Consider the following 54,852-nt stretch of genomic DNA (forward strand, 5'->3'; position numbering starts at 1 on the left):
TCCGCGCGGTCTATCCGCATCTGGCGGCGCTGTCGCCGGCCGGGCGGCGGGCGGTGATCGCCGCGACGGCGGACGGCTATCCGTTCCCGACCAATCTCGACACCGATCCGCCGCTCGGCGGCCTTGCGCCGGAAAGCCAGCAGGATCTCGTCGCCCGGGCCGTCGAGGAGGGCTGGGACCAGGCGCGCCTCGACGCGGCCCTTGTCGCGCAGGGCGCCAAGCGCGCGGCCTGACGCATGGAGTTACCCGCAAAGGCTTCGGGCGGGGAGCGAACAGGAAGCCAACTTCGGGAGGACGTTAAGCATGAAGAAAATCCTGCAATCCCTGGCCCTCGGTGCGCTGCTGGCGACGACGGCGCTTGCCGGTGCTGCCCATGCGGATGGCGAGAAATTCGTCTGGATCAGCCACGGCCCGGACAGCGACAGTTGGTTCAACGTCATCAAGAACGCGATCAAGGTGACGAACGAGCAGATGGGCGTGACGACCGAGTACCGCAACCCGCCGACCGGCGACCTTGCCGACATGGCGCGCATCGTCCAGCAGAGCTCGGCCGCCGGCGTCGACGGCATCATCGTCACCATCGCCGATTTCAACGTGCTGGAAGGGCCGATCAAGGATGCCGTCGCCAAGGGCATTCCGGTCGTCACCGTCAACTCCGGCACGGTGGAGGAGAGCGAGAAGCTCGGCGCGCTGATGCATGTCGGCCAGCCGGAATATGAAGCGGGCCTCGGCGCCGGCAAGCGCGCGAAGGAGGCCGGCATCAAGAGCTTCCTGTGCGTCAACCACTACATCACCAACCCGGCCTCGGTGGAGCGTTGCCGCGGCTTTGCCGAGGGCATCGGCGTCGAGCTCGGCAACCAGATGGTCGATTCCGGCATCGACCCGTCGGAAGTGCAGAACAAGGTGAAGGCCTATCTCACCGCCAATCCCGATACCGGCGCCATCCTGACGCTCGGCCCCAACTCGGCCGAACCGTCGATCCGCGCGGTCAAGGAGATGGGCCTCGACGGCGACATCTATTTCGGCACCTTCGACCTCTCGGCGGAGATCTCCGCCGCCATCAAGGACGGCACGATCAACTTCGCGATCGACCAGCAGCCGTTCCTGCAGGGCTCGATCCCGATCCAGGTGCTGACGAGCTATGTACGCTACGGCGTCGCCCCGGCCAATTCCATCTTCACCGGCCCGGGCTTCGTGACGAAGGACAATATCGCGCTGGTCGAGTCCCTGGCGGGCCAGTACCGTTGATCTGACGGTTTTCGCAGGCGCGGGCGGGCAGCCGCCCGCGCCCCGGTCTTTCGAGGCCCGGTCTTTCGAGGGAGGAGAATGCATTCATGACGGACGTCATTCCAGACGCGCTGAAGGACGAGCGCATCAAGCCCGTCTCGCCGCTCCGGCGCGCGCTGATCCGCCCCGAGCTCGGCGGCATCTGCGGCACCATCTTGGTCTTCCTGCTCTTTGCGGTGGTCGCCGGCGACAGCGGCATGTTCGCCGCCGAGGGCGTGATGAACTGGACGGTGGTGTCGGCCCAGTTCATGGTCATCGCGGTCGGCGCCTGCCTCTTGATGATCGCCGGCGAGTTCGACCTCTCCACCGGCTCGATGATCGGCTTTTCCGGCGTCATGATGGCGATCCTGTCGGTGCATATCGGCGTGCCGCTGTGGCTCGCCATCATCGCGACCTTCGTCTTCTGCATCCTTGTCGGCGGCGTCAACGGCTGGCTGGTCATCCGCACGGGCCTGCCGTCCTTCATCGTCACGCTCGCCTTCCTCTACATCCTGCGCGGCCTGACGATCTGGGGCTCGATCTACTTCACCCGCCAGACGATCATCGGCGGCGTCGCGGAAAAGGCGGCCAGCGACTGGCTGGCGCCGCTCTTCGGCGGCAAGATCCTCGGCGGCCTGTTCACCTGGATGGGCGAGATGGGCTGGATCGCCACCTTCACCCGCGGCAACCGCGCCGGCCAGCCGGTCATCGACGGCATTCCCATGCTCGTCGTCTGGGCGATCGTGCTCGTCGTCTTCGGCCATTGGCTGCTGACCCGCACCAAGTTCGGCAACTGGATCTTCGCGGCCGGCGGCGATGCGCTCGCCGCGCGTTATGTCGGCGTGCCGGTCAACCGGGTGAAGATCCTGATGTTCATGTTCTCCGCCTTCTGCGCCTGCGTCTTCGCCACCTGCCAGGTGATGGAGTTCGGCTCGGCGGCGGCCGACCGGGGCCTGCTCAAGGAGTTCGAGGCGATCATCTGCGTCGTCATCGGCGGGGCGCTGCTCACCGGCGGCTACGGCTCGGTGATCGGCGCGGCGCTCGGGGCGGTCATCTTCGGCGTGGTGCAGCAGGGCCTGTTCTTCGCCAATGCGGAAAGCTCGCTCTTCCGGGTGTTCCTCGGCGTCATCCTTCTGACCGCCGTGATCATGAACACCTACATCCGCCGCATCATCACGGGAGAACGCTGATGTCCGCCATCGTGGAGATGAGAAACATCACCAAGCATTTCGGCCATGTCATCGCGCTGGCCGGCGTCTCCTTCGACATAAGGCCGGGCGAGTGCCACTGCCTGCTCGGCGACAACGGCGCGGGCAAGTCCACCTTCATCAAGATCATGTCCGGCGTCTACAAGCCGAGCGGCGGCGAGGTGCTGGTGGAGGGCGTGCCGACGCTCTTCCAGAGCCCGCGCGATGCCATGACGGCCGGCATCGCCACCGTCTACCAGGACCTCGCGATGATCCCGCTGATGAGCGTCAGCCGCAATTTCTGGATGGGCCGCGAACCGGAGCGCGGCGTCTGGCCGTTCAAGACCTTCGACACCGGCAAGGCCGACGAGATCACCGTCGCCGAGATGCGCAAGATGGGCATCAACCTGCGCGGCCCCGACCAGGCGGTGGGCACGCTCTCGGGCGGCGAGCGCCAGACGGTCGCCATCGCGCGCGCGGTCTATTTCGGCGCCAAGGTGCTGATCCTCGACGAGCCGACCTCCGCGCTCGGCGTGCGCCAGACGGCGAACGTGCTCAGCACCATCGACCGGGTGCGCAAGCAGGGCATCGGCGTCGTCTTCATCACCCACAATGTGCGCCACGCGCTCGCCGTCGGCGACCGGTTCACGGTGCTGAACCGCGGCCAGACGCTGGGCACGGCCGAGCGCGGCACGGTGGATGCGGCGACCCTGCAGGACATGATGGCGGGCGGGCAGGAGCTGGCGCTGCTGGAAGCCTCGCTCGGCGGCACGATCTGACAAGACCATGCGCCGGGGCGTCGCCAGCGCCCCGGCAGCGGACCGAACATTCACAGTGCAATGATTCTGCAAGAAATGTTGCAGAAATGGCGCCTGCGGAAAACCCCGTGCGCCATCATCCGGGGAACAGAGAGAATGAAGAAGACGCTTCGCCTTGGCCTCATCGGGTCGGGTTTCATGGGCAAGACGCATGTCTTCGGCTTTGCGGCCGCCGCGCGGGTCTTCGACCTGCCCTACGAGGTGGAGCCGGCCGCTCTTGCCGATGTGACCCTGGCACAGGCGGAGGCCGCCCGCGCGGCGCTCGGCTTCCGGCGCGCCACGGACGACTGGCGCAGCCTGGTGGCGGATCCGGAAATCGACATTGTCGACATCACCGCTCCCAATGCCCTGCACAAGGAAATGGCGCTCGCCGCCATCGCCGCGGGCAAGCATGTCTACTGCGAAAAGCCGCTCGCCCCGCTGGCGGGCGATGCCCGGGAAATGGCCGAGGCGGCGGAAAGGGCGGGCGTGCGCACGCAGGTCGGCTTCAACTATCTCTGCAATCCGATGCTGAGCCTTGCCCGGGAGATGATCGCGGGCGGGGAGCTCGGCGAGATCCGCGGCTATCGCGGCCTGCATGCCGAGGACTACATGGCCGATGCCGCCGCGCCCTTCACCTTCCGCCACGATCCGGCCGGCGGCGGGGCGCTGGCCGATCTCGGCAGCCACGCGCTGGCGACCGCCGAATTCCTGCTCGGCCCGATCGTGAAGGTGATGGGCGATTGCGTGACGATGATCGCCAGCCGCCCGGACGGCAAGGGCGGCATGCGCACCGTCGAGACGGACGATGTCGGCCGCGCCTTCCTGCGCTTTGCGAACGGCGCCACCGGCTCCATCGAGGGCAACTGGATCGCCACCGGCCGCAAGATGCAGCACGATTTCGAGGTCTACGGCACGAGGGGGGCGCTCGCCTTCTCGCAGGAGCGCTTCAACGAGCTGCATTTCTACTCCACGGACGACCGGAAGGGCCGGCAGGGTTTCCGCCGCATCGAGGCGGGGCCGGATCACGTGCCCTATGGCCGCTTCTGCGTCGCGCCCGGCCACCAGCTCGGCTTCAATGACCTGAAGGCGATCGAGGTCGCCGGCTACCTGGAGGCGATTGCCGGCCTCAGGCCCGAGCCGTTCAATTTCCGCGCCGGCCTGCGCATCCAGACGCTGGTGGAGACGATCCACGCATCCGCGCGCGCCGGGCAATGGCGTGCCGTGGACGGCGGCTGAAACGAAGGAGGAGGGAACGATGAGGACGGTTGGAGTGGGCGTCATCGGCGCGGGCGTGATGGGGGCGGAGCATGCCCGCATCCTTGCCGGCGATGTCGTGGGCGCGCATCTCGTCGCCGTGGCGGACGCCGACCTGTCGCGGGCCGAGGCGGCCGCGCAGGGCGCGCGGGCCACGACGGACGCGCTGGCGCTGATCGCCGATCCCGCGGTCGAGGCGGTCCTCGTCGCCTCGCCCGACGCCACGCATCACCGGCTGGTGCTGGCGGCGATTGCGGCGGGCAAGCCGGTCCTGTGCGAAAAGCCGCTCGCCGCGAGCACCGCCGAATGCCTGGAGATCGTCGCGGCCGAACGGCGCGCGGGCCGGCAATTGGTGCAGACCGGCTTCATGCGCCGCTTCGATCCGGCCTACCGGGAGATGAAGGCGGCGCTCGACAGCAAGGCGCTCGGCGCCCTGCGCATCCTGCATTGCCAGCACCGCAACGCTGCGGCGCCCGCCTGGTTCACCGGCGCCATGGCGATCACCAATTCGCTGGTGCACGAGATCGATGTCTGCCGCTGGCTGCTCTCGACGGAATACAGTGCCGTGACCGTCATTCCCTGCCCGTCGGAGGCCGGGGGCAGCGGCGATCCCGCCCTGTTCGTCTTCGAGACGGAGGCCGGCAGCCTCGTGTCCGTCGAGGTCTTCATGAATGCCGCCTACGGCTATCACGTCCATGCCGAAGCCGTCTGCGCGGGCGGCACGGTCGGCATGGCGCATCCGGCGCTCACCCGCACGCGGCGTGACGGCGCGGAGGAAGGCGCCTTTCCGGCAAACTGGGTTCCCCGCTTCCGCGATGCCTATCGCCTGCAGAACCAGGCCTGGATCGGTGGCATCCGCAGCGCAAAGCCATCCGCCGACGCCTCGACGGCCTGGGACGGCCTCGTCGCCACCTGCCTTGCCGACCAGATCGTCGAGGCGATGGCGACGCGCCGGCGCACGCCGCTCGTGCTGCCGGAGCGGCCGCACTGAACCGCGCATGAAACGGGTGTCCGCACCAAATATTGCGGATTGTTCTTGACTTGCAATAAAAATTGCTTTCTTTCTGGTTCTGGAATTATGCTTGCGGACGCGGCCCCTTCGGGCGGCGCCCCCCGCATGGAGGAGACAGCATGTACGGCTCATACGGTTTGTTCATCGACGGTGCCTGGTCGGGGCCGGCGCAGGGCGCTTCGACCGAGATCACCGATCCCGGCAACGGTGCGGTTCTCGGCAGCGTGCCGGCGGCGGGCGTGGAGGATACGGAGCGCGCGATCTCCGTCGCGGAGCGGGCCTTCCGCGGCTGGAAGGCGACGCCCGCCTGGGCGCGGGCCGACCTGCTGCACAAGGTCGCCGACGTCATGGCCGCCCGCGCGGCGGAAGCCGCCCGCCGGATCACGCTGGAGACCGGCAAGCCGCTCGCCCAGTCCGGGCGCGAATGGGGCCTCGCCGTCGACCAGTTCCGCTGGTACGCCGAGGAGGCGCGCCGCATCTACGGCCGCATCGTCGAGAGCCGCGCGCCGGGCGGCCGGCTGGAAGTGAGCCATGAGCCCGTCGGTGTCGTCGCCGCCTTCACCGCCTGGAATTTCCCGGCGGCGCTGATCGCCCGCAAGGTCGCCCCGGCGCTTGCCGCCGGCTGCGCCGTCATCGTCCGCCCCTCCGTCGAGGTGCCGGGCGTCGCGATGATCCTCTTCGATTGCCTGCGCGAGGCCGGCATTCCCGCGGGCGTCGCCAATCTCCTGATCGGCCCCACCGCCGCCACCTACAGGCCCATCATGGCCGCGGCCGCCGTGCGCAAGGTCTCGCTCACCGGCTCCACCCGCGTCGGCCAGCAGATGATCCGCGACAGCGCCGAGACGGTGAAGCGCGTCAGCATGGAGCTGGGCGGCAATGCGCCGATGATCGTCTTCGACGACGCCGATCTCGACAAGGCGCTCGATCTCGCCGTGCCGACGAAATACGCCAATGCCGGCCAGGTCTGCGTCACGCCCGACCGCTTCTACGTGCACGAGGCGCTGCACGACCGTTTCGCCGAGGGCTTTGCCGCCCGCGCCCGGGCGCTGAAGCTCGGCCACGGCCTCGACGAGGCGACGCAGATGGGGCCGCTGATCAACCAGCGCCGCATCGCCGCCGTCGAGGAGATCGTCGCGGATGCGCGCGACCGCGGCGGCAGGATCCTTGCCGGCGGGCGGCGCCCGGCGGAGACGAATGCCGGCTTCTTCTTCGAGCCCACCGTCATCACCGGCCTGCCGGACGATGCGAAGGCGATCGCGGAGGAGAATTTCGGCCCCGTCGCCGCCATCACGCCCTTCGCCGCGGCCGACGAGGTCTTCGACCGCGCCAACGCCTCGGAGATGGGCCTTTCCGCCTATGTCTTCACCCACGATGCCGGCCGCGCCCGCGAGGCGGCGGCGCGGCTTGAGGCCGGCATGGTCGGCGTCAACAGCTTTGCCCTGGCCGCGGCCGAGGCGCCCTTCGGCGGCATCAAGGCGAGCGGCATGGGTCGCGAAGGCGGCACCGAGGGCATCCTCGACTATTCCAACGTCAAGCTCGCGCAGATGACGGTCTGAGGGAGGCATGCATGATCAGGAACGGTGTCAGGCAGCGCTGGGCGGAAGGCAGGCCGGTGCTCAACGGCTGGCTCTCCATCGCCAATTCCTTCAGCGCGGAGATCATGGCCGCGCAGGGCTACGATTCCCTCACCATCGACCTGCAGCACGGCATCGTCGGTTATGACGGCGCGGTGCCGATGCTGCAGGCCATGCGGGCAAGCGGCGTGACGCCGCTGGTGCGCGTGCCCTGGCTCGATCCGGCCGATATCATGAAGGCGCTGGATGCCGGCGCCTACGGCGTCATCTGCCCGATGATCAACACCCGCGCCGAGGCCGAGCGCCTCGTCTCCTATGTGCGCTATCCGCCCGCCGGCGTGCGCAGCTTCGGCCCGAGCCGGGCCCTGTTTTCCGCCGGCCCCGGTTATGCCGCCGAGGCCGACGACGAGATCATCTGCCTTGCCATGATCGAGACCGCGCAGGCCTACGAGAACCTCGAGGATATCCTCGCCACGCCCGGCCTCGACGGCGTCTATATCGGCCCGGCCGACCTGACGCTCGGCCTGCAGGGCAAGCGCTACGCGCCCGGTTTCGACCGCCGCGAGCCCGAGATGATCGAGGCGATCAGGACGATCCTCCATGCCGCCCACCGGGCCGGCAAGCGGGCGGCGCTGCACAACGGCACGGCCGACTATGCCGCCGAGGCGGTCGGCTGGGGCTTCGATCTCGTGACCGTCTCCAACGACGTGCGCCTGCTCGCCGGCGCCGCCGAGGCGAGCGTCCGGGCCTTCCGTGAGCGCGTGCAGCAGGTCGCCCCCGCCGACACGATCGACACGGGAGGATACTGAATGCCGAGGATCCTGGTGGCCGGCAAGATCCACGCGGACGGCCTTGCCGTGCTCGAATCCGCGCCCGGCATGGTGATCGACTATGTCGAGGAGGTCTCCGCGGCAAGCTACGAGCCCTTCCTGGCGGCGGCCGATGCGCTGCTCATCCGCACCCAGCCGCTCCCCGCGGCCTTCATCGCCGGGGCGCGGCACCTCAAGATCGTCTCGCGCCACGGCGTCGGCTATGATTCCGTCGATGTCGCGGCGCTGAACGGCCGCGGCATCCCGCTTGCCGTGGTCGGCGACGTGAATTCCCGCGCGGTGGCCGAGCACGCCGTCATGCTGATGCTCTCGGCCGCGCGGCGCACCGTGCTCTTCGACCGCAGGATGCGGCAGGGCGACTGGAACTATCGCAACAGCCTCGATGCCGACGAGCTCGACGGGCGCACGCTGCTGATCGTCGGCTTCGGGCGCATCGGCCGGCGGCTGGCGCAGATCGGCGCGGCGCTCGGCATGACGGTGCTCGCCTATGACAAGTACCAGGATGCCGCCGGGATCGCGGCGGCCGGCGTCGTCCCGGTCGGCGACCTGATGGACGGGCTGCGCCGCGCCGACGTCGTGTCGCTGCACGTGCCGAAATCCGGTGCCGAGCCGCTGATCGGCGCGGCGGAGCTGGCGGCGATGAAGCGCTCGGCCATTCTCGTCAACACGGCGCGCGGCGGCCTGATCGACGAGAAGGCGCTGCTGGCGGCGCTGGAGGAGGGGCGGCTTTCGGCGGCGGGGCTCGACGTGCTCGATTGCGAGCCGCCGGCCGGCGACGACCCGATGCTCGCCTGCGAGCGGGTGGTGCTCTCCCCGCACAATGCCGGGCTCACCGAGGCCTGCGCGCGGCGCATGGCGATCGCCGCGGCGGCCAACATCCTCGATTTCTTCAAGGGCACGCTCGACCCGGCGCTCGTCGTCAACCGCGCGGAGATCGCCGCGCACCGTCCCGCGACGATCGGGGCCTGATCATGGCGCTCCTGACCTTTCGCGACATCGCCAAAGCCTACGGCACCGTGCCGGTGCTGAAGGGCATCGACCTCGTGGTCGAACCCGGCGAGGTCCTCGCCCTTGTCGGGGAGAACGGCGCCGGCAAGTCGACCCTCATGCGCATCGCCGCCGGCCTTGCGCCGCCCTCCTCGGGCACGATGCTGCTGGACGGAGCGCCCGCGCCGGCAAGCCTCCATGCCGCCGAGCGGGCGGGCATCGTCATGGTGCACCAGGAATTCTGCCTCGCCCCGCATCTCACGGTGGCGGAGAACGTCTTCCTCGGCCGCGAGATCACCCGCGGCCTCTTCACCGACCGCAAGGCGATGGAGACGCGGGCGCGCGACCTTCTCGCCGAGCTCGGCTCGGCGGCGCCGGTGCGCGCGCGGCTTCGCGACCTTCCCGTTTCCGACTGGCAGATGATCGAGCTTGCCAAGGCCTTCGCCCGCCAGCCGAAGCTCATCCTCATGGACGAGCCGACCGCCGTGCTCTCGGCGACCGAGGCCGGCAACCTCTTTGCGCGCATGCGCGCCTTCCGCGCGGCGGGCGGCGCGGTGATCTTCACTTCGCACCGCCTCGACGAGGTGAAGGCGATCGCCGACCGGGTCGCGGTGCTGCGCGACGGCCAGATCGTGCGCGTCGAACGGGCGCATGACATCTCCGAGGACGCGATGGCCGAGGCGATGGTCGGCCGGCCGCTGGCCGAGATCTATCCGCCCCGCCGCGGCGCGGCCGCGCGCAAGCCGCTCCTCAGCGTGGCCGGCCTCACGGCGCCCGGCGCGGTGGAAGAGGCGACGCTGGAAATCCGCGAAGGCGAGGTGCTCGGCATTTCCGGCCTCGTCGGCTCCGGCCGCACCGAGCTCTTCGAGGCGCTGTTCGGCCTGCGCCCGGCGAAATGCGCCTCCTTCGTGCTGCGCGGGGAAAAACGCCGGCTGCCGGCGGCGCGCGAGGCCTGGGGGCTGAAGCTCGCCTACCTGACGGAGGATCGCAAGGGCAAGGGCCTGCTGCTCGGCAAGCCGCTGGCGGAAAACGTCGCCCTGACCAGCGGCGCGATCGCCGGCGCGGCCTGGATCGACCGGCGGGCCGAGCGGCGCGGTCTGGAAGCGGCCGTCGGGCGCTACGACATCCGCACCGGCCGGCTCGACGTTACCGCGGGCGCGCTCAGCGGCGGCAACCAGCAGAAGGTGCTGATCGCCAAGACGCTCGGGGTGGAGCCGGACCTCGTCGTCTTCGACGAGCCGACGCGCGGCGTCGATATCGGCGCCAAGCAGCAGATCTACGACATCATCGCGGGGCTCGCCGCCGCGGGCAAGGCGATCGTCGTCATCTCCTCGGAGATGCAGGAGATCGTCGGCCTTTCCGACCGGGTGCTCGTCATGCGGCGCGGCCGCATCGCCGGCGAGCTTTCGGGCGAGGGCATCACCGAGACCGACATCATCCGATTTGCCATGGGCCTCGAAGAGAAGGGCCCGCAGGAGGAGGCAAGCCATTGACCGACATCACCGCCACGTCCGCCGGCAGCGCAGCCGCGTCGCCGGGCCGCACCCTCGTCGGCCTGTTCGGGGCCGCCGGCCCGCTCATCGCGCTCATCCTCCTGATGCTGGTCGGCGCGCTGATGAGCGACAGCTTCCTCGGCGCGGAGAACCTTTCCAACGTCTTCACCCGCAGCGCCATCATCGGCATCATCGCGGTCGGCGCCACCTTCGTCATCACGGCCGGCGGGCTCGACCTGTCGGTCGGCTCGCTCTCGGCGCTCGTCGCCGGCATGACGATCATGTTCATGAATTCGGCCGCCGCCACGCTCGGCGACGGCTGGCAGCTCGTCGCCGCCGGCATCCTCTTCTCGCTGGCCATCGGCGCCTTCGCGGGCTTCATCAACGGCTTCATGATCGTGCGCGGCCGCGTCGAGGCCTTCATCGTCACGCTCGGCGCCATGGGCATCTTCCGCTCGGTCATCACCTGGCTTGCCGACGGCGGCTCCATCTCGCTCGATTTCTCGCTGCGCGATGCGGCGCGGCCGATCTATTACGGCCAGGTCCTCGGCATCGCCGTGCCGATCATCGTGCTCGCCGTCATCGCCGTCATCGGCGAGCTGACGCTGCGCCGCATGCGCTTCGGCCGCCATGTCGCCGCCATCGGCTCGAACCGGCACGTCGCCTTCTATTCGGCGATCCCGGTCAGCCGCGTGCGCATCCTCACCTATGTCATCCAGGGCCTCTGCGTCGCCGTCGCCACCGTCATCTACGTGCCGCGGCTCGGCGCCGCCACGCCCTCCACCGGCCTCATGTGGGAGCTGGAGGCGATCGCCGCCGTCATCATCGGCGGCACGGCGCTCAGCGGCGGCTTCGGCCGCATCTGGGGCACCATCGTCGGCGTGCTGATCCTCGGCTTCATCAGCAACATCCTCAACCTCACCGGCTTCGTCAGCCCCTATCTCAACGGCGCCTTCCAGGGGGCGATCATCATCATCGCCGTGCTCCTGCAGCGCGACCGGGCGCAGGGCTGACGCTTCATTTCACAACAGGGAGACAAGTGAATGTTCCATCGACTGAAATCCATGCTCGCCGCAGGTGCGGTGGCCGTTGCCGCCTTCGCGGCGCCCGCCCTTGCCGCCGACGCCGTCATCGGCGTCTCGATCCCGGCGGCGACGCACGGCTGGACGGGCGGCCTCAACTACCACACCAAGCGCACGATCGACCGGATGAAGGAAGCCTTCCCGAACATCGACTTCGTGCTGGCGACCTCGTCGAGCGCCACGCAGCAGGTCAACGACATCGAGGACCTGATGGCGCGCAACATCAACGCGCTCGTCGTTCTGCCCTTCGAATCCGACCCGCTGACCGAGCCGGTCAAGGCCGCCAAGGCCAAGGGCGTGTTCATCGCCACCGTCGACCGCGGCCTTGCGGAAGAGGGCATCGAGGACCTCTATGTCGGCGGCGACAACCCGCAATACGGCACGGCGGCCGCCGAATACTTCAAGAAGAAGTTCCCGGACGGCGGCAAGATCGTCGTGATGCGCGGCATCCCGACGGCGATCGACAATATCCGCATCGACGCCTTCAACGCGGCGCTGAAGGATACGAAGATCGACGTGCTCGACATGCAATATGCCAACTGGAACCCGGACAAGGGCTTCGAGGTGATGCAGGACTACCTGCAGCGCTTCCCTGAGATCGACGGCGTGTGGGCCGGTGACGACGACGCGGCGCTCGGCGCCATCGAGGCGATCAAGCAGGCCGACCGCAAGAACGTCACGGTGCTCGGCGGTTCGGGCATGAACAAGGTCATCAAGCTTGTCATGGACGGCCACGACATGGTCGATGCCGACATCTTCTACCCGCCGACGCTGATCATCCCGGCGATCGAGCTCGTCACGATGAAATACGCGACGCAGGCCCCGATCAACGGCCGTTACGTGCTCGGCAGCCCGCTGATCACCAAGGACAATGCCGCGGAATACTACTTCCCGGACGCGCCCTACTGACAAGCAGGCCCGGAGCACGCCTCCCGGCCTCCCGCCATGCCTCCGGGCATGGCGGGATGCGCCGTTTCCGGGCGAGCGTTGCAGACTTCGGTTTTATGCAATAGTGCAAATATGGACCGGCACCGGCTCATCCCGGGTCCGAGACAGTACCATCCGGGGAGTAGGCCGTATGCCGAGGGTAAAGCAGTCCGATCAGCCGCCACCGAAGACGGCGAACTACGAGACCTTCGTCAACATCGTCACCGAGGCCTATCCGAACCTGTCCGACCGCTTCCAGCAGGTCGCCCGCTTCATCACGCAGAACCCGAATGTCGTGGCGATGCAGTCGATCAACGCGATCGCCGAACAGTGCGGCGCGCATCCCTCCATCCTCGTGCGCTTCGCCCAGCATTTCGGCTTTTCCGGCTTCAAGCAGCTCCAGTCGGTGTTCCAGAGCCGCCTGTCGACGGCCGCGCCCGGCTACCGCGAGCGCATCAGCGCGCTCGACGTCGACCTGGAAAAGACCAAGCGCAAGGGCAATCTCGGCTTCCTGCACGATCTCGTCGTGCGCGACATCGCCACCCTGCAGGAGCTCCTGAACACCACGACGGAGGAGAGCCTGTCGCAGGCGGCGCGCGCGCTGAAGAACGCCAACACGATCTTCATCGCCGGCCAGCTGCGCTCCGAGCCGATCGCCAAGTTCCTGCGCTACGTGCTGTCCATGCTGCAGTGCCGGGTCATCCTGCTCGACCCCGCCGGCGGCCTTGCGCCCGAGATGGCCAAGGTGATGGGCAAGAAGGACGTGCTGGTCGCCATCGCCTTCCGCCACTATGCCAAGGAGGTGGTGACGATCGCCGATGTCGCGGCCGAGACCGGCACGCCCATCGTTGCGATCACCGACAGCCAGCTCTCGCCGCTCGCCAAGAACGCGGCCGTGCTCTTCACCATCCCGGAAGACGAATATTCCTTCTCGCGCTCGCTCGCCGCGCCGATGTGCCTGACGCAGACCATCGCCGTTGCGCTCGCCGCCCTCCTGCAGGAGGACAAGAAGGGTTCGCCCGAGATCCCGACGGTCACGGGCAGGCAGCGGCGCAAGGGCTAAGGCGGGACGCAGGTCGAAATACCGCATAGCGGCTCTGCATCCTCTCCTCCGTCATCCTCGGGCTTGACCCGACCCATGACGAAAGAGAGGCATGCGGCGCTCGGCAGGGTTGCTTTGGGACGGCCTTCAGCCGGTGATCTCATCGACCCTGACGAAGCGGCCTTCCGCCTTGGAGCGGATGGCGGCCTCGGCCAGCACCAGTGCCTTTTCGCCGTCGTCGAAGGTCACGTCCGGCGTAGCGTTGGCGGCGACGCAGCGCAGGAAGGACTTCAGGCCGATCTCGAAGGCTTCGACGTAACGTTCGATGAAGAAGTCGAGATAGGGCTCGCCCGCGCCGGTGGCGGCCGCGGTAAAGCGCTCGACCTGGTGGGCGCGCCGGTTGCCGGAGATCAGCATGCCCTTCGCGCCGAACAGCTCGACGCGCTGGTCGTAGCCATAGGCGGCGGCGCGGGAATTGTTGATGTGGCAGAGCTTGCCGCTTGCGGTGCGCAGGATGATCATCGTGGAATCGACGTCGCCGAATTCCGCGAGCGTCGGGTCGACGAGCGTGCTGCCGGTGGCGAAGACCTCGGCGGGTTCCTCGCCCAGCATGAAGCGGGCAAGGTCGAAATCGTGGATGGTCATGTCGCGGAAGATGCCGCCGGAGACCTTGAGATAGTCGCGTGCGGCAAGGCCCGGGTCGCGCGAGGTGATGATCACCTGCCGCAGATCGCCGATCTCGCCGGCGCGCACCGCATCGCGCGCGGCCCGGTGGCCGGGATCGTAGCGGCGGTTGAAGCCGATCTGGACGGGCCGGTCGAAGCCGGCGATGGCCTTGCGGCAGGCGACGACGCGGGCAAGCGAAAGGTCGATCGGCTTTTCGCAGAAGATCGCCTTTCCGGCGCGCGCGGTGGCCTCGATGAGGTCGGCATGGGTGGCCGTGGAGGTGGCGATCAGCACGGCGTCGGCAAGGGCGATCGCCTCCTCGGCGCTGGCGGCGACCGGGCAGCCGTAGCGCCGGCCGATCTCCCCGGCGGCGGCGGTGACCGGGTCGTAGACGGCGGCAAGCGCCGCGCCCTCGGCGCGGGCGATGGTGGCGGCGTGCATCTTGCCGATGCGCCCGCAGCCGAGCAGTGCGATCCTCGTCATGGTTCCTCCTCGGGATGTATGGATGGTTTGCAAAAAAAGTTGCGCATATGAAATTTCGTCAATATTAATTCTTCCGGGAGCGCTTTTGCAAGCCCGTTTCGGACGGGACAGAATCTGGAGGAGGAGAGCATGGCGGAATTTCCCTTGGCCGGGCGCCGTTTGCGGCTCGGCGTCATCGGCGGCGGGCAGGGCAGCTTCATCGGCAAGGTGCATGCGCGCGGCGCGCGGCTTTCGGGCCGCTGGGATGTGGTGGCGGGTGCGCTGTCGTCCCGCCCGCAGGTGGCGCAGGAATCCGGCCGCGACTGGCTGCTTGCGGAGGACCGCATCTATACCGACTACCGCGTGATGGCCGAGCGCGAGGCGGCGCGGCCGGACGGCATCGACGCCGTGGCGATCACCACGCCCAACAATTCCCACCATGCCATCGCCGTCGCCTTCCTGGAGAAGGGCATCGACGTCATCAGCGACAAGCCGCTGACGACGACGCTCGAGGATGCGCTCGACCTGGTGCGCCGGCAGAAGGAGACGGGCCTCGTCTTCGGCGTCACCTATGCCTATGCCGCCTCCGCCATGGTGCGCCAGGCCCGCCAGATGATCGCGGAAGGCGCGCTCGGCAGATTGCAGCAGGTGCATGTCGAGTATTTCCAGGAATGGGCGCTGACCCCGCCGAGCGAGGCCGGTGCCGGCGCCCAGTGGCGCGTCGATCCCGCCGTTGTCGGCCCCACCTTCACGACCGGCGACATCGGCACCCATTGCCACCATCTCGGCGCCTTCGTCTGCGGCCGCCCGGTCACCGCCGTGCGGGCGGAGTTCCACACGCTCGGCCCGCCGAAGGCGCTGGAGGACACGGCCTTCATGCATGTGCGCTACGAGGGCGGCATTCCCGGCACCATCATGATCTCGCAGGTCGCGCCCGGCGCCCATTGCGGCCTGCGCATCCGCGTCTTCGGCGACAGGGCGAGCCTGGAATGGAACCAGGAGGAGCCGGAGCTGCTGCACTTCCGCCGTTTCGGCGAGCCGGCCCGCGTGCTGACGCGCGGCGAGGGCGCGGGCATCGGCACGCATGCGGCGCGTTTCGTGCACATGCCGCGCGGCCATCCGGAGGCGCTGAGCGACGCCTGGGGCAATCTCTACGAGGAGTTCGCCATCGCCATCGAGGCGCGCCGTCTCGGCCGGACCCTGCCCGAGGGACTGCTCGCCTATCCGACGGTGGTGGACGGCGCGCTCGGCGTGAAGTTCATCGAGGCGGCGCTCGCCTCCAGCCAGTCGGGCGGCGCCTGGGCGGACTGCACGCTGCCGTCGTGAGTTGCAATAAGTATTGCAATAAACAATAATGTGGAATAAAAGTTTCCAGACAGTGGCCGGCGCGAAAAGGCCGGCCGAGGGAGGTTTACCATGTCCACCATCCGCCTGACCATGGCGCAAGCCCTGGTGCGTTATCTCTGCAACCAGTTCACCGAGATCGACGGCAGGCGCGAGCCGCTGTTTCCCGGCGTCTTCGCCATTTTCGGCCATGGCAATGTAACATGCCTTTCCGAGGCGCTGGAAGCGGTCAAGGAAACGCTGCCGACCTGGCGCGGCCAGAACGAGCAGTCGATGGCGCTTGCCGCGATCGGCTTTGCCAAGGCGACGCGCCGCCGCCAGATCATGGTGGCGACCAGCTCCATCGGCCCGGGCGCGCTGAACATGGTGACGGCGGCGGGCGTCGCGCACACCAACCGCCTGCCGGTCCTGCTGCTGGCCGGCGACAGCTTCGTCAACCGCCGGCCCGACCCGGTCATGCAGCAGGTCGAGCATTTCGGCAATCCCACCATCACCGTCAACGACGCCTTCAAGGCCGTGACGCGCTACTGGGACCGCATTACCCATCCCGAGCAGATCATCGCCTCGCTGCCGCAGGCCGTCGCCGTCATGCTGGACCCCGCCGATTGCGGCCCGGCCTTCCTGGCCCTGCCGCAGGATGTGCAGGAGATCGCCTGGGACTATCCCGAAAGCTTCTTTGCGCCGACGGTCCACAAGGCGCCGCGCCCGCGGCCGGACCGCGACAGCCTCGCGGAGGCCGTGCGCGTGCTGAAGGCGGCAAAACGCCCGCTGATCATCTCCGGCGGCGGCGTGCGCTATTCGGGCGCGGAAACGGCGCTCGCCGCCTTTGCCGAAAAGCACGGCATCCCGCTCTGCGAGACCATTGCCGGCAAGGGCACCGTCACCCATGACCACCCGGCCCATGTCGGCCCGATCGGCATCGTCGGCTCCACCTCGGCCAATGCGCTGGCGGGCGAGGCCGACGTGGTGCTCGCCGTCGGCACGCGCCTCATGGATTTCACCACCGGTTCCTGGACCGCGTTTTCGCCCGACGCCCGCTTCGTCTCGATCAACGCGGCGCGCTGGGATGCCAGCAAGCACCGCGCCGTGGCCGTGGTCGGCGATGCGCTGGAGACGGTCGGCGAACTGCAAGCCGCCATCGGCGATTACAGGGCGGATGCCGGCTGGACGGAGAAGGGCAGGCGGGAATTCGCCAGATGGAACGAGGCGCTCGACGGCTACCAGAAGCCGACCAATGCGCCGGTGCCGACCTATGCCCAGGTCGTCGGCATCGTCAATGCGAAGGCCGGGGAGCGCGACCTCCTGATCACCGCCGCCGGCGGCCTGCCGGGCGAGGTGATGAAGAACTGGCGCGTCAAGGCGCCGAACACCTTCGACTGCGAATTCGGCTTCTCCTGCATGGGCTACGAGATCGCCGCCGGCTGGGGCGCCGCCATGGCCGACCCCACCCGCACGCCCATCGTCATGATCGGCGACGGCACCTACATGATGATGAATTCGGACATCTATTCGACCGTGCTGTCCGGCCACAAGATGATCCTCATCGTCTGCGACAACGGCGGTTATGCCGTCATCAACCGCCTGCAGAACGCCAAGGGCACGCCGGGCTTCAACAACCTCATCAAGGATTGCCGCGTCAAGGAGCCCTTCGCCGTCGATTTCGCCAAGCATGCCGAGGCGATGGGCGCGCTGACGCGCCGCGTCGACAGCCTCGCCGATCTCGGCGAGGCCGTCGAATGGGCGAAGGGCACCGACCGCACCACCGTCCTCACCATCGTCTCCGACGCCTTCACCTGGACCCCGGGCGATGCCTGGTGGGATGTCGGCGTGCCGCAGGTGAGCGCGCGGGCCGAGGTCAACGCCGCGGCCGCCGACCAGCAGGCCAGCCGCAGGAAGCAGCGCGTCGGCGTCTAGCCTGCCTGAAGGCGCGCCGGTCTCCATCGCCATCCTTGCCAGGTCAAGCGTCCGGGTCTATCGACGGTTCCAGGAAGCCATGATGTGCGAGGACGACCATGCATGAGATCGGGAAAATAGAGGCCGCGGACAAGCCCGCCTTCTACCGCGAGCTGCTCGCCCAGGCCGAGGGGCTGCTGCACGGCGAGCGCGATGCCGTCGCCAATGCGGCGAACCTCTCGGCATTGATCTTTGACGCGTTCGACGATCTCAACTGGGCGGGCTTCTACTTCCTCAAAGGCCCGCAGGAGCTGGTGCTCGGTCCGTTCCAGGGCAAGGTCGCCTGCGTGCGCATTCCGGTCGGCAAGGGCGTCTGCGGCGTCGCCGTGGCGGAGGGGAAAAGCCAGCTCGTGCCGGATGTGCACGCCTTTCCGGGGCACATCGCCTGCGACGCGGCCTCGCGCTCCGAGCTCGTCACGCCGCTCGTGCGCGACGGCGTGGTGTTCGGCGTCCTCGATCTCGACAGCCCGTCGCCCGGCCGGTTCACGGCGGAAGACCAGGCCGGCTTCGAGGCGCTCGCCGCGCTCTACGTCTCGGCGAGCGACGCCTGAAACGGCGAACGCCCGGCTTTTGCCGGGCGTCCATCTCGCCTTGCCGGTGGCGCCTTACGCCGCCTTCTTGCCGGCGTCGAAGGGAATTTCGATGTCGACGGCGAGCGTCGAGACCTGCGCGCCGCGTTCCATCTTGATGGAGACCTTCTCGTCGTCCACCTGCATGTGCTTGGAGATCGCCTTCAGGATCTCGTCGCGCAGCTTGTTGACGAGATCGCTGTCGCCGGTGGCGGCCCGCTCATGGGCGAGCAGCACCTGCAGCCGCTCGCGCGCGGCCGGCGCCGACTGGGCGCGGGAGAAGAAACGGAACAGGTTCATGCCGCCTTCCTTCCGAAGATCTTGCCGAGGAACGAGCGCTTGTCGCCGGGAATGGTGACCGGCAGGCTTTCGCCCTTGAGGCGGCGCGTCGCTTCGAAATAGGCGAGCGCCGGGGCCGAGCGGCCGTCGGCGAGCGTCACCGGGGCGCCGACATTGGAGGCGCGCAGCACGTCCATGCTCTCGGGGATGATGCCGAGCAGCGGGATCGAGAGGATTTCCAGGACATCATCGACCTTCAGCATGTCGCCGCGCTCGGCGCGGGCGGCGTCGTAGCGGGTCAGCAGCAGGTGCTTTTCGATGCGCTCGCCGTTCTCCGCCTTCAGCGTCTTGGAATCGAGCAGACCGATGATGCGGTCCGAATCGCGCACGGACGAGACTTCCGGATTGGTGACGACGATCGCCACGTCGGCATGGCGCATGGCCAGCGTCGCGCCGCGCTCGATGCCGGCCGGGCTGTCGCAGATCACCCAGTCGAAGGCGTTCTTCAGGGCGGCGATGACCTGCTCGACGCCTTCGGGCGTGAGGTTGTCCTTGTCGCGGGTCTGGGAGGCCGGCAGCAGGTAGAGCGTCTCGACGCGTTTGTCGCGGATCAGCGCCTGCGTCAGCTTGGCCTCGCCCTGGATGACGTTGACGAGGTCATAGACGACGCGCCGTTCCGCGCCCATGACGAGATCGAGATTGCGCAGGCCGACGTCGAAATCCACGACCACGACCTTCTCGCCGCTTTGCGCCAGCGCGGCGCCGAGCGCGGCCGACGACGTCGTCTTGCCGACGCCGCCCTTGCCCGATGTGACCACGATTACCTTGCCCATTGACCTCTCCGTTTTATGAACCGCCTTCGGTTCAGCCAAGTGTTGCCGCCTTGATGGCTTCGCCTTCCAGCCAGATCTGCACGGGCTTGCCGCGCAGCTCCGGCTCCATGTCCTCGGCCGTCTTGTAGTAGCCGTCGATGGCGATCAGCTCCGCTTCCAGCGTGCGGCAGAAGATGCGTGCCGAAGCGTTGCCCGTCGTGCCGGCCATCGCCCGGCCGCGCAGCGGGCCGTAGACATGGATCGAGCCGCCGGCGACGATTTCCGCGCCGGATGCGACCGAGCCGACGATGGTGACGTCGCCTTCGGGAAAGAAGATGGACTGGCCCGAGCGGACCGGCCGCGCAACGACCATCGACGGTACCGTGTGCATCGGCGGCGGGCTCGTGGGCGCCGCGGCCGTCTCGACGGGCTCGGCCTTCTCGGCCTTCGCAGCCTTGCCGGCCTTCTTCAAAGGCTCCTCCGCCGCCGGTTCCTCGATATCGGCCGCGGGGCGGCCGTCGGTCATAGCCGGCGGCATGTCCGCGCCGAGCAGCGAGGAGCGCGCGCCCTCGATGCCCATGACGCGCACATTGCGGGCGCTCAGCTGGCCGACGAGTTCGCGAAGCTCCGCCTTCTCGATGTCGAGCCCGTCGACATCGAGCACCACCGGCCGCCGCAGGAAGAAGCCGGCGGAGCGTGCCGCCAGATCGTCGAGCCGCACCAGCCAGTCCTCGAAGGGCAGCTCCGGGGTCAGCGCAAGCGCGAGGAAGGATCGCCCCTTGAGGCGGATCGGCCGTGGTTGGGTTAACACGTCAGTCATCTTCGTTAATTTTCGGTTGCTTCGGTGTACCGAGGAAATGGTTAACAAAGGGTTAATTTGCAGGTCTGGCTGGCGCGAGGCATGCGTCCTGAGGCGGCCGTGCAACGGTTCGCGCGGAGCGGGAAAAATCGGGGCTTTCGCGTGTGCTTTGCCCCTCATCCGGCCTGCCGGCCACCTTCTCCCCGCAAGCGGGGCGAAGGGGATATGCCGCGCCGGTTTCCTCGGCCAATATTCTTTCGTGGGGCAAGTCCCCTCTCCCCGCTTGCGGGGAGAGGGTTAGGGTGAGGGGCAGAGCCGTAGGCAAACGCAAAAAAAGCCCGCCGGCGCGATCGCGACCGGCGGGCAGGCTGGGAGGATTCCCTGGAACGCGTCAGGCCGCCGCCTCCTGGACGAAATGCCCCGGCGACACCTCGCGGTAGGCGCGCTTCGGCGGCACGTAGCCGTGCGGGCGCAGCGGGCTCTTGATCTCCTCGTTGAGCGGCGGGTTGAGCTGTCCGCGCCGGGCGGGATCGGGGATCGGCACGGCGGAGATGAGGCGGCGCGTATAGGCGTGCTGCGGATTGTCGAAGATCGCCGCGCGCGGGCCGATCTCGACGATCTCGCCGAGGAACATCACGGCGACGCGATGGCTGACGCGCTCCACCACCGCCATGTCGTGCGAGATGAAGAGATAGGCGAGGCGGTGCTTTTCCTGCAGATCGAGCAGGAGGTTGGAGACCTGCGCCTTCACCGACACGTCGAGCGCCGAGACCGCCTCGTCGGCGACGATGAGCTTCGGCTGCAAGGCGATCGCCCGGGCGATCGAGATGCGCTGGCGCTGGCCGCCGGAGAATTCGTGCGGATGCCGGTCCGCCATCGCCGCCGAGAGGCCGACCTGCTGCAGAAGCTCGGCCACCCGCTCCTTCGCCTCGCGCCGGCTTATCAGGCCGTGCGCCAGCATGGGTTCGGCAATCGCCGAGCCGATGGTGATGCGCGGATTGAGCGAGGCGAAGGGATCCTGGAAGATCATCTGCGAGGTGCGGCGCATGGCGCGCAGCGCCCCGGAACTGGCCTTGGCCACATCCTGCCCGTCGACGGTGATCGACCCGGCGCTCGGATCGACGAGACGCATGATGGCGCGGCCGGTGGTGGACTTGCCGCAACCCGATTCGCCGACCAGCGCCAGCGTCTCGCCGGGCTTCAGGTCGAAGGAGACGCCCTCGACCGCATGGATCTGCCCCTGCGGCAGCGCGAAGCGCACCGCGAGTTTTTCCACCTTCAGGATCGGCGTCACGCCGCCCGGAACGGGCGACGTCACGCGGCCGTCACTGGCCTTTCCGGTGGCGGGGTCGACATCCGGGAAGCGGCGGGGCGCGGCGGCGTCGCCCATCGTGCCGAGGCGCGGGATGGAGGCGAGCAGCGCCCTGGTATAGACCGCCTTGGGCGCGGCGAAGATCTGCGGCGTCGGGCCGGTCTCGACCATGTCGCCGCGGAACATCACGAGGGTGCGGTCAGCGACCTCCGCCACCACGCCCATGTCATGGGTGATGAAGAGCACGCCCATGTTCTCCTCGCGCTGCAATTCGCGCAGCAGGTGGAGGATCTCGGCCTGCACGGTCACGTCGAGCGCCGTCGTCGGCTCGTCGGCGATGAGCAGTTTCGGCCGGCAGGCGAGCGCCATGGCGATCATCACGCGCTGGCGCATGCCACCGGAGAACTTGTGCGGATATTCGTTGAGCCGGCTTTTGGCGGCGGGAATGCGCACGCGCTCCATCAGCCGCAAGGCTTCCGCCTCGGCCGCCGACCACGAGAGGTCGCGGTGCAGCACCAGCGCCTCGGCGATCTGGTTGCCGATGGTGAAGACCGGATTGAGCGAGGTCATCGGCTCCTGGAAGATCATGCCGATGACGCCGCCGCGCACCGCGCGCATCTCGGCTTCGCTCGCCTGCAACAGGTCGCGCCCTTCGAGCAGGATGCGGCCCTCGCAGCGCGCCCGGCCGGCGGGCAGGAGGCGCATGGTGGAGAGCGCGGTGACGCTCTTGCCCGAGCCCGATTCGCCGACGATGGCGACGGTCTCGCCGGCATTCACCTCGACGTTGATGTCGCGGATGACGGCGCGCCAGCCCTCGGCGGTCTTGAAAGAGGTCGTCAGGTTCTCGACCGAGAGCACCGGTCGCTTTGCAGTGTCCGTCATGGTCAGCTTTCCTTCGCAAGGCGCGGATCGACGAGATCGCGCAGCCCGTCGCCGAGAAGTTGCAGGGCGAGGACCGAGAAGACGATGGCAAGGCCCGGAAACACCATCAGCCAGGGCGCGTTGTTCATGTATTCGCGGCCGGAGGCGAGCATGGTGCCCCAGGTCGGCATGTCGGTGGAAACGCCGACGCCGAGGAAGGAGAGGCTCGCTTCCGCCAGCATGGCCGAGGCGAAGACGAAGGTCGCCTGCACGAGGATGGGTGAGGCGAGGTTGAGCAGGACGTGGCGCGTCAGGATCTGCCAGGTCGGCAGGCCCATGGCGACGGCGGCCTCGATATAGGGCAATTCGCGCAGCACCAGCGTCGAGCCGCGTACGATACGGGCAAGGCGCGGCGCATAGGTGATGCCGAGCGCCAGGATGACCGTGGTGAGCGACGGCCCGAGCGCGGCGACGAGCGCGATGGCGAGCAGGATGTCCGGGAAGGACATCATGGCGTCGAGCAGCCGGGAGATCGGCGCGTCGAGCTTGCGGAAGAAGCCGGCGGCGACCCCGAGGATGACGCCGAGCACCGTGGAGATGATGACGACGCCGAGGCTGACGAGCAGCGAGATGCGCCCCGCATAGATGGCGCGGGAGAAGATGTCGCGGCCGAACTCGTCGGTGCCGAAGACATGGGCGAGGGACGGCGCCTTCAGCTTGTTGACGATCGACAGCTTGTTCGGCGCATAGGGCGCGACCCACGGGGCGAGGACCGCCGCCACGAGCACGACGGCAAGGATGATCGCGCCGATGAGGATGGCCTTGTTGCGGAAGAGCCGCCGCAGGCTGGAAACGAGCGGCATGGAGAGGGAAGCGGTCATCATAGGCGCACCCGCGGATCGACGAGGATGTAGAGCATGTCGACGATGAAGTTGATCAGCACGTAGATCGCCGCGACGACGAGCAGCGTGCCCTGGATGACGGGATAGTCGCGGCGCAGCACGGCCGAGACCACGAGATTGCCGACGCCCGGCAGGCCGAACACGGTTTCCGTCACCACCGCGCCGGCGACCAGCATGGCGATGGAAAGGCCGATGACGGTGATGATCGGGATCAGGGCGTTCTTCAGCGCATGTTTCAGGATGACGCGCCGCTCGCTCGCCCCCTTGGCGCGGGCGGTGCGCACATAGTCGTCGCCCAGCACGTCCAGCATGGCGGCGCGGGTGAAGCGGGTGATCAGCGCCGAATTGACGATGCCGAGCGCCACGGCCGGCAGCACGAGATGATGCAGCCGCTCGAGGAAGCTCGTATCCGGCCCGCCATAGCCGGAGGCGGGGAACCAGCCCTGGCCGACGGCGAAGACCTGGATCAGCATGAGGCCGAGCCAGAAGCTCGGCACGCTCGCCGCCACCATGGTCAGCGTCACCACGACCTGGTCGAACAGCGTGCCGCGCTTGACGGCCGACAGGATGCCGACCGGCAGCGCGATCGCCACCGCGATCAGGATCGAGAACAGCGTGAGGAAGAAGGTCGGCTCCGCCCGTGCGGCGAGCGCCGATGTCACCGGCTGGTCGAGGAAGATCGACTGGCCGAGATCGCCTTGCACTATACCCAGCACGAACTGGCCGTACTGGGCGATCAGCGGCGCGTCGAGCCCCATTTTCGTGCGCAGTTCGGCGATGTCCTCAGGGGTCGCGTCCGACCCCAGCATCACGGCGGCGGGATCGCCCGGCGTCACGCGGACGATGACGAAAACCACCGTCACGACGAGGGCGAGCACGATGGCCATGCCCCCCAGCCGTTTCAACAGTGCCCGGACGATCCTTGCCATGATAACCCCCCTTACTGCTTCGGCGTGACGTTCCAGAAATGCGGCCAGTAGGTCGGCGTGTAGTCGGCTATGCCGGCGCCGACGCCCGTGACCGCGTTGAAATTGCCGACCTTGAAGAGCGGCGCATCGTCATAGATCACGGTCTGGATGCCCTCCCAGGCCTTCTGCTTGTCGGCGTCGGACACGGCGTCCATGTAGGTGGCGACGGCGGCGGCCTTCTGGTCGGAGACGTACCAGCCCGGATAGCTGTCGGTGATCGTGTTGATCGTCGTCGGGTCGCCCGGGAAGTTGGAATGGGTGATGAAGATGTCCCATTCCTTCGGGTCGGCGCGGCGGGTCGTCAGGGTCGCCCAGTCCACCACCTGCAGGTCGACCTTGAAGCCGGCGGCTTCGAGATAGGCTTTCGCGACCTCGCCGATCTTGTAGTGGAACTCGTACTGGCGGCTGGTCATCAGGCGCAGCGGCGTGCCGTCGTAGCCGGCATCCGCAAGCAGCTTGCCCGCTTCTTCCGGGTCGCCCTCGCCGTAGCGCGTGACGCCCGCCTCGGTGTACCAGAGCGAGCCCTTCGGGAAGATCGAGGCATCGACGCTGAAGAAGCGCTCGTCGGAGAAGGCGGCGAGCATCATGTCGTTGGGGTTGAGCGCGGCCTGCACGGCCTGGCGCAACTCCTTGCGGGTGAGCAGGCCCTCCTTCATGTTCATGTTGAGCGAGGCCCAGCCGGTGTTCTCGTAGATCACGGCCTTCGCCTTGCCGCTCGCCTCGACGCGCTCATAGGCGCTGACGGGCAGCGAATCGGCAAAGTCGAACTGGCCGGAGATCAGGCCCTCGACGCGGGTGTTCGCGTCGGGAACCGGCACGAAGCGGATCTCCTTGGCGATCGCCACGCGCTTGCCGGCATAGTTGCTGGGCTCGCCCTCGGGGGATTTGTAGCCGTCGAAGCGGACGAGCTGGGTATACTGGTCGGGCTTGCGCTCCTTCAGCGCATAGGGGCCGGTGCCGACGAACTCGGTCAGCGTGTCGGCGATCTTCTCCGAGGGCATGATGACGGAGGCCTGCGAGAAGGTGGCGAGCAGCGGGGCATAACGCGACTTCAGCTTGACGACGACGGTGTTCGGCCCGTCCTCGGACAGGCTTTCCACCACTTCGGCGACCTGCTTGCCCTTGGAGTTGACCGCCATCCAGCGCGTCAGCGAGGCGGTGACGTCCTTGGCGTCGAGGTCGCTGCCGTCGTGGAACTTGACGCCCTCGCGCAGCGGGATGCGATAAGTCAGGCCGTCCTCGGAAATCTCCGGCATGGCGAGCGCCAGCAGCGGCACGGAACGCCATTCGTTGTCATAGGTGTAGAGCGTCTCGAAAATGTGCTGGTCGATGGTCAGCACGATGTCGGTCGCCGTCTGCATGACGTCGAGCGTCGGCGGCTCGCCGATGGTCGCGACGGTCAGGACGCCGTCCGTCGTCTGGGCGATGGCGAGGCTGCTGGTGCTGGCGAGCGCCGCCGCCAGCGTCATGAGAGCAAGTGCATTCTTCATCTGTATCCCTCTGGTTTCACATGGTTCATGTCCGCGCCGGCTCCCGTCCGGCGGGTGGTTCAGCTTTCAAGCCCGAGCGGATCCTCCACGCGTGGCCAGAGGTCGAGACTGGCCTTGCGATAGGCGGTGGTTGCCGGATCGGTCGGGTAGGAGGTCGGCGCGGCGACGTAGACGATCTCGGAGGAGACCGGCTGGAAGCCCGCATGGAAGTGGTTGGTGGACTTGACCAGCAGGAAGGCTTTCCTGGTAAAGTCGATGCCCTGGTTGGCGAAGATGTCGGGCTCGTAGGTCTGCGTGCGGCTGGTGATCAGCACGATGTCGATCGTCGTGCCGAGCGGGCGCACCACGGCCGCGGGCCCGAGCGTCACCCGGCTGTTGCGGAAGCTCTGCCAGCCGGCATCGAACACGGCTTCGACCGTGACCCGGAGGTCGAGCGGCTCGCCGCCCTCCGGCCCCGACTTGCCGCCGAGGCGCAATGCAAGCTCCGCGCCTTCCCCCGCCGCATGGCAGAAGGAGACGGCGATCGGGTCCCAGATGGTCGCCACCGCGACATTGTCAAAGCCCCGCGCCATCATGCGGCGCAGGATATAGGTCGCATCGCCCGCCACCCCGCCGCCCGGATTGTCCCAGACATCGGCGATGACGACGGGCATGTCCGGCCGTTCGTCACGCACGGCAAGCGCCCGGTCGAGCCCGGCCTCCGTGTCGAACATCGGCATCGCCGCCTCGCGGCGCAGGCCGTAGAGCTCGTGGCCGAGCCTTTGCGCCAGCGCGTCGCCCTTCGCCCTGTCGCCGTCGGTGACGACGACGATGCGCGTGCCCATGTCCGGGACGTCGCCGGCCATGAAGCCGTGGATGACGGAGATGGAGAGGATGCCGTCCCTGCCCTCCATCGCCTTCAGCCGATCGACGAAGGCGCGCATCGGCTCGCGGCTCGTCGGGTAGATGGTGATCATGCGGCAGTCGAAGGTGGAGATGACGGGGCGGATCTCGCCGCGCAGCGTGCGCAGCGCGAGCTCGACGACATGCTCGCCGCGCTCCTCGAAGTCGGTGTGCGGGAATTCGAGGAAGGTCGCCATCAGGTCGAGATTGGCGACGCGCCGGGCGGTGAGGTGGCTGTGCGGGTCGAACTCGGCGGCAACCAGCACGTCCGGCCCGACGATCGCGCGGACCCGCTCCAGGAGGTCGCCCTCCGGATCGTCATAACCCTGCGCCACCATCGCGCCATGCAGGCCGAGCACCACCGCATCGACCGGCAGGGCGGCCTGCAGTTCGCCGAGGATCCGGTCGCGCAGGGTCTCGAAGGTCCGGCGCTGGATGAGGCCGGCCGGCTCGGCCCAGCAGGACGTGCCCTCGACGACGGCGAAGCCTTCCGCCCGGCCGCGCCGGCGCAGGATCGGCACGACGGAGGAGCAGAGCGTGGGCGTGTCGGGATGCTCGCCCGGGCCGGCATAGAACGCGGCCTTGAAGGCGTTCATGTCCGTGGGGACGGGCGAGAAGGTGTTGGTCTCGGTGGCAAGCGAGGCCGTGAAGATGCGCATGGGCGTCCGTTCCGCTGGCGTCCAGGCCGGCCGCTGCCCGGCCGTCATCGCCCGCCGCCTGTCGCGCCGGTGCCTGGCCGAACGGCATGACGCCGTACTGTTGGATCGCAAAGTTCCCGTCAGTGATCATCGCTGGAGCGATGTAATTTGTTTTCTCGATAATGCGATAATTTCGGGGAAAGTCAATGGATGGAGAGTATTCGACAGGTTATGGAGTAATCCGTTTTCTTGTCGGGCGGAAATGGGAGAAATTTTCATGGTTTGCGCTTCGGCGGATGCGGCGCGGCCCATGGCGGCCGCTCCGAATCCCGCATCGATTTCAATCCGTTCCAGCACCGACGCGCAGGAGCGGGAAGCGGAAGGAAGCTTGGAAAACCGGGGGAGACGTGAAAATAGCACCGTGTTCGGGAGAGCTGATTTTCATCGATGGTGGGCTTCTGTTCCGCGCCTCCCGTCGGTTTTCCCTCCATGCGAAAAAATTTTTCTGAAAAAGCGAGGCCGTCCGCCTGAAAATCCGTGTCGCGATACCCGCCTCGACCCGCCCCTTCGTGAAAATCCGCCGTGCCGCCGGCGGCCGCCGCCGTTAGTGCCTGGAGATCCCGGGCCGTGCCGTGCAGGAGGACGGGAGGGCACCCCGGAACGGCCCGGCGAATTTCAGGCGCGGATCGCCAAGCCCATTGATGCGTGCCGGCACTGTGTTATGACTGGCAAACAAGAAATTCGTTTTCATTCGCGCGCCGGACCGACGCGCCGTGCAGGGGGAGGCAGCAGCCGATGGACCTTTTTCACGCCTTGTCGGATGAGGATGGCCGGCTGTCGGGGCTCGATCGCAAGCTGGCGCAGCTGGCCCTCGACGACGTCGATTTCGTCGTCAACTCGTCGATCGGCGAGCTGGCCGACCGCGCCGGGGTGTCGCCGCCCACCGTCACGCGCTTCTGCCGCCGGCTCGGCTGCAAGGGCTATCCGGACTTCAAGGTGCAGCTTGCCCGGCTCACTTATGTGGGCCTGCGTTACGTCAAGCCGGAAGTGCCGACCGAAACGCCCGAGGAAGTGGCCGAGGACATCATCGCCAAGGCGCAGAACGCCCTGTTCCAGCTGCATCGCCAGCTCGATTTCGCCTCGCTCGACATGGCGGCCCGCCTGCTGCGCGGCGCCGATTTCATCCAGGCCTTCGGGGCGAGCGGCAATTCGGCGATGATCGTCAACGAGCTGCACAACCGGCTCTTCCGGCTCGGCTGCCGCATCAACGCCTCGAACGACCACAACATGAACGCGATGATCTCCGCGGCCGCCCAGCCGGGCACGGTGGTGTTCGGCTCCTCCTTCACCGGCCGCGACCCGGCGCTCGTCCACTGCCTCGAACTGCTGCGCCGGCGCGGCATCCCCACCATCGTCCTCACGCAGGGCGGTTCGCCCGTCGCGGCGGCGGCGGATGTGGTGATCGCCGTCGAGCTGCCGGAGGGCAAGAACATCTTCCGGCCCACCTCGACGCGCTATGCCTATCTCGCGGTCATCGACATGCTGGCCAATCTCGTCGCCTATGCCGACCGGACAAAGGCGATGAAGACGCTGCGCAGCATCAAGGAGGAACTGGTCAGCCGGCGCGACGGCGACGACCGCCAGCTGCTCGGCGACTGACGGGGCCGGCCGTCCTCCTGGAGAATTTCCGCTTTTCCTCGAATCGCGAAAACGCTCTATCTATTTGTTTTTACGCAATTCCGGACGCAAAACCACTTCGCACTTTTGCTGGAATTGCTTTACCGCGAGGGTTTCGGCGCCCCGGCGGAAAGCACCTCGACGCGTTGCGTGCCCACCGTGCCGTCCGCCTCGACGACGGCCTGCCAGCGGCGGTTGCCGCAGCGCACGGACAGCCGCCAGCGCCCGGCATCCTCGCCTTCGCCGCGCTCGACGCGCGAGGCGACGAGGCCGCGGCGCATGTAGTCGCGCAGCGTCTGCGTCGGCCAGCCGAAACGCGCGGCGAGCATGTCCGCCGGCAGGAGGAATTCTCCCGCTTCGTCCCGGCTGAGGACGAGGGGGCTGGCATCGGCTGCGCTCATGAGATTGCGTCCCGCGAAATCGGCGTGACCGCCAGGGAATCCTCGCCGCGGCTGAAGGCGATGGCGAGGCGGAAGGAATGGGCGATGCGCAAGGCCCGGTCGAGGAAGAGATCGGCGACCTCGGGCGGGCAGAGCCGCTCGACGGTCGCGCGGAACAGCGTGAGCCAGCGGCGGAAATGCTGTTCCCCGAGTTCGGGTATGGCAAGGTGCGGCGGCAAGGGTCGGCCCTCGTAGCGGTCGGTGCGCAGAAGCGTTGCAGACCAGAAGTCGCACATCTTTGCAAGATGCACCGGCCATTCCTCCGGCGCGATCGCGCCGTCGAAGATCGGGCCGAGCAGCGCGTCCTTGCGGATCCCGTCATAGAAACCGTGCACCACGGCATGGATCATCGCTTCGTCGAGCACCTCCGGCAGCGGCTTGCCGTCGATGACGATGGTGCGGTCGGGGGCAGGGCGGCCTCTCATCGGATCGCCCTGTAGCTGTGCCAGGTGCCATGGCCGAGCAGCGGGAAGATGACGATCAGGCCGAGGAACCCCGTCGCGATGGCGAGGACGGTGAGCGCCAGCACGATGGCGCCCCAGGCGAGCATGACCGGCAGGTTGCGGAAGGTGAGCGAAATGCTCGTGCCCATCGCGGTGAAGGCGTCCGTCTTCTCCGCCAGCAGCATGGGAATGGCAAAGGTGCTGATGGCGAAGGAGAAGGCGGCGAAGAGCCCGCCGACCGCCGTGCCGACGACGATCATGCCGAGCCCTTCCGGCGTGGAGACCAGCATGGCGACGACATGGTCGAGGCCGGGAAAGGGCCGGAGCCCGACGAAGAGCGCGTAGATGATGACGGCGGCGCGCATCCAGACCAGCATCAGCAGGCAGAGGATCGCGCCCGTATACCAGACCTGCGCGCCGGATTCGGTTTTCACGAAGATCATGCGTGCAAGGCTCGGCGTCACGCCCTCCTCGAGGTCCCGGCTCTTGCGGTAGAGGCCGATCGCCACCAGCGGGCCGACCACCATGAAGCCGGCAAGCGCGGGGAAGAGGATATAGTCGAGCTCCAGGCGGAAGAGGCCCCAGACCACCGCCAGCGACAGGAGGAAGACGGCGAAGCCGTAGGCGAGACTCGGCAGCGGGTTGCGCCAGAGGTCGCGCCAGCCGGCGGCGAGCCAGCCGAGCGCCGCGCCGGCCGGCAGGTGGCGGCGGCGCTGTTCGGCGAGCGGCACGGGCGCGCCACCGGTCTTGTCGGTCGTTCCCATGATGTCCTTCCTCTCTCAGCAGGAGGGCCGCGCGGCGCGATACGCGCCGTCCCGGCCTTCCGTCTTCAGGTGTTGCACGCAATCGGGCTGGGACGTCAGCGCGACATGGACGAGATGCGCATTGGCGCCGGCAAAGAGCGCAAGGCCCGCCGCGACGATGAGGAACGCGGCGATCCGCCAGTTGATGCGCCCGGGCCGGCGCGCCTCGCTTGCCGCGCCGCTCATTGCCCGTCCTCCCCCAGCGTGCCGACATAGAGCGCCAGCAGCTTGATATCGACCGGCGAAAGGCGGCCTTCCCAGTGGGGCATGTGGCCCTGCCGGCCGGAATAGATCGAGGTGAAGACGCTCTGCGCGTCGCTGCCGTAGATCCAGGCGGCGTCGGTGAGGTCGGGTGCGCCGGCCTCCGTGCTGCCGCGGCCGTCCTCGCCGTGGCAGGCGACGCAATTGGCGGCGAAGACCGCCTTGCCCGCCTCGACCTGCGCCCTGTCGGCCGCGCCCATCGGCAGGGCGGAGAGCGAGCGCACATAGGCGGCGACGGCGCGCACCTGCGTGCCGTCGAGGATGCCGTCGCGGCCGAAGGCCATCATCTGCGAGACGCGCGTCTCCTCGTTGGTGGCGTTGATGCCGATGCGGATCGTCTCGGCGATGGTCTCCGGTTCGCCGCCCCACAGCCAGGCCTTCGCCGCAAGATTCGGGAAGCCCGGCCCGCCGGTGCCGCGCGTGCCGTGGCAGACGGCGCAATTGTCGATGAAGAGCGTTCGGCCGGTCTCGCGCACATGCCGCATCAGGCCGTCGTCCGCGGCGATCTCCTGAAGGCTCGCCCCGGCGATGCGGCCGGTCCAGGCGGCGCGGGCCGCGGCGGCGTCCTCGACCTGCTGCGTCACGACATCGCGCTGGTCGATGCCGAGCAGGCCCTTGGTGTAGGTGACGCCGAGCGGCCAGGCCGGCATCAGGATCCAGTAGCCGATGGCAAAGAGCGTGGTGACGGTGAGGAAGAAAACGACGACGCGCGGGATCGGCGTTTCCAGCTCCTCGATGCCGTTCCATTCGTGCCCGGTGGTGGCCCGTCCGGTGGCGGGATCGTGTCTTTCGGTTGCCATGCCCTAGTCCCCCGGCCGGTCGTCTTTGTCGAGAATGCTCTTCTTGGCGCGATCGAAGCGCTTCCGGTTGCCCGGCCAGAGCGCGTAGATCACGACGCCTGCGGCGAGCGCGATCAGGTAGAAAAGCCCCCAGCTCTTGGCGAAGGCGACGACGCTGTTGTGATCGATCTCCATCGCCTCACTCCGCCGTTGCCGTCTGCTGCTGCGCGGCCTGCGTCAGCTGGCCGACGATCTGGAGATAGGCGACCAGCGCATCCATCTCGGTCAGGAGACCGGGATTGCCGTCGAAGGCGCGCACATTGGTCGCCTCGCCGTAGCGCTCGCTGACGCCGGAGGCGCCGGCATCGTCGGGATTGGCCTGTGCGCGGGCGTCGGCGGTGGCGTTCTCGATCATCGCGTCCGTATAGGGCACGCCGACGGCGCGCTGGGCGGCAAGGTGCGCGCCAAGATCGTCGATCCTCAGCGCGTTGCGCTTCAGCCAGCCGTAGCGCGGCATGACGGATTCCGGCACCACGTCGCGCGGATTGACGAGATGGGCGACATGCCAGGCGTCGGAATACTTGCCGCCGAGGCGGGCGAGGTCCGGGCCGGTGCGCTTGGAGCCCCAGAGCATCGGGTGGTCGTATTTCGATTCCACGGCCAGCGAATAGGGACCGTAGCGCTCCACCTCGTCGCGCAGCGTGCGGATCATCTGCGAATGGCAGGCATAACAGCCCTCGCGGATGTAGAGATTGCGGCCGGCAAGCTCCAGCGGCGTATAGAGCCGCATGTCGGGCGCCTCCTCCACCGTCTCGTGGATGGTGAAGAGCGGGGCGATCTCGACGAGGCCGCCGATGGAGGCGACGCCGACGATGGCCAGCACGAAGCCGATGGCGTTGCGCTCGAGCTTGCGGTGGAAGAACTCCTTCATCGTCATTCTCCTGCCGGGGCCGCGCCGGCCTTGCCGTAGAGGGGAACGTCGCCGGCGGGTTCCGCGGCGCGCGCCCTTCGCGCCATGCGGATCGTCATCCAGACGTTGAACGCGCAGACGACGGCGCCGCAAAGGAACAGCAGTCCCCCGAAGGCGCGGGCGATGTAATAGGGATGCATGGCGACGAGGCTGTCGATGAAGGAATAGGCGAGGGTGCCGCTGTCGTTGTAGGTGCGCCACATCAGGCCCTGGATGATGCCCGAATTCCACATGGCGAAGACGTAGACGACGGTGCCGGCAAGCGCGAGCCAGAAATGTACCTCGATCAGTTTGGGCGAATACATGCGCTCCTGCTTCCACATCCACGGCACGAGGGCGTAGAGCGAGCCGAAGGTGATCATCGCCACCCAGCCGAGCGCGCCGGCATGCACATGGCCGACGGTCCAGTCGGTATAGTGCGAGAGCGAGTTGACGGCACGGATCGCCATGAAGGAGCCTTCGAAGGTGGAGAGCCCGTAGAACACGGCCGCGACCATCATGAAGCGCAGGGTCGCGTCGTCGCGCACCTTGTGCCAGGCGCCGTTGAGCGTGGCGAGCGCGTTGCCGGCGGAGGCCCAGGACGGCACCAGCAGCACGATCGAGAAGGTCATGCCGAGGGTCTGCACCCATTGCGGCAGGGCGGTGTAGTGCAGGTGGTGCGCGCCCGCCCACATATACATGAAGGTGATGCCCCAGAAGCTGATGATGGAGAGGCGGTAGGAGAAGATCGGCCGCTCGGCGCGCTTCGGCAGGTAGTAGTACATCATGCCGAGGAAGCCGGCGGTCAGGAAGAAGGCGACGGCGTTGTGGCCGTACCACCATTGCGTCATGGCATCCTGCACGCCCGAGAAGAGCGAATAGCTCTTGGCATGGCCGAAGGAGACGGGCACGGCGAGGTTGTTGACGATGTGCAGCACCGCCACGACCAGGATGAAGGCCATGTAGTACCAGTTGGCGACGTAGATATGCGGTTCCTTGCGGCGCTGCAGCGTGCGGATGTAGATGAGGAAATAGACGACCCAGACGACGACCAGCCAGAGATCGGCATACCATTCCGGCTCGGCATATTCCTTCGACTGGGTCATGCCCATCAGGTAGCCGGTGGCCGCGATCAGACAGAAGAGATTGTAGCCGATCAGCACGAACCACGGGGCGAACTGGCCGGGCAGCCGCGCGCGACAGGTGCGCTGGAGCACATGGAAGGAGGTGGCGATCAGCGCATTGCCGCCGAAGCCGAAGATGACGCCCGACGTGTGCACGGGCCTGAGGCGCCCGAAGCTCGCCCAGGCGCTGTCGACGAAGGTCAGTTCCGGCCAGGCGAGCAGCGCGGCCACCCAGACGCCGACGAACATGCCGGCCACCGCCCAGGCGAGCGACAGGATGATGCCGGCCCGCGTCGGATCGTCGTAATATTCGGAAAGCCTTTCTTCCGGCGGTTCCGGGTCGAACAGCGCGGACAGCACGGCAAAGCCGAGGCCGACGCTGAAGACCAGCACGATATAGCCGTGCACGGCCAGCGGATCGCCCCGCCCGGCCACCGCCATGGCAAGCCCCGTCAGGGCGAGCGCACCGAGCACGAAGAGGGCCAGATGCCGCTCCGAAACCGTCAATCCCGATATCATCGATCTCTCCCCTCCGTGTCTCACGCCGCTTCGGCAATGCCCAGCAGCGGCCCGAGCGCGGCCCTGTTGCGGACAATATCCTCGAGCGTGTATTTATCGAGAACCGCAAGGAATGCGGCGAGCGCCTCGTGCAGCATGCCCTTCAGCCGACAGGCCGGCGAGATGGCGCAGGCCCGCCCGCCCGCCTGCATGCATTCGGCCAGCGAGAATTCCTCTTCCGTCGCCCGGACCAGCGCGCCGACGGCGATCTCGGCGGGCGCCTTCGCCAGCTTGATGCCGCCCGCCCGCCCGCGCGTCGTCTCGACGAGGCCGAGATCGCGCAGGGTCTGCGCCACTTTCAGGAGATGGTTGCGCGAAAGCCCGTAGGCCTCGGCGACGTCGTTCACCGTGCACACGCGGTCCCGCCGCGTCGCCACGTAGATCAGCATGCGCAGGGCATAGTCCGTGTGAAGCGTCATCCGCATGGCGTCGTCTCCCGGCCGGGGCTTTAAAAAAGTATTCTGGATACCACTTTTAGCGCAAGCCCCGCCCGGTCGAAAGTGCAATAGCGTCGCAGGTGCCAGGATATTGCGTGATCCAACGCCGAAGCGTTGCCGGTTCGGCGGGCAGCGGCGCTGCGGGATGTCAGCCGGCGCCGGTGAGGCGTTTCGTCCAGTCCTCGACCCGGTTGCTTTCCAGCCGTCGGGCGGCATGGGCGCGCCAGCCGTCGGCAAGGCGCTCGAGTGCGGCGATGCCGGCCAGTTCCGCGCGGTTGAGCGGATCGATGTAGAAGGCGCGCCAGATGCGTGCCAGCGTCCATTCCGGCGCGCGGCGCTCGCGCAGGACGAGGCGGTCGGCGGGCGAGACGGTGCCGGGCGTGAGCAACCGGTAGTACCAGCCGGTCCGCCCGCTCGATTGCACCAGGCGCGCCATCTCCGTCCGGCCGAAGCGCTCGTTCAGCTTCCAGCAGGGCTGCCGCCCCTGGCTGACCTCGATGACCGCGGTGCCGAGCTGGAAGACGTCGCCGATCGCCACCATGCGCTCCGTCAGCCCGGCCGTGGAGAGGTTCTCGCCGAAGGCGCCGGGGCCGGCAAGCAGCGGATGCGGCCCGAGATCGCGGGCCCAGTCGGCATAGTGCTCGAAGGGATAGTGGTGCACGGCCTTTTCCGGCCCGCCATGCCGCACCGTATCGCCCTGCCTGTCGCCGGCAAAACCGGTTTCTGAGAGATGGAGCGCATGGTGGACCGGCGCCTTCACGATGCCGCTCGGCACGCCGCGCGCGCCGAGCGGCGCGACGCCGCCGATGCGCAGGCTGAGCAATGCGACCTCCGTCATGGTTCGACGACCGGAGGCATCGGTGCCGCGCAGCGGCCGTCGGCGCAGGCGTCGCCCCCGGCCGCGGGCGCGGAAAGCGCCATGGCGATCCGCGCCCCGACGGCGATGTCGTCCTCCACGCCGAAGGCCTGGTGCAGGATGGTGCCGTCCCGGCCGATCAGCACGGAGGAGGGCGTTCCGCGCAGCCCGAAGCGCTGCATCGTCACCGGGATATCCGATCCTTCTTCCGCGAGGTCGACGCCGACGGGCGATTTCAGCCGGTATTCGTGGAGGAATGCCCCGAGGGTGACCGGCGACATGGCCGCATGGTGCTCGAAGACCGTGTGGATGCCGATGACCTGCAGGTCGGTGTGGGCGAAGACACGCTCGATGCGCTGGACCTGCGGAAGGGCCTGCGCCACGCAGCCGGGGCAGAGAAGCTGGAAACTGTGCAGGAAGACCGGGCGGCCGCGCAGGCCGGCGAGCGTCAGCGGAACCGGCGTGTTGAACCATTCGCTGACGGCCAGTTCCGGGGCAAGCGGCGTCTCAGGCGCGGTCATCGTCGCCTCCCTGCCGGCAAGCCTCGGCCGGGACCGTTGCATCGCAGGGATGAGTGGGGGTAAATCTCGGCACGTTCTTTCCTTTCATTTGCCTGGAGGGGAGGAATGGCCGGTCCGGCAATGGCAGTTGCCGGACCGGCGCCGGATCATTCGGCCGGCACGACCTTGCCGGGCAGGCTGAGATCGCCCGAGGCGACCTTGAACACGTTGCTGACGCACAGCAGCGGCGCATGCAGGTTGCCGTTGACCTTCAGCCCCGCCGTCACGCCGTCGAAGGCGGCGCCCTTGATGCCGCCGATCAGCGACAGGGGAATGGCGACGTCCACCGTGTCGCCCTTGAAGCTGGTCGGGTATTGCGGGCTGTCGATGAGGAGCGGCACGCCGGGCCAGGTCTCCGGCACCTTCGGCGTGGTGCCTTCCGGGATGTCGATGACCTTGAGGCCGCCGCCGCAAGCCTTGTCCTCGGCCAGCACCACCCAGTGCGGATGCCAGACATGGCGGTTCTTGCCGCCCTTGGCCGCATCGTCGAAATCCGGATGGAAGGTGACGGCGAGCGCGACGATGCCCTGGCCTGCGTCGAAGCCGACCGCGCCGCTGTCGAGGCTCGTCGGCCAGACATAGGCATAGACGCTGGAGCCTTCGAACCTGCCCGTCGCGTCGGGCTTGTCCTTGCCGGCCTCGCCGCGCACGCGGGTGGTGAAGATCGCGCTGTCGCCCCTTGTGACGATCGTCGTCTCGATGATGTCGAAGGCGGCCTCCACCGCTTCCGCAGGCTCCGCCTTGATGGAATGGGCCGAGGCTGTCGTCAGCCAGAACAGGGCCGTTCCGGCGGCGAGCGCGCCGGTTGCAAATCTGCCGAGCATGATGGTCTTCCTTTCGTTTGCCTGGAGGGTTGGAACTATCCCGCTTGGAATGCATCCCAGGTGGCAGCCCGGGATGCGGGATCGGCGTCATCGTGATCGCGGCAATCGACGCGCAGGTCGCGCTGGCCGAAGGCGGCATCGACGAAATGGCAGTGATGGGGGCGCGCGGCATCCGCATGCGCGAAGGGGGAGAAGTGGCGACAGGTCACGCACATGCGCTGGACGGGGATCGCCTCCGCCACCTGCAGGCGGCGGATCATCTTGATCAGCGTGAGGAGCAGGTCCTCCTGCTCGCGGTCATCGAGCGCGCCGAGGGCCGTGGCGGCAAGGCCGTCGCCGGTATCCGAGGCCTTGAGGATTGCAAGACCTTCCGCCGTCGGCACCACGCGCACCGCGCGCCTGTCGCCCGCCTCCGGCCGCTTCTCCAGACAGGCCTTGCGCTCCAGTGCATTGATCGAATCCGTCGCCGTCGGCTGCGAGACGCCGAGATGGGCGGCGATCTCGCGGACGCCGAGGCCATCCGCCCCGCGCCCTTCCAGCAGCGTCAGGATGGCGAGCTGCGTCGGGTTGAGCCCGCTCGCCTTCGAGCGGTTCCACTCGTCGATGCGCATGGCCATGCCGACGCGGGAAAGGCCTTCGCGAAGGCGCTCGGTGATCGCATGGGGGTTCCTGGGCGTTTCCATGCGAATAGTATATAGGAGTCCTATATATCTTCAAGTGCCGTGAGGATCGAACCGCCGGGGCGGGCGGCGGCCGATACGGATGAGGGAAGGGTGTTCCTGCCGCGGGACGGCGCCGGGCGGTTCCGCCCGGAGTATCGCGCCACGGCGGGCGCGGCGCCTGGATGGCGTCAGAACGACGCCTTCAGCTGGCCGCCGATGTTCCAGTCCGGCTTGTCGTTTTCGCGGAAGGTGGCGGAAACCGCGGTGTCGATCTGCCAGCGTTCGTCGAACTTCCAGCCGACGCGCCCGCCGAGCGTCGCGAAGTTCTGGTCGTCCGCCTTGCCCCTGGCATCGCCCACCCAGTCGACCGAGGCCTTTGCGCCATCCTTGCCGGCGAAGGTGCGGCCGACCGCGCCGAGGATCGTGTAGTCCAGCTTCTCGTCCAGCCTGCGGCTCCAGGCGAATTCCGCGCTCACCGTGTCGGAGGCCGAGCGGCCGCCCTTGATATGGCCCGCGAAGAGGTTCTTGCCGGACGCGTCCTCGTCATAGCCGTCGAGATCGAGCCAGGCGCGGGTGAAGCGGGTGGAGAGCGCGAATTCGTTCGCCGCGTCCGGCGCATAGATCACGCCGGCCCGGCCATAGGCGCTGAACAGCGAGCCGGAGGCGTTGCCGCTGGCAAGGACGATCGAATCGAGGTTCTGGTAGCTGCGCGAGAACGAGGCCGAGATGTCGGGCGATCCCCAGGCGCCGACTTCGCCGAAGGCGCGCCAGGTGGCCTGCGGACTGGTATAGCGCACCGCGCCGGCGAAAAGGCCGAGCGTGTCGAGCGCGACATCGGTGCGGTTCGCATGCACCACGGCCGCGCCGCCGAGAACACTGACGCCGCTGCCGGCCTCCCAGCGTCCGTTGAAGCCGGCCGCCGCATCGGAACTCGCGAAGGCGGCGACATAGCTGCCCTCGTCGAACCGGCTCTGCTGGCCGAGCAGGTTCTGCGCCGTGTCCATGAGGTCGAGCGCGATGGACTGCCGCTGGCGGGCGATCTGGTCGAGCGAGGCGACCACCGAGGCCGTGGTGGTGTAGCCGATGCGGGCGAAATCGATGGAATCGATCGCCAGCGTGGATTCGAAGCCGTTCTCGTCGAGCGGCCCGGTCGCGCCGAGGATCACGGCGAGGTCGAGCGTCTCCGAGCCCGAAACGCCCACCCTGTCGGAAATGGCGATATCGTCCTGCAGCGGGCCCTTGATCTCGTATTGCAGGATCTGCTTGCCGTCCTGCGTGGTGCGCAGCGAGGCGGTCTGGCCGTCCTCGGTCGTCGCGAAGCCGCGATAGTCCACAGCATAGACCGTGTGCCCGCCCGGCTGGGTGACGGGTACGGAGAGCCTGCAGGTGGTGGTCGTGCGCCTCTTGCCCGATGCGCCGCCCGCCATCGCGGAAAAATCGTCGAAGAGAATGCTCGTCGCATTGCCGTCGGGCGAATGCGTTGCGGAAAACGTCCCGTCCGCACAGCCGTTGGCCGCATGGGCAAGCCCCGGAAGCGGGACCGTGGCGGCGGCGAGGAGGGCGAGGCGGACCGGAAGACGCATGCAAAAACTCCCTGGATGGAGGCCGGGCGGCGCGGGCGCCGCCCGGTTCATGAAGGCGAAGGATAGGGCGTTTTCCCGTTCAGGAAACGCGTCCTGCCGGACTTAGAGCGTTTCCGCTTTTCTCCGAATCGCGAAAACGCTCTAACCCTTTGTTTTGCCGCATTTCCGGACGCAAAACCGCTTCGCACTTTTGCTGGAAATGCTTTAGCGGCACTTGCGCCACTGCAGGCGGTAGATGATCGCGGCCTTGACGTCCTGCGTGTCGACCGTCGCCATGGCTTCCTGGCCGCGGTTGGTGTTGACGCGGATGCTGGAATTGGTGCGCAGGTTGACGTCCTCGCCGCAGGCCGACCAGACCAGCGATTCGGCCGTCAGCTTGTTGGAGATCAGGTAGTCCTTCTCCTGCGGGCCGGTAAAGGTCTGGCGGAAAGCCGGGCCGCGCGTGCCGGCGAAGAAATATTCGACGTTGAACTGCGAGCGGGCGCCGCGCGGCAGCTGGTTGAAGCCGCGGTAGTCGATGGCGAGCACCGAGACGCTGCGGCCCTGCGGCACATGGACCGGGATCGCGACGTTGCAGGTCTTGCGGTCGAAGGACTTTCCGGTCTCGCCGCCGGCTTCCACGACATATTCGTCGAAGAGAAGGCTGAGCGCCTTGCCGTCCGGGCTCAGCGTCGCCGCGACGCTGTTGGCCGGGCAGCCGCTGCCGCCGTAGCCGGGCGTGCCGAGCGAGATGTCGTCCGTCTGCGCCTGCGCAGCCGTGGCAAGAAGAAGAGATGCAAGCAGGATACCAGCGGTTTTCATGGAATTTCCTCGATTTCGAACCGAACCTGACGTTCGTTTCAATGAATGGCAGCGGCGACCTGAACCGTCCCTGAGCACTGCGTTCATTCTGGAGTCATCCGGCTTGTGCCAATCTGTACGCTGCGCAGTTAACAGCGTTTTAAAGAAAAATGTCCGTAAACGAGCCTTTAGAGGGCAAAACCGTGGCAGGCGCGGCCTGCCCGAGGCGAGGAGAGCCCAGATGCGTATTGTCCCGGCCATTCCAGGAATGCTCGTGATCATGCTGGCCGCCGGCGCCGTGCTTGCCGGCTGCACGACGGAGCGTGCGGCGGATGTGCGCCCCGGCTATTCCGGCGCGGTCTCGCCGGCCATGCGCGCGCACCAGCGGCGGCAGGCGATCCGTGCCGAGGAGGGCGGCTACCGGCGGCTCTACCGGCCGCGCGACTGCCGCTACGGCGCGCGCAATTGCGGCGGCTATGCGACGTTCGATCCGTCCTGATCCGCAAGGTCAGGCATAGACCGCTTCGGCGAGACGCCGGCAGCCGTCGACAAGGTTCGGCTCCTGCAGCAGCGCGCCGCCGACGAGATACATGACGTCCTTGCCATAGACCGCGCGCATCTCCGGCACGCGGGCGAAATTCACGCCGCCGCCCGGCGCCGGGACGCTCGCCTTCGGCCCGTCCATCTCCGCCGCGCAGGCCTGCGCGATCGACCGGCATTCCTCGCGGGTGAAGCCGAAGCGGCCGCCGAAATTCGGAAAGACCACGGCGTCCGCGCCCATCAGCCGGTGCAGCACGCCGTAGAAGGCCCGGTGCGAGAAACCGCAATCCGGCGAAACGACATTCGCGCCGGAAAAGGCGGGATGCGCGACGATGGGCAGGGAAAAATCCGGATCCGCGGCCAGCGTGCGCGCCACGTCGTAGCCGGCAAGCGCCGGGGCGATCATGACGGCGCCCGCGCCGGCGGCCTCCGCTTCCTTCGCCCTTGCGAGGACGGCGTCGGCCGGGCCGGTGATATTGGGCACGAAGCTGGTCCGCCCGCCGCTCTTCGCATTCGCCTCGCCAACGGCCTCGACGCAGGCCTTCAGCCGCTCGGAGAAGGGCGCGGTCCTCTGGTCGACCAGCCCGTGGTCGTCCTTCACGTAGTGCATGCCGCCGAGCGCGAAATCGTGGGCGAGGCGGGCCAGCGCGGCCGTGGAAAGGCCGACAGGCTTGATCGCCGACATGAGGAGCGGGATATCGCCGATGCCCGCGCGGGCGCGAAGCCCCGCAATGCCATGGCGCGGCCCCTTGCAGAGCGAAAGAATGCCCGGCGAAAGGCCGATATCCTCGACCTTGAGGCCCGGCTTGATCGAGCTGTTGCCGAAGACGATGTTGAGGAACTGCAGGAAGTCGCCGCCGACATCGTCCTCGGAATAGGAGATCGTCGCGAGAAAGCCCGTCCGTCCGTCCGGGGCCTGCTCCAGCGTTTCCAGCCTGCCGAGGATCTCGTCCTCCACATAGCCCTTCGGCACCACGTCGCGCGGGATCTCGACCGTCTGCTCCAGCGCGATGTCGAGCGCCCGGGCCCGGGCCTCCGCCGCATCGGCCGCGCGGACGAAGTAGCGGACGGTGAAGCGCGGCGCCATCAGAGCGCCTCGGCCTTCTGGGCCGAATGCACGTGATCGAGGCGCACCTCCGCCAGTTCCTCCTCGCCGATACCGAGCGTCTTGCCGAGCAGCGCCTCGATGGCGGTGACGAGCGCCCCGGCGTCGAGCCCATATTTCTTCATGAGATAGGGCTTCGATGCGCCGTGCGCGAAAGTGTCGTCGAGGCCGAGGCGCTTCAGGCGGATGCCCAGCCCCTCCTCGGCGAGGATTTCCGCCACCAGCGAGCCGAGGCCGCCGACGATCGTGTGGTTCTCCAGCGTCACGATGCCCTTCTTGCTGCGGGCGGCCTTCAGGAGGCCCGCCCGGTCGAAGGGCTTCAGCGTCGAGGCGTGCAGGTGGTGCACGCCGACGCCGCGGGTCTTCAGCGGCTGGATCGCACGCAGGGCCTCCTCCGTGCAGACGCCCGAGGAGACGACGAGAATGTCGTCGCCCTCCGAAAGCGTGCGCAGCCGGTTGAATTCGAAGGGCGTCGAGAAGAGGCGGGGTACCTCGCCGCGCAGGACGCGCACATAGACCGGCCCGTCTATGCTGTCGGCGACCTCGAGCACGGTCTCGACTTCCGTCGCGTCCCCCGTCTCGAGGATCGTCATGTTCGGCACGGCGCGCAGCACGGCGATGTCCTCGATCGCCTGGTGCGTGATGCCGCCGGGCGTGGTGATGCCGGGCAGGAAGCCCATCAGCCGTACCTTGCGGTTGGAATAGGCGATGGAATTGATCAGCTGGTCATAGGGCCGGCGATAGAGGAAGACCGAGAAGGTGTGCAGGAACGGCCGGAACCCCTGCATGGCGAGGCCGCCGGCGAAGGAGAGCATGTTCTGCTCCGCCATGCCGAGCGACAGGAACTGGTCCGGATGCCGGTCGCGGAACCCGTCGACCTCGCAGGACGAAGTGAGGTCGGCGGAAAGGCACAGAACCTCCGGCCGCGCGCTGGCGAAGGCCTCGAACGCCCTGGCATAGGGACGGTTGACGATCTCGACCATGGTCAGGCCCCTTCCATCGCGTTCACGTCGACGCCGAGCTCGGCGGCGAGCGCCGCCTGCATTTCCAGCCGTTCCTCGGTGCTCTTGAAGCGAACGTAGTGGAGGCGCGGGAAACGCTTCTTCAGAAAATCCATGCCCTGATAGGGCGAGGTGTTGGCGAGGATGACGAGCGGCTTGCCGGCCTCGCCGCTTTCCGCCGCAGCGCGGAGCGCTGCAAGATCGTGCCCGTCCACCGAACGGCAGGTGACGCCGAAGGCGGCGACGCGGGCGGCAAGATCGCCGAGATCGAGCACGGAGGACATCGCCCCGTCGCATTGCTGGCGGTTCACGTCGACGATGACGCGGATATTGTCGATCCCGTGGTAGCTCATCGCCGCAAGGCATTCCCAGGTCTGCCCCTCCTGGAACTCGCCGTCGGACATGTAGACCCAGACCTTGCCGGGCTCCTTTTTCCTGAGCCGCGCCCAGGCGACGCCGGAGGCCATGGAAAGGCCCTGTGCCAGCGAGCCCGTCGTCACCTCCATGCCGGGGCTGTGCTCGGCGCCGATCATCTCGACCGAACCGCCGTCCTTGTTGAAGTGGTCGAGCGCGTGCTCGTCCATGCGGCCGGTCTCGATCAGAGCGGAATAGATGACGAGCGCATAATGGGCGGGCGAGATGAAGAAACGGTCGAAGTCCGGCCCGGCCGGGCCATGGTAGCCCGCGCCGGTGAAGGCATCGGGATTGTGCGCCGAGGGCACGCCGCGGAACGGCAAGGGCACCTTGGGCAGCGTGGGTTCGCCGAGCGTCAGAAGTTCGTTGTAGAGCAGCGCCAGGCTCTCGGCGGCCGAGCAGGCCTGGCTGAGATAACCGCCATTGTTCTTCATCGTGTGGAAGAAGACGCGTCGGCGGATGCCGAGCGCGATGTCCCCGGTGGATTTTTCGTTCGCAAGGCTCATCGTCTCAGCTCCGTTCGGGAAAGAGCGCCTTCAGGCCCTCGGGCGAGGGCGTGGCGATGCCGCGCTCCGTGATGAGGCCGGTGATGAGGCGCGCGGGCGTGACGTCGAAGGCGGGGTTCGCCGCCGGGCTGCCCTCCGGCGAGATGCGCACGCTGGCGATCGAGCCGTCGCTGGCGCGGCCCTGCACGAAGCTCACCTCGTCGCCGGCCCGCTCCTCGATCGGGATTTCCCGGATGCCGTCCCCCACCGTCCAGTCGATGGTGGGCGAGGGGAGCGCCACATAGAAGGGCACGTTGTTGTCGCGCGCGGCGAGCGCCTTCAGGTAGGTGCCGATCTTGTTGCAGACGTCGCCGTTCGCCGTGGTGCGGTCGGTGCCGACGATCACCAGGTCGACGTCGCCGTGCTGCATGAGATGGCCGCCGGCATTGTCGACGATCAGCGTGTGCGGCACGCCATGGCCGTTCATCTCCCAGGCGGTGAGGTAGGCCCCCTGGTTGCGCGGCCGCGTCTCGTCGACATAGACGTGGACGGGAATGCCTTCCTCGACGGCCATGTAGATCGGTGCGGTCGCGGTGCCGTAGTCGACGGTCGCCAGCCAGCCGGCATTGCAATGGGTGAGGATGCGCACCGGCTCGCCCGGCTGCTTCTTCGAAGCGATCTCGCGGATCACGTCGAGGCCGTTCGCACCGATGGCGCGGTTGAGCTCGACGTCCTCTTCCGCGATCTCCGCGGCGCGCGCATAGGCGGCGGCCGCGCGCTCGCCTTCCGGCAGCGGGCGAAGGTGCTCGCGCATCGCGTTCAGCGCCCAGCGCAGGTTGATGGCGGTCGGGCGGGTTTCGTTGAGCTCTTCCCACACGGCGTCGAGATGCGCATCCGACGGGTCCTTCGCCATGGCGATGGCGACGCCATAGGCGGCGGTGACGCCGATCAGCGGCGCACCGCGCACCCACATGTCGCGGATCGCGGTGGCGATGTCGGCGACGGTCGTGAGCGTCACGACGCGGAACTCATGCGGCAGCCAGCGCTGGTCGATGATGTCGACCGAACGGCCGTCCTCGTTCAGCCAGATCGTATGGTAGTGGCGTTCTCCGACTTTCACGCGAGGATCTCCTTTTCAAGCCGCTCCACGGTCTCGCGGATGTCGCGGAGGCTGTGGATGCGCTGCCGGTTGACGGCGAGGTGACGCCCGAGCTTCAGCGCCCTGGTCTCGCAGGGCGCGCGGCGGTCGGGGTCGGCGATGGTTTCGAAATCGGCGTTGTGGGCCAGGCCCAGGATGCGGCGATGGATCTCGATGCCGGCGAAGCCCAGCATCTCGCGCCAGATCTCGTCGACGACGATGGCGAGCGCCTGCTCGGCGGCGAGCGGGTCGCCACGGTCCTCGAAGAGGCTCGCCTGATAGAGGATGCCCTTGCGCTCCGTGTGCCAGAGATGGGCGAATTCGGCCCGGAACGTTTCCCAGAGCGTCTCGATCGTATCGAGCAGATAGGCGCGCATGCCGTCGCGCGCGCCGGGCGCCGTCTCATGGCCGGCTTGCGAAAAATAGCTCATCCAGAAATTGGCGATCAGCATGCCGACGTCGAAGCTGATCGGGCCGTAGAAGGCGAATTCCGGGTCGATGACGCGCGTCTCGTCGTCCGTCACCATGACGGAGCCGGTGTGCAGGTCGCCATGGCAGAGCGTCTCGGCCTTGGCGGAGAAGAGGTGCTTCAGCCGCTGCGCCTCCACCTTGAGGTCACGGTCGGCGCGCAGCTCCGCCACGATCGGATCGAGCTGCGGCGTGGTGTGGCGGTTGAGCGCCGCCTCGAAATAGGGATCGGAGAAGACGAGGTTTTCCGTGATATCGCAGAGCTCGACATTGTCGGCGAAGAGCGCGAGGTCCGCCTTCTTCTCCCGCGTTGCCATGGAGAGGTCCGAGCCACGGAACAGCGTGCGGGCGGCAAAGAGCCCGAGGTCGCGGCCGATCCTCGGCAGCGCGCGCCCGTCGATCAGCGCGCGGCGCAGGATGACGTGCGGCGTCAGGTATTCCATGACGATGAGCGCCTGCGCCTCGTCGAAGACGTAGATTTCCGGCACCATGCCCGGATCGCGCGCGGCCTGCCGCGTCAGCGCGTGATATTCGAAGAAGGAGCGCTTGAGCGGCAGCGGCCAGCTTTCGCCGACGAGCCGCACATAGGGCAGCGCCTGCTTGACGATCGCCGCGCCCTGATCCCCCGTCACGATGAAGACGAGGTTGAGGTTGCCGTCGCCGACCTCCCTGACGCTCCAATGGGACGAATCCGCCCCGATTTTCGCCTTCAGGACGGCGTTGCCGCCCAGCCGATCCGGCAATGTCTCGACGCTCAGCGCCGTGAAGACCTGGCTTTCCATATGCTTCTCCTCCTCGACGGGACGCGGCCTCCGCCGCCTGTCGTCCCACCATCCTTGCGCACAGCTAAGGCAGCATTCTGTCAAATGTCAATGGCCTTGACATTTGATGAGAGCCTATCCTAACCTGCCGTCATCGGGAGGAAAGAATGAGCGGTGAGGCGGTGTTTCGCATCGAGGGCGTGCGCAAGTCCTTTGGGCCGGTGACGGTGCTCCAGGGGGTGGACCTCGACCTTCGGGCCGGCGCGGTGACGGTTCTGATGGGCGCGAACGGCGCCGGCAAGTCCACGCTCGTGCGCATCCTTTCCGGCGTCTACACGCGCGATGCCGGCGCCATCGCGCTCGCCGGCCAGTCCTTCGAGCCGGCAACGCCCGCCGAGGCGATCCGCGCCGGCGTCGTCACCGTGCACCAGAACATCAATGACGGCGTCGTCGCCGATCTCGACGTCGCCACCAACCTCACGCTCGACCGACTGAACGGGCGCGGCGCGAAACTGTTCTTCAATCCGCGCCGGGTGCGCCGCGAGGCCGCAGCTGTCGCCGCCCGCATGGGCCTTGCCATCGATCTTGCCGCCAACATCAACGACCTGACGCTCGCCGACCGCCAGATGGTGGCGATCGCGCGGGCCATGGCGCACGAGCCGAAGGTTCTGATCCTCGACGAGCCGACCTCCTCGCTCTCCAGCACCGAGGCCGACCGCCTGTTCGATCTCGTCGACCGGCTGAAGGCACGCGGCGTCGCCATTCTCTATATCTCGCACCGTATGTCGGATATCCGCCGCCTTGCCGACAGCATCCTCTCGCTGCGCGACGGCCGCATCACCGGCCGTTTCGAAGGGCCGGAGCTCGATTACGAGGGCGCGGTCAACGCCATGCTCGGCCGCAAGGTCTCGGCCGGCACGGTCGCGGTGCGCGAGGCGGGCGCTCCGGTCTTCAGCGTGCGGGGCCTGAAGCTCTCCGAGCAGGCGCGGCCGTTCGATTTCGACCTCGGCGACGGCGAGATCGTCGCCGTCACCGGCCTCGTCGGCGTCGGCAAGACGGCGCTCGCCGAGACGCTCTTCGGCGCCCGCGCGCCGGCGGCGGGCGAGATGACGCTCGACGGCCGGGCCTATGCGCCGCAAAGCACGGGCCAGGCGATCGCCCGCGGCGTCTTCCTCGTCGCCAAGGACCGCGCGATCAGCGGCATCGTGCCGGATTTCAACATCTACGAGAATATCAGCCTGCCGTTCCTGCGCCGGCTGTCGGCCTTCGGCGTCGCGAGCCGCCGGGCGGAGAGGGCGAAGGCGCGCCGGCAGATCGACGCGCTCGGCGTCGTCTGCCGCAGCGAGCGCGACGAGATGCAGACGCTGTCGGGCGGCAACCAGCAGAAGGTCATGGTCGGCCGCTGGCTCTCCGAGCCCTCGCGCCTCCTCATCCTCGACGAACCGTTCCAGGGCGTCGACATCGCCGCCCGCCGCGACATCGGCGAGAAGCTGCGCGCCTCGGCCGCCGGCCGCTCCACCATCCTCTTCCTGACCGAACTCGACGAAGCCTTCGAGGTCGCCGACCGCATCCTCGTGATGTCGGAGCAGACCATCGTCGGCGCGCACCGCAACGCCGATATCGACGTCGAGCGGTTGCTTTCCGAGATCGCCGGGCAATTCTATCAACAGGTCCATGCATCATGAGCAGCGAACAGAGCAAACAGGCGGCCGCCGTCCCCGTCCCGCCGCCGGCCCTCAATGTCAGGGAAGCCGCCATCAAATACGGCTTCCTCGTGCTGCTCGCCGGCATGGTGCTCTATTTCTCGCTGGTGACGGGCGGTTTCGCCTCGCCGCAGAGCGCCGTCTTCATCCTGCAGTCCGTCTCGATCACCGGCATCCTCGCGCTCGGCGTCACGGCGACGCTGGTCGTCGGCGGCTTCGACCTTTCCATCGGCTCCGTCGCCACCACGGCGATGATGGCCTCGTCCTATGTCATGGTGGTGATGGGCGGCGACGCGCTGACGGCGACGCTGGTCTGCCTTGCCGTCGGCGTGCTCGTCGGCCTCGTCAACGGCATCATCATCGTCTACATGCGCGTGCCGGATCTTCTCGCCACGCTCGGCATGATGTTCCTCCTGCTCGGCCTCCAGCGCATCCCGACCGAGGGCCGCTCCATCGCGACCGGCATGACGCTGCCGGACGGCTCGACGGCGACGGGCGCCTTCAGCCCCGCCTTCCTCGCGCTCGGCCGCCACCGCTTCGATCTGGTCCTGCCCAATCTCGTGCCGGTCTCGGTCGTCGTGCTGATCGTGCTCGCCATCGTCATCTGGTTCTTCCTGGAATACACCCGCTTCGGCCGCATGATGTACGCCGTCGGCTCGAACGAGCGGGCGGCGAGCCTCGCCGGCGCCCCCGTCAACGCCTACAAGATCTCGGCCTACATCATCTCCGGCGTCTTCGCCTCGATCGGCGGCATCCTGCTCGCCGCCCGCCTCGGCCGCGGCGACATCGCCTCCGGCAACAACCTGCTTCTCGACGCCGTCGCCGCCGCGCTGATCGGCTTTGCCGTGCTGGGCGCGGCCAAGCCGAACGCCTTCGGTACCGCCGTCGGCGCGCTCTTCGTCGGCATCCTCCTGCAGGGCCTGACGATGATGAACGCGCCCTATTACACGCAGGATTTCATCAAGGGCGCCGTGCTCGTCATCGCCCTGATCTTCACCTTTGCGCTCTCGAAAAGAGGCAAACGCTGAGACCGCTCAGCGGACAACCAAAAGTTCACCAGTGGAGGAGACTGACATGAACCTTACTCGCAGAACCCTGGGCAAATTAACGCTCGGGCTGATGGGCGCGGCGGCCTTCGCCGTGCCGTCCTTCGCCGCCGACATGCCGGCGCCCTTCGACAAGCCCGGCGACGTGAAGATCGCGCTCGTGCGCTACCTTTCGACCGGCGACTTCTTCCAGTCCTATCTCGCCGGCGTCGAGGCGCAGGCGAAAGCCATCGGCGTGGAGCTGCAGGTCTTCGACAGCCGCCAGGACGCGGCGCTCCAGGCCGACATGGTCGACCAGGCGATCGCGCTCGGCGTTCAGGGCATCATCATCCAGCACGGCCTGACGGAATCCATGAAGGAGGCCGCCCAGCGCGCGGTCGATGCCGGCATCAAGGTCGTCGCCTTCGACGTCAACGTCGAGAACGAGAAGATCCCGCAGATCGAGCAGTCCGACCGCGACCTCGCGCGCCTTGCCCTCGAACAGGCGATCAAGGACAATGGCGAGAGCTTCAAGGCGGGCTATGTCTACGTCGCCGGCATCGCGCCGCTCGACCGCCGCGACGAGACCTGGAAGGAATTCAAGGCGAAGTATCCGGGCATCAACGAGGCCGCCCAGTTCGGCACGATGGACAACCCGATCGCCAACTCGGTCGCCAACCAGGCCCGCTCGGTGATCTCCGCCAATCCCGACATCACCGTGATGTTCGCCCCCTATGACGAATTCGCCAAGGGCGTGAAGATCGCCGTCGACGAGGCGGGCCTCTCCTCCAGCGTGAAGATCTACTCGGCCGACATCTCGACCTCCGATATCGCCGCCATGCGCGAATCCGGCTCCGCCTGGGTCGCGACGGCCGCGACGAACCCGGCCGTGGTCGGCCAGGTCTCCGTCCGCTCGCTGGCCATGCTGCTCGCCGGCGAGGATCCCGGCAAGCAGGTCATCGTGCCGCCGACGCTGATCACCCAGCAGGACCTCAACGACCAGGATATCAAGAACATGGAGGAGCTCGGCGCCAAGCTGCCGCAGTTCGCCCATGCCGACGTCGCCATGCCGGCCTGGATGCCGAAGCCCTGATTTTTCGGGCACGTTTTGGTTGCGGGAGGGCGGTCCACAAGGCCGCCCTTTCCGTTCGGCCCAAGGTTGTCCCGGACCATTTAAAGGACTATATCTGGTCCAAAGGAGCCGTCGCGATGAAGCTTTCCGAACAGGTCCGGCCGATCAGCTACTTGAAAGCGCATGCGCCAGAGGTCGTCCGCTCTCTGGCGGAAACCCGCCGGCCCGTGGTGCTGACCGTGCATGGCGAGGCCAAGGCCGTGCTTCAGGACGTCGGCCAATATGAAGAAACCCAGGAGACCCTGGCCCTCCTCAAGGTCCTGGCGCTGACCAATCGCCAGGTGGACGAGGGCAAGGTGCGCCCCGCCGGTAAAGCCTTCGCGCAGATCCGCCGGCGCCTCGCCGAACGCTGATGGGCTGGCGCGTTCTTCTCTCCGAGGACGCCGAACGGGATATCGAAGACCTCTATCGCTTCATCGCCCGCCGCGACGGGGCGGAAACCGCCGAGCGCATTCTCGGCGAGATCGAGGCGGCCGCGATGAGCCTCGAAGAATTCCCGGAGCGCGGGAACATCCCGAAGGAACTGGTTTCCATCGGGATCGGCGACTATCGCGAGATCCATCACAAACCCTGGCGCATGATCTACCGCATCATGGGATCGGACGTCGCCATCTATTGTGTCGTCGACGGCCGCCGGGACATGCAGTCGTTTCTCGAGCGCCGGCTTCTTCGATAGGGTTTCGGGGCGAGCCGCAAGCCGCCCCTTCGCCGTCTCTCTTCGATAGCTCAGCGCATCGCGGCCGCGATATTGCCGCCGTCGACGGTGGTCACGTCGGCGGTCGTGCGTTCGGCGAGCGCGTGGTGCACGAAGGCGCGGGCGACGTCCTCGGCGGTCACTTCGAGGCCGAGCAGGTTGCCGCCCATATAGTCCTTGACGGAAAGGCCGCGGGCCGCGGCGCGGCTTTCGATCATCTCGTCGTTGAGCAGGCCCGAGCGGATGCGGTCGGCGTTGACGGCGTTGACGCGGATATGGTCGGCGCCGTGCTCCAGCGCGTATTGCCGCGACAGGAACAGCGTCGCGGCCTTCGGCAGGCCGTAGGCGCCGAATTTCGCGCCCGGATTGACCGCCTGCTTGGAGGCGTTGAAGAGCAGTACGCCGCCGGTCTTCTGCGCCTTCATGATGCGCACGGCGTTCTGCGCGACGCTCTGGTGGGCGAAGAAGTTCAGTTCGAAGCTCTTGCGCAGCAACGCGTCGTCCATCGTGGCGATCGGGCTTTCCCATGCCGCGCCCGCATTGGAAACGACGATGTCGACGCCGCCGAAGGTGGTGACGGCCTGATCGAAGGCGGCGCGCACGCAGGCGGGGTCGGTGATGTCGGCGGCGATGCCGATCGAATGGTTGCCGGCGGCCTTCGCCACCGCCGCCGCCTTCCCGCCGTCGAGGTCGAGCACGACGGCATGCGCACCTTCCGCCACGAAGGCCTTGGCGATCGCCGCGCCGATGGCGCCCGCGCCGCCGGTGACGAGCACGACCTGGCCGGTGAACGGCTTCGGCCTGGCGCCCGCCAGCTTCGCTTGCTCCAGCGACCAGTATTCGAGGTCGAAGAGGTCCGGCCGGCTGACCGGCTCGAAGCGGCCGACGGATTCCGCGTCGCGCGCCGCCTCGATCCACATCTCGCCGACATCGACGGCGATCGCCGCGTCCTTGTAGGTGCGGCCATGGCCGAACATGCCGAGGCCGGGCACCAGCGTCAGGCGCGGCATCGGATCGAGCATGACGCGCCTGACGTCGTCGCGGGCGTCGTTGCTGCGGAAATAGTCGGTGTAGGCGGCCGCAAAGGCGGCGACCCTTTCGTCGATCACGGCGCGATAGCCGGCAAGGTCGTCCTTCGCCGGGGCCGGCAGCACCATCGGCCCCGTCTTGATGCGGATCGAGAGGTCGGGCGTCGAGACGCCGCGGGCGGCCATGTCCGCGACTTGCGCCGCGTTGACGAAATCCAGGATCGCCGGGGAGGCGCGGAAGACGCTGACCATGCGGTCGTAGCGCCCTTCGCCCCTGTCGACGGCGACGGCGCCGCGCAGCATCGGCGCGATGTCGCCGGGGTCGGCGAGCACGGCGGGAAGCGCGGCCGGCGTGAACGGGTTGCGGCCGTTCCGCTTCACATGATCCTCGGCCAGGGTGACATGGTGGATCATCCGGTCATAGGCTTCCTTCGCCGTCTCGCCGAAGGTGAAGATGCCGTGCTTGTCGAGGATCAGGCCCTCGACCGTCGGGTCCCGGTCGAACACCTCGGCGGCCGCCTTGGCGAGGGCGAAGCCGGGCATGATATAGGGCACGAAGCCCATCCTCTTGCCGAAGAGTTCGGCGCACATGCTTGCGCTCTCCGCCTGGTCGGCGATGGCGAGGATGGCGGTCGAATGGGTGTGGTCGACGAATTTGTGCGGCAGGAAGGCGTGCAGCAGCGCCTCGACGGACGGGTTCGGCGCGCCGGGATCGATGAGGTTGGCGCGCAGCAGCGTCACCATGTCCTCGTCCGAGAGTTTTGGCAGCTTGCGGCTCTTCAGCAGCGGGCCGATCTTCACCGCGGGCAGGCCCGGCGGCTCGATCGTGCCCATGTCCCAGCCGCTGCCCTTGACGCAGAGCACGGCATGCACGTCGCCGACGAGGTCGGTCATCTCCGTCTTCACCGAGGTGTTGCCGCCGCCATGCAGCACGAGCCGGGGCTCGCCGCCGAGGAGCCGCGTCGTATAGGTGCGCAGCGCCAGGTCCCGGTTGACGCCCTTCGCGGCATAGCCGGCGACGACCTGTTCCGCCTCGTCGTCGCGCCAGAGATTTTCCATCGTGTTCAGCCTCCCGATAAAACCGGCCCGGCCGGCATCGGCGGACCGCACATTTTCCTGGCTCAGCGCCCGGCCTTGCCGAGCCCCTCGCGGTTCCAGCGGTCCAGCACCCGACGCGCCATCGATGCCGTGACGATGAGATGCGAGGCGAAGCCGCCCTTCAACGCCGCCATCAGCGGTTCGAACTTGCTGTCCTCCTGCACGACGAGCATGCGCTTGCGGATCGCGCGGATGGAGGCGAGGTCGGCGGAGATGCAGCGCCGGTTGTGCTCGCAGTCCATCCACTGACCGTCGTGGTCGATGAGCTGGCCGGCGATGACGCCGGCCGCGCCCCGCTCGCCCATCGCATGCATGTCGGCGGCCGAGAGCGCGCCGCATTTGACGAGATGGCTGTCATCCTCGATGCCGCCGACGGAATAGAGCGCGAGCTGGCAGTCGGAAATCGTCGCGAGCTGTTCCCTGATGACCGGCTCGCCGCGCAGCTCCTCGGCCAGCCGCTCGGAGGACAGCACGAGCGGCGCATAGAAATTGATGCCCTCCGCATTGAGGCGGCGGGCGATTTCCGTGGTGCACTGGTCCGGACGATAGGAATAGGGCGCGCCGAGATTGCCGCAGAGCTGCACGACGGTGACGCCGCTGAGATCGGCGAAGGGCATGACATCGGCGATGTGATAGACGGTGCGGCCCCAGGCGACGCCGATCCGGTCGCCCTTGTTGATGAGTTCGAGGAAGACCGAGGCGGCGACGACGGGCATTTCGGCGGCCGGGTCCATGGCCTGCCGGTCCTCCGGCACCAGCCAGGCCGTCGTCAGCCCCGTGGCGTCCTCCAGCTCGCGGGCGAGAACGTCGTCGGAAAAGAGGTCCGTCGAGGTGGTGATGGTGACGATGCCCATCTCGCGCGCCTTGCGCAGATACATGGCGATGGAGGCGCGGGAGATTTCCAGCTTCTGCGCCACTTCATCCTGCCGCAGCCCATGCGTATAATAGAGCCAGGCGGCCTTGTGGATGATCTGGTCGTTGGCGCGGATGGGCATCAAGGGTCTCTCGCGAAGGGATTTTGACATTATTCATTGTCGCTGACAAAAGTCAATGCGCTGGAATCGTGCTGCCCCGAAGCCTCGCGACGATCCCTTTTCCTTCACGCGAAAACAGCGGAAGGGCATCGGCCGCTCCCGCTGTCCGCGTCTTCCATGAGAGGCGCGCACCGCGCGTCCTATGCGTTGGTGCCGCCGTCGATGACGTGTTCGGCGCCCGTCACGAAGCGGGCCTCTGGCCCTGCCAGCCAGGCGACGAATGCCGCGATGTCGTCCGGGCTGCCGAAGCGCGGGATCGCCATCGTCGCGCGCTGCATGTCCGCTGTCTCGCCTGTCGCCGGGTTCATGTCCGTGTCGGTCGAGCCCGGGTGGATGATGTTGGCGGTGATCCCCCTTGGCCCGAGGTCGCGGGCGATGCCGCGCGTGAAGCCCGACAGCGCCGCCTTGCTCAGCGCATAGAGGCTGATGCCCGGCCAGGGCACGCGCTGCGCCAGGTTGCTGCCGATGGTGATGATCCGGCCGCCATCGGGCATGTGGGCGATGGCTTGCCGGGTGGCGACGAAGACGGCGCGCACATTGACGTCGATCGTGCGGTTGAAATCCTCCAGCGTCAGGTCGGAGAGCGGCGCGGCATGGAAGATGCCGGCATTGTTGACGAGGATGTCGATGCGGCCTTCGGCCTTCGCCGTTGCGTCGACGGCCGCCGCAAGGGCCGCGGCGTCGCGATTGTCGGCCTTGATGGCGACGGCCTTCCCGCCGGCGGCCTCGATGGCCGCAACGGTGGCCGCGGCCGCGGCCTCCGCGCTGGCATAGGTGAGGGTGACGCGCGCGCCTTCCTGCGCCAGCCGCCGGGCGATCGCCGCGCCCATGCCCCTGCTGCCGCCGGTGACGAGGGCGGTTTTTCCGTCGAGATTTGCCATGTCCTGCCTTTCTGTATTGATCGATACAGAATTACTGGCCGTCTTGCCGAAGCGCGTCAAGTGATTTATTTATCGAGCGATACAGAAAGGAGACTGAAATGGCGCCACGTGGCCGACCCCGGGCGTTCGACAGGGACGCGGCCCTGCGCAAGGCCATGGAGGTCTTCTGGGCGAAGGGGTACGAGCGCGCCTCGCTTGCGGACCTCACCGAGGCGATG

At 67.6% G+C, this 54,852-nt stretch carries 56 protein-coding genes (2 of these 56 running past the window's edge); 24 read left to right on the forward strand and 32 right to left on the reverse strand.

The features are described from left to right. From WMC41_RS28080 to WMC41_RS28140, 13 genes are all read left to right on the forward strand, one after another. Window positions 1–233 carry the 3' end of a phytanoyl-CoA dioxygenase family protein gene (locus WMC41_RS28080; RefSeq protein WP_432349761.1) on the forward strand. The gene continues 877 nt to the left of window position 1, outside the view, so only the last 233 of its 1,110 coding nucleotides appear in the window; the start codon falls outside the window, past its left edge; the stop codon is at window positions 231–233. Between the two features lie 70 nt (window positions 234–303). Further along, window positions 304–1,248, forward strand: coding sequence for a sugar ABC transporter substrate-binding protein (locus tag WMC41_RS28085; RefSeq protein WP_244769040.1), 945 nt, complete (start codon window positions 304–306; stop codon window positions 1,246–1,248). A gap of 86 nt (window positions 1,249–1,334) precedes the next feature. Then, window positions 1,335–2,456 carry an ABC transporter permease gene (locus WMC41_RS28090; RefSeq protein ID WP_244769041.1) on the forward strand — a complete coding sequence of 374 codons (1,122 nt, stop codon included), beginning with the start codon at window positions 1,335–1,337 and terminating at the stop codon, window positions 2,454–2,456. Further along, window positions 2,456–3,232: an ATP-binding cassette domain-containing protein gene (locus WMC41_RS28095; protein ID WP_432349762.1), complete on the forward strand. Its 777-nt coding sequence runs from the start codon at window positions 2,456–2,458 to the stop codon at window positions 3,230–3,232. Before WMC41_RS28090 ends, WMC41_RS28095 begins: the two co-directional genes overlap by 1 nt. A 135-nt stretch (window positions 3,233–3,367) precedes the next feature. Further along, window positions 3,368–4,489 (forward strand): Gfo/Idh/MocA family protein, encoded by a 1,122-nt coding sequence (locus WMC41_RS28100; RefSeq protein ID WP_432349763.1) that lies wholly within the window; start codon window positions 3,368–3,370, stop codon window positions 4,487–4,489. 19 nt (window positions 4,490–4,508) lie between these two features. After that, window positions 4,509–5,498, forward strand: a complete 990-nt coding sequence (locus WMC41_RS28105) for a Gfo/Idh/MocA family protein (RefSeq protein WP_432349764.1) — start codon at window positions 4,509–4,511, stop codon at window positions 5,496–5,498. Window positions 5,499–5,638: 140 nt separating this feature from the next. Beyond that, window positions 5,639–7,075, forward strand: coding sequence for an NAD-dependent succinate-semialdehyde dehydrogenase (locus WMC41_RS28110; RefSeq protein WP_432349765.1), 1,437 nt, complete (start codon window positions 5,639–5,641; stop codon window positions 7,073–7,075). An 11-nt stretch (window positions 7,076–7,086) separates the two neighbouring features. Continuing rightward, a complete protein-coding gene (locus tag WMC41_RS28115; RefSeq protein WP_244769046.1) occupies window positions 7,087–7,902 on the forward strand; it encodes an HpcH/HpaI aldolase family protein in 816 nt (271 codons plus the stop codon). Next, a complete protein-coding gene (locus WMC41_RS28120) occupies window positions 7,903–8,892 on the forward strand; it encodes an NAD(P)-dependent oxidoreductase (protein WP_244769047.1) in 990 nt (329 codons plus the stop codon). Between the two features lie 2 nt (window positions 8,893–8,894). Next, complete coding sequence (locus tag WMC41_RS28125; RefSeq protein WP_432349766.1) at window positions 8,895–10,403, forward strand: sugar ABC transporter ATP-binding protein; 1,509 nt, start codon at window positions 8,895–8,897, stop codon at window positions 10,401–10,403. 5 nt (window positions 10,404–10,408) lie between these two features. Then, window positions 10,409–11,416 carry an ABC transporter permease gene (locus tag WMC41_RS28130; RefSeq protein ID WP_432349831.1) on the forward strand — a complete coding sequence of 336 codons (1,008 nt, stop codon included), beginning with the start codon at window positions 10,409–10,411 and terminating at the stop codon, window positions 11,414–11,416. A 30-nt stretch (window positions 11,417–11,446) separates the two neighbouring features. Then, entirely contained in the window at window positions 11,447–12,394 is a 948-nt protein-coding gene (locus WMC41_RS28135) for a substrate-binding domain-containing protein (RefSeq protein WP_432349767.1), read from the forward strand. Between the two features lie 169 nt (window positions 12,395–12,563). Then, complete coding sequence (locus tag WMC41_RS28140; RefSeq protein ID WP_244769051.1) at window positions 12,564–13,475, forward strand: MurR/RpiR family transcriptional regulator; 912 nt, start codon at window positions 12,564–12,566, stop codon at window positions 13,473–13,475. A 126-nt stretch (window positions 13,476–13,601) separates the two neighbouring features. Here the strand turns inward: WMC41_RS28140 and iolG are convergent, their stop codons facing one another. Then, entirely contained in the window at window positions 13,602–14,603 is a 1,002-nt protein-coding gene (iolG, locus tag WMC41_RS28145) for an inositol 2-dehydrogenase (protein ID WP_432349768.1), read from the reverse strand. A gap of 129 nt (window positions 14,604–14,732) precedes the next feature. Between iolG and WMC41_RS28150 the strand changes: the two genes are divergently transcribed. From WMC41_RS28150 to WMC41_RS28160, 3 genes are all read left to right on the forward strand, one after another. Beyond that, window positions 14,733–15,908, forward strand: coding sequence for a Gfo/Idh/MocA family protein (locus WMC41_RS28150; protein WP_432349769.1), 1,176 nt, complete (start codon window positions 14,733–14,735; stop codon window positions 15,906–15,908). A gap of 90 nt (window positions 15,909–15,998) precedes the next feature. Continuing rightward, entirely contained in the window at window positions 15,999–17,840 is a 1,842-nt protein-coding gene (iolD, locus tag WMC41_RS28155) for a 3D-(3,5/4)-trihydroxycyclohexane-1,2-dione acylhydrolase (decyclizing) (protein ID WP_432349770.1), read from the forward strand. A gap of 98 nt (window positions 17,841–17,938) precedes the next feature. Beyond that, window positions 17,939–18,430 (forward strand): GAF domain-containing protein, encoded by a 492-nt coding sequence (locus WMC41_RS28160; protein ID WP_432349771.1) that lies wholly within the window; start codon window positions 17,939–17,941, stop codon window positions 18,428–18,430. A gap of 54 nt (window positions 18,431–18,484) precedes the next feature. Here the strand turns inward: WMC41_RS28160 and minE are convergent, their stop codons facing one another. The 8 genes from minE to WMC41_RS28200 form a co-directional block, all read right to left on the reverse strand. After that, the gene (gene minE, locus WMC41_RS28165) at window positions 18,485–18,748 is read right to left on the reverse strand and encodes a cell division topological specificity factor MinE (RefSeq protein ID WP_064329066.1); all 264 of its coding nucleotides are present in this window, start codon (window positions 18,746–18,748) and stop codon (window positions 18,485–18,487) included. After that, window positions 18,745–19,560 carry a septum site-determining protein MinD gene (gene minD, locus WMC41_RS28170; RefSeq protein ID WP_244769056.1) on the reverse strand — a complete coding sequence of 272 codons (816 nt, stop codon included), beginning with the start codon at window positions 19,558–19,560 and terminating at the stop codon, window positions 18,745–18,747. The genes minE and minD overlap by 4 nt, the downstream gene beginning before the upstream one ends. 31 nt (window positions 19,561–19,591) lie before the next feature. Further along, window positions 19,592–20,359, reverse strand: a complete 768-nt coding sequence (gene minC, locus WMC41_RS28175; RefSeq protein WP_432349772.1) for a septum site-determining protein MinC — start codon at window positions 20,357–20,359, stop codon at window positions 19,592–19,594. Window positions 20,360–20,729: 370 nt separating this feature from the next. Beyond that, window positions 20,730–22,532: an ABC transporter ATP-binding protein gene (locus WMC41_RS28180; protein WP_432349773.1), complete on the reverse strand. Its 1,803-nt coding sequence runs from the start codon at window positions 22,530–22,532 to the stop codon at window positions 20,730–20,732. 2 nt (window positions 22,533–22,534) lie between these two features. Beyond that, the gene (locus WMC41_RS28185; protein WP_432349774.1) at window positions 22,535–23,395 is read right to left on the reverse strand and encodes an ABC transporter permease; all 861 of its coding nucleotides are present in this window, start codon (window positions 23,393–23,395) and stop codon (window positions 22,535–22,537) included. Beyond that, window positions 23,392–24,333: an ABC transporter permease gene (locus WMC41_RS28190; RefSeq protein WP_244769148.1), complete on the reverse strand. Its 942-nt coding sequence runs from the start codon at window positions 24,331–24,333 to the stop codon at window positions 23,392–23,394. Before WMC41_RS28190 ends, WMC41_RS28185 begins: the two co-directional genes overlap by 4 nt. 20 nt (window positions 24,334–24,353) lie before the next feature. Next, window positions 24,354–25,871 carry an ABC transporter substrate-binding protein gene (locus WMC41_RS28195; protein WP_432349775.1) on the reverse strand — a complete coding sequence of 506 codons (1,518 nt, stop codon included), beginning with the start codon at window positions 25,869–25,871 and terminating at the stop codon, window positions 24,354–24,356. Window positions 25,872–25,930: 59 nt separating this feature from the next. Then, complete coding sequence (locus WMC41_RS28200; RefSeq protein ID WP_432349776.1) at window positions 25,931–27,412, reverse strand: M81 family metallopeptidase; 1,482 nt, start codon at window positions 27,410–27,412, stop codon at window positions 25,931–25,933. A gap of 774 nt (window positions 27,413–28,186) precedes the next feature. Here WMC41_RS28200 and WMC41_RS28205 point away from each other — a divergent pair. Next, on the forward strand, window positions 28,187–29,050 hold the full coding sequence (locus WMC41_RS28205; RefSeq protein ID WP_244769063.1) for a MurR/RpiR family transcriptional regulator: 864 nt from the start codon (window positions 28,187–28,189) through the stop codon (window positions 29,048–29,050). Between the two features lie 119 nt (window positions 29,051–29,169). Here WMC41_RS28205 and WMC41_RS28210 read toward each other — a convergent pair whose 3' ends face one another. The 15 genes from WMC41_RS28210 to WMC41_RS28280 all read right to left on the reverse strand — a co-directional run bounded on the left by WMC41_RS28210 (window position 29,170) and on the right by WMC41_RS28280 (window position 40,148). Then, window positions 29,170–29,469, reverse strand: coding sequence for a DUF6522 family protein (locus WMC41_RS28210; RefSeq protein ID WP_244769064.1), 300 nt, complete (start codon window positions 29,467–29,469; stop codon window positions 29,170–29,172). Further along, complete coding sequence (locus tag WMC41_RS28215) at window positions 29,466–29,933, reverse strand: group III truncated hemoglobin (RefSeq protein WP_244769065.1); 468 nt, start codon at window positions 29,931–29,933, stop codon at window positions 29,466–29,468. The genes WMC41_RS28210 and WMC41_RS28215 overlap by 4 nt, the downstream gene beginning before the upstream one ends. After that, a complete protein-coding gene (locus tag WMC41_RS28220) occupies window positions 29,930–30,715 on the reverse strand; it encodes a DUF2189 domain-containing protein (RefSeq protein ID WP_272808838.1) in 786 nt (261 codons plus the stop codon). Before WMC41_RS28220 ends, WMC41_RS28215 begins: the two co-directional genes overlap by 4 nt. Before the next feature lie 15 nt (window positions 30,716–30,730). Continuing rightward, entirely contained in the window at window positions 30,731–30,940 is a 210-nt protein-coding gene (locus WMC41_RS28225; RefSeq protein ID WP_244769067.1) for a hypothetical protein, read from the reverse strand. Beyond that, the gene (gene ccoP, locus WMC41_RS28230) at window positions 30,937–31,815 is read right to left on the reverse strand and encodes a cytochrome-c oxidase, cbb3-type subunit III (protein ID WP_432349777.1); all 879 of its coding nucleotides are present in this window, start codon (window positions 31,813–31,815) and stop codon (window positions 30,937–30,939) included. The genes WMC41_RS28225 and ccoP overlap by 4 nt, the downstream gene beginning before the upstream one ends. Window positions 31,816–31,818: 3 nt before the next feature. Then, the gene (locus tag WMC41_RS28235) at window positions 31,819–31,989 is read right to left on the reverse strand and encodes a cbb3-type cytochrome c oxidase subunit 3 (protein WP_288082385.1); all 171 of its coding nucleotides are present in this window, start codon (window positions 31,987–31,989) and stop codon (window positions 31,819–31,821) included. 4 nt (window positions 31,990–31,993) lie between these two features. Then, complete coding sequence (gene ccoO, locus WMC41_RS28240) at window positions 31,994–32,725, reverse strand: cytochrome-c oxidase, cbb3-type subunit II (protein ID WP_244769070.1); 732 nt, start codon at window positions 32,723–32,725, stop codon at window positions 31,994–31,996. Between the two features lie 2 nt (window positions 32,726–32,727). Then, window positions 32,728–34,386: a cytochrome-c oxidase, cbb3-type subunit I gene (gene ccoN / locus WMC41_RS28245; protein WP_432349778.1), complete on the reverse strand. Its 1,659-nt coding sequence runs from the start codon at window positions 34,384–34,386 to the stop codon at window positions 32,728–32,730. A 20-nt stretch (window positions 34,387–34,406) separates the two neighbouring features. Continuing rightward, complete coding sequence (locus tag WMC41_RS28250; protein ID WP_244769072.1) at window positions 34,407–34,850, reverse strand: Rrf2 family transcriptional regulator; 444 nt, start codon at window positions 34,848–34,850, stop codon at window positions 34,407–34,409. A 160-nt stretch (window positions 34,851–35,010) separates the two neighbouring features. Beyond that, the gene (locus WMC41_RS28255; protein WP_432349779.1) at window positions 35,011–35,700 is read right to left on the reverse strand and encodes an MOSC domain-containing protein; all 690 of its coding nucleotides are present in this window, start codon (window positions 35,698–35,700) and stop codon (window positions 35,011–35,013) included. Beyond that, a complete protein-coding gene (locus WMC41_RS28260; protein WP_432349780.1) occupies window positions 35,697–36,239 on the reverse strand; it encodes a TlpA family protein disulfide reductase in 543 nt (180 codons plus the stop codon). Before WMC41_RS28260 ends, WMC41_RS28255 begins: the two co-directional genes overlap by 4 nt. Window positions 36,240–36,385: 146 nt before the next feature. Beyond that, window positions 36,386–37,102 carry a hypothetical protein gene (locus WMC41_RS28265; protein WP_432349781.1) on the reverse strand — a complete coding sequence of 239 codons (717 nt, stop codon included), beginning with the start codon at window positions 37,100–37,102 and terminating at the stop codon, window positions 36,386–36,388. Between the two features lie 35 nt (window positions 37,103–37,137). Continuing rightward, window positions 37,138–37,785, reverse strand: coding sequence for a MarR family winged helix-turn-helix transcriptional regulator (locus WMC41_RS28270; protein ID WP_432349782.1), 648 nt, complete (start codon window positions 37,783–37,785; stop codon window positions 37,138–37,140). 167 nt (window positions 37,786–37,952) lie between these two features. Next, entirely contained in the window at window positions 37,953–39,347 is a 1,395-nt protein-coding gene (locus WMC41_RS28275) for a DUF4360 domain-containing protein (protein WP_432349783.1), read from the reverse strand. A 204-nt stretch (window positions 39,348–39,551) separates the two neighbouring features. Further along, the gene (locus WMC41_RS28280; protein ID WP_244769078.1) at window positions 39,552–40,148 is read right to left on the reverse strand and encodes a DUF4360 domain-containing protein; all 597 of its coding nucleotides are present in this window, start codon (window positions 40,146–40,148) and stop codon (window positions 39,552–39,554) included. Between the two features lie 220 nt (window positions 40,149–40,368). On the opposite strand from WMC41_RS28280, the gene WMC41_RS28285 reads away from it, so the two are divergent. Further along, window positions 40,369–40,626, forward strand: coding sequence for a hypothetical protein (locus WMC41_RS28285; RefSeq protein ID WP_288082380.1), 258 nt, complete (start codon window positions 40,369–40,371; stop codon window positions 40,624–40,626). Between the two features lie 9 nt (window positions 40,627–40,635). Here WMC41_RS28285 and WMC41_RS28290 read toward each other — a convergent pair whose 3' ends face one another. Genes WMC41_RS28290 through mtnK form a run of 5 tightly spaced genes read right to left on the reverse strand, consistent with a single transcriptional unit; the run spans window position 40,636 to window position 46,060 of the window. Further along, a complete protein-coding gene (locus tag WMC41_RS28290; protein WP_432349784.1) occupies window positions 40,636–41,754 on the reverse strand; it encodes a RuBisCO large subunit C-terminal-like domain-containing protein in 1,119 nt (372 codons plus the stop codon). Then, window positions 41,754–42,755, reverse strand: a complete 1,002-nt coding sequence (locus WMC41_RS28295) for a transketolase family protein (RefSeq protein ID WP_432349785.1) — start codon at window positions 42,753–42,755, stop codon at window positions 41,754–41,756. Before WMC41_RS28295 ends, WMC41_RS28290 begins: the two co-directional genes overlap by 1 nt. Before the next feature lie 2 nt (window positions 42,756–42,757). Further along, window positions 42,758–43,693, reverse strand: coding sequence for a transketolase (locus tag WMC41_RS28300; RefSeq protein ID WP_432349786.1), 936 nt, complete (start codon window positions 43,691–43,693; stop codon window positions 42,758–42,760). A gap of 4 nt (window positions 43,694–43,697) precedes the next feature. After that, window positions 43,698–44,792 (reverse strand): S-methyl-5-thioribose-1-phosphate isomerase, encoded by a 1,095-nt coding sequence (gene mtnA, locus WMC41_RS28305; protein ID WP_432349787.1) that lies wholly within the window; start codon window positions 44,790–44,792, stop codon window positions 43,698–43,700. Then, on the reverse strand, window positions 44,789–46,060 hold the full coding sequence (mtnK, locus tag WMC41_RS28310) for an S-methyl-5-thioribose kinase (RefSeq protein WP_432349788.1): 1,272 nt from the start codon (window positions 46,058–46,060) through the stop codon (window positions 44,789–44,791). Before mtnK ends, mtnA begins: the two co-directional genes overlap by 4 nt. Window positions 46,061–46,206: 146 nt before the next feature. On the opposite strand from mtnK, the gene WMC41_RS28315 reads away from it, so the two are divergent. The 5 genes from WMC41_RS28315 to WMC41_RS28335 all read left to right on the forward strand — a co-directional run bounded on the left by WMC41_RS28315 (window position 46,207) and on the right by WMC41_RS28335 (window position 50,575). Beyond that, window positions 46,207–47,724: a sugar ABC transporter ATP-binding protein gene (locus WMC41_RS28315; RefSeq protein WP_432349789.1), complete on the forward strand. Its 1,518-nt coding sequence runs from the start codon at window positions 46,207–46,209 to the stop codon at window positions 47,722–47,724. Continuing rightward, on the forward strand, window positions 47,721–48,770 hold the full coding sequence (locus WMC41_RS28320) for an ABC transporter permease (protein ID WP_432349790.1): 1,050 nt from the start codon (window positions 47,721–47,723) through the stop codon (window positions 48,768–48,770). The genes WMC41_RS28315 and WMC41_RS28320 overlap by 4 nt, the downstream gene beginning before the upstream one ends. A 46-nt stretch (window positions 48,771–48,816) precedes the next feature. Next, window positions 48,817–49,860: a substrate-binding domain-containing protein gene (locus tag WMC41_RS28325; protein WP_244769087.1), complete on the forward strand. Its 1,044-nt coding sequence runs from the start codon at window positions 48,817–48,819 to the stop codon at window positions 49,858–49,860. A 116-nt stretch (window positions 49,861–49,976) separates the two neighbouring features. Further along, a complete protein-coding gene (locus WMC41_RS28330) occupies window positions 49,977–50,252 on the forward strand; it encodes a type II toxin-antitoxin system Phd/YefM family antitoxin (RefSeq protein ID WP_432349791.1) in 276 nt (91 codons plus the stop codon). Further along, window positions 50,252–50,575 carry a type II toxin-antitoxin system RelE/ParE family toxin gene (locus WMC41_RS28335; protein ID WP_432349792.1) on the forward strand — a complete coding sequence of 108 codons (324 nt, stop codon included), beginning with the start codon at window positions 50,252–50,254 and terminating at the stop codon, window positions 50,573–50,575. Before WMC41_RS28330 ends, WMC41_RS28335 begins: the two co-directional genes overlap by 1 nt. Before the next feature lie 50 nt (window positions 50,576–50,625). On the opposite strand, the gene WMC41_RS28340 is transcribed toward WMC41_RS28335, so the two are convergent. The 3 genes from WMC41_RS28340 to WMC41_RS28350 form a co-directional block, all read right to left on the reverse strand. Next, entirely contained in the window at window positions 50,626–52,680 is a 2,055-nt protein-coding gene (locus WMC41_RS28340) for a bifunctional aldolase/short-chain dehydrogenase (protein WP_432349793.1), read from the reverse strand. 62 nt (window positions 52,681–52,742) lie between these two features. After that, the gene (locus WMC41_RS28345; RefSeq protein WP_064329097.1) at window positions 52,743–53,714 is read right to left on the reverse strand and encodes a sugar-binding transcriptional regulator; all 972 of its coding nucleotides are present in this window, start codon (window positions 53,712–53,714) and stop codon (window positions 52,743–52,745) included. Between the two features lie 179 nt (window positions 53,715–53,893). After that, a complete protein-coding gene (locus WMC41_RS28350; protein WP_432349794.1) occupies window positions 53,894–54,634 on the reverse strand; it encodes an SDR family NAD(P)-dependent oxidoreductase in 741 nt (246 codons plus the stop codon). A gap of 98 nt (window positions 54,635–54,732) precedes the next feature. On the opposite strand from WMC41_RS28350, the gene WMC41_RS28355 reads away from it, so the two are divergent. After that, window positions 54,733–54,852 carry the beginning of a TetR/AcrR family transcriptional regulator gene (locus WMC41_RS28355; protein WP_244769092.1) on the forward strand. The gene runs 504 nt beyond the window's last position, so 120 of the gene's 624 nt are visible here — the first part of the coding sequence; its start codon is at window positions 54,733–54,735; its stop codon lies off the right edge, out of view.

This window comes from Shinella yambaruensis (assembly GCF_050859155.1).
GTDB classification, from domain to species: Bacteria; Pseudomonadota; Alphaproteobacteria; order Rhizobiales; family Rhizobiaceae; genus Shinella; species Shinella yambaruensis.

What these genes read in the sequence shown, in the direction of transcription:
- WMC41_RS28085 (WP_244769040.1), top strand. Translation starts at nt 304, where the DNA reads ATGAAGAAAATCCTGCAATCCCTGGCCCTCGGTGCGCTGCTGGCGACG.
- WMC41_RS28090 (WP_244769041.1), top strand. Translation starts at nt 1,335, where the DNA reads ATGACGGACGTCATTCCAGACGCGCTGAAGGACGAGCGCATCAAGCCC.
- WMC41_RS28095 (WP_432349762.1), top strand. Translation starts at nt 2,456, where the DNA reads ATGTCCGCCATCGTGGAGATGAGAAACATCACCAAGCATTTCGGCCAT.
- WMC41_RS28100 (WP_432349763.1), top strand. Translation starts at nt 3,368, where the DNA reads ATGAAGAAGACGCTTCGCCTTGGCCTCATCGGGTCGGGTTTCATGGGC.
- WMC41_RS28105 (WP_432349764.1), top strand. Translation starts at nt 4,509, where the DNA reads ATGAGGACGGTTGGAGTGGGCGTCATCGGCGCGGGCGTGATGGGGGCG.
- WMC41_RS28110 (WP_432349765.1), top strand. Translation starts at nt 5,639, where the DNA reads ATGTACGGCTCATACGGTTTGTTCATCGACGGTGCCTGGTCGGGGCCG.
- WMC41_RS28115 (WP_244769046.1), top strand. Translation starts at nt 7,087, where the DNA reads ATGATCAGGAACGGTGTCAGGCAGCGCTGGGCGGAAGGCAGGCCGGTG.
- WMC41_RS28120 (WP_244769047.1), top strand. Translation starts at nt 7,903, where the DNA reads ATGCCGAGGATCCTGGTGGCCGGCAAGATCCACGCGGACGGCCTTGCC.
- WMC41_RS28125 (WP_432349766.1), top strand. Translation starts at nt 8,895, where the DNA reads ATGGCGCTCCTGACCTTTCGCGACATCGCCAAAGCCTACGGCACCGTG.
- WMC41_RS28135 (WP_432349767.1), top strand. Translation starts at nt 11,447, where the DNA reads ATGTTCCATCGACTGAAATCCATGCTCGCCGCAGGTGCGGTGGCCGTT.
- WMC41_RS28140 (WP_244769051.1), top strand. Translation starts at nt 12,564, where the DNA reads ATGCCGAGGGTAAAGCAGTCCGATCAGCCGCCACCGAAGACGGCGAAC.
- iolG (WP_432349768.1), bottom strand. Translation starts at nt 14,603, where the DNA reads ATGACGAGGATCGCACTGCTCGGCTGCGGGCGCATCGGCAAGATGCAC.
- WMC41_RS28150 (WP_432349769.1), top strand. Translation starts at nt 14,733, where the DNA reads ATGGCGGAATTTCCCTTGGCCGGGCGCCGTTTGCGGCTCGGCGTCATC.
- iolD (WP_432349770.1), top strand. Translation starts at nt 15,999, where the DNA reads ATGTCCACCATCCGCCTGACCATGGCGCAAGCCCTGGTGCGTTATCTC.
- WMC41_RS28160 (WP_432349771.1), top strand. Translation starts at nt 17,939, where the DNA reads ATGCATGAGATCGGGAAAATAGAGGCCGCGGACAAGCCCGCCTTCTAC.
- minE (WP_064329066.1), bottom strand. Translation starts at nt 18,748, where the DNA reads ATGAACCTGTTCCGTTTCTTCTCCCGCGCCCAGTCGGCGCCGGCCGCG.
- minD (WP_244769056.1), bottom strand. Translation starts at nt 19,560, where the DNA reads ATGGGCAAGGTAATCGTGGTCACATCGGGCAAGGGCGGCGTCGGCAAG.
- minC (WP_432349772.1), bottom strand. Translation starts at nt 20,359, where the DNA reads ATGACTGACGTGTTAACCCAACCACGGCCGATCCGCCTCAAGGGGCGA.
- WMC41_RS28180 (WP_432349773.1), bottom strand. Translation starts at nt 22,532, where the DNA reads ATGACGGACACTGCAAAGCGACCGGTGCTCTCGGTCGAGAACCTGACG.
- WMC41_RS28185 (WP_432349774.1), bottom strand. Translation starts at nt 23,395, where the DNA reads ATGATGACCGCTTCCCTCTCCATGCCGCTCGTTTCCAGCCTGCGGCGG.
- WMC41_RS28195 (WP_432349775.1), bottom strand. Translation starts at nt 25,871, where the DNA reads ATGAAGAATGCACTTGCTCTCATGACGCTGGCGGCGGCGCTCGCCAGC.
- WMC41_RS28200 (WP_432349776.1), bottom strand. Translation starts at nt 27,412, where the DNA reads ATGCGCATCTTCACGGCCTCGCTTGCCACCGAGACCAACACCTTCTCG.
- WMC41_RS28205 (WP_244769063.1), top strand. Translation starts at nt 28,187, where the DNA reads ATGGACCTTTTTCACGCCTTGTCGGATGAGGATGGCCGGCTGTCGGGG.
- WMC41_RS28210 (WP_244769064.1), bottom strand. Translation starts at nt 29,469, where the DNA reads ATGAGCGCAGCCGATGCCAGCCCCCTCGTCCTCAGCCGGGACGAAGCG.
- WMC41_RS28215 (WP_244769065.1), bottom strand. Translation starts at nt 29,933, where the DNA reads ATGAGAGGCCGCCCTGCCCCCGACCGCACCATCGTCATCGACGGCAAG.
- WMC41_RS28220 (WP_272808838.1), bottom strand. Translation starts at nt 30,715, where the DNA reads ATGGGAACGACCGACAAGACCGGTGGCGCGCCCGTGCCGCTCGCCGAA.
- WMC41_RS28225 (WP_244769067.1), bottom strand. Translation starts at nt 30,940, where the DNA reads ATGAGCGGCGCGGCAAGCGAGGCGCGCCGGCCCGGGCGCATCAACTGG.
- ccoP (WP_432349777.1), bottom strand. Translation starts at nt 31,815, where the DNA reads ATGGCAACCGAAAGACACGATCCCGCCACCGGACGGGCCACCACCGGG.
- WMC41_RS28235 (WP_288082385.1), bottom strand. Translation starts at nt 31,989, where the DNA reads ATGGAGATCGATCACAACAGCGTCGTCGCCTTCGCCAAGAGCTGGGGG.
- ccoO (WP_244769070.1), bottom strand. Translation starts at nt 32,725, where the DNA reads ATGAAGGAGTTCTTCCACCGCAAGCTCGAGCGCAACGCCATCGGCTTC.
- ccoN (WP_432349778.1), bottom strand. Translation starts at nt 34,386, where the DNA reads ATGATATCGGGATTGACGGTTTCGGAGCGGCATCTGGCCCTCTTCGTG.
- WMC41_RS28250 (WP_244769072.1), bottom strand. Translation starts at nt 34,850, where the DNA reads ATGCGGATGACGCTTCACACGGACTATGCCCTGCGCATGCTGATCTAC.
- WMC41_RS28255 (WP_432349779.1), bottom strand. Translation starts at nt 35,700, where the DNA reads ATGACGGAGGTCGCATTGCTCAGCCTGCGCATCGGCGGCGTCGCGCCG.
- WMC41_RS28260 (WP_432349780.1), bottom strand. Translation starts at nt 36,239, where the DNA reads ATGACCGCGCCTGAGACGCCGCTTGCCCCGGAACTGGCCGTCAGCGAA.
- WMC41_RS28265 (WP_432349781.1), bottom strand. Translation starts at nt 37,102, where the DNA reads ATGCTCGGCAGATTTGCAACCGGCGCGCTCGCCGCCGGAACGGCCCTG.
- WMC41_RS28270 (WP_432349782.1), bottom strand. Translation starts at nt 37,785, where the DNA reads ATGGAAACGCCCAGGAACCCCCATGCGATCACCGAGCGCCTTCGCGAA.
- WMC41_RS28275 (WP_432349783.1), bottom strand. Translation starts at nt 39,347, where the DNA reads ATGCGTCTTCCGGTCCGCCTCGCCCTCCTCGCCGCCGCCACGGTCCCG.
- WMC41_RS28280 (WP_244769078.1), bottom strand. Translation starts at nt 40,148, where the DNA reads ATGAAAACCGCTGGTATCCTGCTTGCATCTCTTCTTCTTGCCACGGCT.
- WMC41_RS28285 (WP_288082380.1), top strand. Translation starts at nt 40,369, where the DNA reads ATGCGTATTGTCCCGGCCATTCCAGGAATGCTCGTGATCATGCTGGCC.
- WMC41_RS28290 (WP_432349784.1), bottom strand. Translation starts at nt 41,754, where the DNA reads ATGGCGCCGCGCTTCACCGTCCGCTACTTCGTCCGCGCGGCCGATGCG.
- WMC41_RS28295 (WP_432349785.1), bottom strand. Translation starts at nt 42,755, where the DNA reads ATGGTCGAGATCGTCAACCGTCCCTATGCCAGGGCGTTCGAGGCCTTC.
- WMC41_RS28300 (WP_432349786.1), bottom strand. Translation starts at nt 43,693, where the DNA reads ATGAGCCTTGCGAACGAAAAATCCACCGGGGACATCGCGCTCGGCATC.
- mtnK (WP_432349788.1), bottom strand. Translation starts at nt 46,060, where the DNA reads ATGGAAAGCCAGGTCTTCACGGCGCTGAGCGTCGAGACATTGCCGGAT.
- WMC41_RS28315 (WP_432349789.1), top strand. Translation starts at nt 46,207, where the DNA reads ATGAGCGGTGAGGCGGTGTTTCGCATCGAGGGCGTGCGCAAGTCCTTT.
- WMC41_RS28320 (WP_432349790.1), top strand. Translation starts at nt 47,721, where the DNA reads ATGAGCAGCGAACAGAGCAAACAGGCGGCCGCCGTCCCCGTCCCGCCG.
- WMC41_RS28325 (WP_244769087.1), top strand. Translation starts at nt 48,817, where the DNA reads ATGAACCTTACTCGCAGAACCCTGGGCAAATTAACGCTCGGGCTGATG.
- WMC41_RS28330 (WP_432349791.1), top strand. Translation starts at nt 49,977, where the DNA reads ATGAAGCTTTCCGAACAGGTCCGGCCGATCAGCTACTTGAAAGCGCAT.
- WMC41_RS28335 (WP_432349792.1), top strand. Translation starts at nt 50,252, where the DNA reads ATGGGCTGGCGCGTTCTTCTCTCCGAGGACGCCGAACGGGATATCGAA.
- WMC41_RS28340 (WP_432349793.1), bottom strand. Translation starts at nt 52,680, where the DNA reads ATGGAAAATCTCTGGCGCGACGACGAGGCGGAACAGGTCGTCGCCGGC.
- WMC41_RS28345 (WP_064329097.1), bottom strand. Translation starts at nt 53,714, where the DNA reads ATGCCCATCCGCGCCAACGACCAGATCATCCACAAGGCCGCCTGGCTC.
- WMC41_RS28350 (WP_432349794.1), bottom strand. Translation starts at nt 54,634, where the DNA reads ATGGCAAATCTCGACGGAAAAACCGCCCTCGTCACCGGCGGCAGCAGG.